The sequence below is a fragment of the Falsiroseomonas sp. genome (assembly GCF_030695085.1).
GTDB lineage: Bacteria > Pseudomonadota > Alphaproteobacteria > Acetobacterales > Acetobacteraceae > Falsiroseomonas.
The window spans coordinates 56,036-111,149 of record NZ_JAUYTS010000159.1; the positions used below are offsets into that span (position 1 = coordinate 56,036).

Annotated in this window: 56 protein-coding genes and 1 pseudogene (2 of these 57 cut by a window edge); 30 read left to right on the forward strand and 27 right to left on the reverse strand. The window is 70.4% G+C overall.

Translation table 11 applies throughout. From position 1 onward, the window contains the following. Positions 1-588, forward strand: the 3' portion of a protein-coding gene (locus Q8S40_RS17460) for a sulfite exporter TauE/SafE family protein (RefSeq protein WP_305671384.1). It extends 234 nt beyond the left edge of the window; 588 of the gene's 822 nt are visible here — the last part of the coding sequence; its start codon lies off the left edge, out of view; it ends in the stop codon at positions 586-588. 6 nt (positions 589-594) lie between these two features. On the opposite strand, the gene Q8S40_RS17465 is transcribed toward Q8S40_RS17460, so the two are convergent. The 7 genes from Q8S40_RS17465 to Q8S40_RS17495 form a co-directional block, all read right to left on the reverse strand. Further along, on the reverse strand, positions 595-2,265 hold the full coding sequence (locus Q8S40_RS17465; RefSeq protein ID WP_305671385.1) for an iron ABC transporter permease: 1,671 nt from the start codon (positions 2,263-2,265) through the stop codon (positions 595-597). Positions 2,266-2,281: 16 nt separating this feature from the next. Beyond that, positions 2,282-3,286 carry an ABC transporter substrate-binding protein gene (locus Q8S40_RS17470; protein ID WP_305671386.1) on the reverse strand — a complete coding sequence of 335 codons (1,005 nt, stop codon included), beginning with the start codon at positions 3,284-3,286 and terminating at the stop codon, positions 2,282-2,284. 164 nt (positions 3,287-3,450) lie between these two features. Beyond that, positions 3,451-4,101, reverse strand: a complete 651-nt coding sequence (locus tag Q8S40_RS17475; protein ID WP_304807242.1) for a hypothetical protein — start codon at positions 4,099-4,101, stop codon at positions 3,451-3,453. A gap of 417 nt (positions 4,102-4,518) precedes the next feature. Beyond that, positions 4,519-5,823, reverse strand: a complete 1,305-nt coding sequence (gltA, locus tag Q8S40_RS17480; protein ID WP_304807240.1) for a citrate synthase — start codon at positions 5,821-5,823, stop codon at positions 4,519-4,521. A gap of 222 nt (positions 5,824-6,045) precedes the next feature. Further along, positions 6,046-6,612, reverse strand: coding sequence for a thermonuclease family protein (locus Q8S40_RS17485; protein ID WP_304807239.1), 567 nt, complete (start codon positions 6,610-6,612; stop codon positions 6,046-6,048). Between the two features lie 101 nt (positions 6,613-6,713). Then, positions 6,714-8,198: a CHAD domain-containing protein gene (locus tag Q8S40_RS17490; RefSeq protein ID WP_305671387.1), complete on the reverse strand. Its 1,485-nt coding sequence runs from the start codon at positions 8,196-8,198 to the stop codon at positions 6,714-6,716. Positions 8,199-8,202: 4 nt separating this feature from the next. Continuing rightward, positions 8,203-8,754: a histidine phosphatase family protein gene (locus Q8S40_RS17495; RefSeq protein WP_305671388.1), complete on the reverse strand. Its 552-nt coding sequence runs from the start codon at positions 8,752-8,754 to the stop codon at positions 8,203-8,205. A 121-nt stretch (positions 8,755-8,875) separates the two neighbouring features. Between Q8S40_RS17495 and Q8S40_RS17500 the strand changes: the two genes are divergently transcribed. The 3 genes from Q8S40_RS17500 to Q8S40_RS17510 are packed head-to-tail and all read left to right on the forward strand — an operon-like array spanning position 8,876 to position 11,846. Continuing rightward, the gene (locus Q8S40_RS17500; RefSeq protein ID WP_305671389.1) at positions 8,876-9,598 is read left to right on the forward strand and encodes an SDR family NAD(P)-dependent oxidoreductase; all 723 of its coding nucleotides are present in this window, start codon (positions 8,876-8,878) and stop codon (positions 9,596-9,598) included. Positions 9,599-9,612: 14 nt separating this feature from the next. Next, positions 9,613-10,203 (forward strand): DUF6134 family protein, encoded by a 591-nt coding sequence (locus Q8S40_RS17505; protein WP_305671390.1) that lies wholly within the window; start codon positions 9,613-9,615, stop codon positions 10,201-10,203. Beyond that, positions 10,200-11,846, forward strand: a complete 1,647-nt coding sequence (locus tag Q8S40_RS17510; protein WP_305671391.1) for a cryptochrome/photolyase family protein — start codon at positions 10,200-10,202, stop codon at positions 11,844-11,846. The genes Q8S40_RS17505 and Q8S40_RS17510 overlap by 4 nt, the downstream gene beginning before the upstream one ends. On the opposite strand, the gene Q8S40_RS17515 is transcribed toward Q8S40_RS17510, so the two are convergent. Continuing rightward, on the reverse strand, positions 11,743-12,303 hold the full coding sequence (locus Q8S40_RS17515) for a GNAT family N-acetyltransferase (protein WP_305671392.1): 561 nt from the start codon (positions 12,301-12,303) through the stop codon (positions 11,743-11,745). The two genes, Q8S40_RS17510 and Q8S40_RS17515, sit on opposite strands and share 104 nt — an antisense overlap. Continuing rightward, on the reverse strand, positions 12,269-14,146 hold the full coding sequence (locus Q8S40_RS17520) for a bifunctional diguanylate cyclase/phosphodiesterase (RefSeq protein ID WP_305671393.1): 1,878 nt from the start codon (positions 14,144-14,146) through the stop codon (positions 12,269-12,271). Before Q8S40_RS17520 ends, Q8S40_RS17515 begins: the two co-directional genes overlap by 35 nt. Before the next feature lie 139 nt (positions 14,147-14,285). Between Q8S40_RS17520 and Q8S40_RS17525 the strand changes: the two genes are divergently transcribed. The 4 genes from Q8S40_RS17525 to Q8S40_RS17540 all read left to right on the forward strand — a co-directional run bounded on the left by Q8S40_RS17525 (position 14,286) and on the right by Q8S40_RS17540 (position 16,563). Continuing rightward, positions 14,286-15,035, forward strand: coding sequence for a YebC/PmpR family DNA-binding transcriptional regulator (locus tag Q8S40_RS17525; RefSeq protein WP_304807223.1), 750 nt, complete (start codon positions 14,286-14,288; stop codon positions 15,033-15,035). A gap of 107 nt (positions 15,036-15,142) precedes the next feature. Then, positions 15,143-15,286 carry a hypothetical protein gene (locus tag Q8S40_RS17530; RefSeq protein WP_305671394.1) on the forward strand — a complete coding sequence of 48 codons (144 nt, stop codon included), beginning with the start codon at positions 15,143-15,145 and terminating at the stop codon, positions 15,284-15,286. 13 nt (positions 15,287-15,299) lie between these two features. Next, positions 15,300-15,461 carry a DUF3309 family protein gene (locus tag Q8S40_RS17535; RefSeq protein ID WP_304807218.1) on the forward strand — a complete coding sequence of 54 codons (162 nt, stop codon included), beginning with the start codon at positions 15,300-15,302 and terminating at the stop codon, positions 15,459-15,461. A 115-nt stretch (positions 15,462-15,576) separates the two neighbouring features. Continuing rightward, complete coding sequence (locus Q8S40_RS17540) at positions 15,577-16,563, forward strand: tripartite tricarboxylate transporter substrate binding protein (protein ID WP_304807216.1); 987 nt, start codon at positions 15,577-15,579, stop codon at positions 16,561-16,563. Here the strand turns inward: Q8S40_RS17540 and Q8S40_RS17545 are convergent. Both Q8S40_RS17545 and Q8S40_RS17550 read right to left on the reverse strand, forming a co-directional pair. Further along, positions 16,560-17,546, reverse strand: coding sequence for an ABC transporter substrate-binding protein (locus Q8S40_RS17545; protein ID WP_305671395.1), 987 nt, complete (start codon positions 17,544-17,546; stop codon positions 16,560-16,562). The genes Q8S40_RS17540 and Q8S40_RS17545 overlap by 4 nt on opposite strands. 5 nt (positions 17,547-17,551) lie before the next feature. After that, positions 17,552-18,535: a tripartite tricarboxylate transporter substrate binding protein gene (locus Q8S40_RS17550; RefSeq protein ID WP_305671396.1), complete on the reverse strand. Its 984-nt coding sequence runs from the start codon at positions 18,533-18,535 to the stop codon at positions 17,552-17,554. A 163-nt stretch (positions 18,536-18,698) separates the two neighbouring features. On the opposite strand from Q8S40_RS17550, the gene Q8S40_RS17555 reads away from it, so the two are divergent. The 4 genes from Q8S40_RS17555 to Q8S40_RS17570 are packed head-to-tail and all read left to right on the forward strand — an operon-like array spanning position 18,699 to position 22,749. Further along, a complete protein-coding gene (locus Q8S40_RS17555) occupies positions 18,699-19,643 on the forward strand; it encodes a 4-hydroxy-tetrahydrodipicolinate synthase (protein WP_305671397.1) in 945 nt (314 codons plus the stop codon). A gap of 24 nt (positions 19,644-19,667) precedes the next feature. After that, complete coding sequence (locus Q8S40_RS17560) at positions 19,668-20,978, forward strand: sulfite oxidase (protein WP_305671398.1); 1,311 nt, start codon at positions 19,668-19,670, stop codon at positions 20,976-20,978. Positions 20,979-21,025: 47 nt separating this feature from the next. After that, complete coding sequence (locus Q8S40_RS17565) at positions 21,026-22,357, forward strand: sulfite oxidase (RefSeq protein ID WP_305671399.1); 1,332 nt, start codon at positions 21,026-21,028, stop codon at positions 22,355-22,357. Next, positions 22,357-22,749, forward strand: coding sequence for a cytochrome C-552 (locus Q8S40_RS17570; protein WP_305671400.1), 393 nt, complete (start codon positions 22,357-22,359; stop codon positions 22,747-22,749). The genes Q8S40_RS17565 and Q8S40_RS17570 overlap by 1 nt, the downstream gene beginning before the upstream one ends. A 1-nt stretch (position 22,750) precedes the next feature. On the opposite strand, the gene Q8S40_RS17575 is transcribed toward Q8S40_RS17570, so the two are convergent. Continuing rightward, a complete protein-coding gene (locus Q8S40_RS17575) occupies positions 22,751-22,933 on the reverse strand; it encodes a hypothetical protein (RefSeq protein WP_305671401.1) in 183 nt (60 codons plus the stop codon). 125 nt (positions 22,934-23,058) lie between these two features. On the opposite strand from Q8S40_RS17575, the gene pcaF reads away from it, so the two are divergent. The 5 genes from pcaF to pcaB all read left to right on the forward strand — a co-directional run bounded on the left by pcaF (position 23,059) and on the right by pcaB (position 28,121). Next, complete coding sequence (gene pcaF / locus Q8S40_RS17580) at positions 23,059-24,267, forward strand: 3-oxoadipyl-CoA thiolase (protein WP_305671402.1); 1,209 nt, start codon at positions 23,059-23,061, stop codon at positions 24,265-24,267. Between the two features lie 117 nt (positions 24,268-24,384). Then, positions 24,385-25,524, forward strand: a complete 1,140-nt coding sequence (locus Q8S40_RS17585; protein WP_304807199.1) for an alpha/beta fold hydrolase — start codon at positions 24,385-24,387, stop codon at positions 25,522-25,524. Between the two features lie 4 nt (positions 25,525-25,528). Beyond that, on the forward strand, positions 25,529-26,236 hold the full coding sequence (gene pcaH, locus Q8S40_RS17590; protein ID WP_305671403.1) for a protocatechuate 3,4-dioxygenase subunit beta: 708 nt from the start codon (positions 25,529-25,531) through the stop codon (positions 26,234-26,236). Next, positions 26,233-26,778: a protocatechuate 3,4-dioxygenase subunit alpha gene (gene pcaG / locus Q8S40_RS17595; RefSeq protein ID WP_305671404.1), complete on the forward strand. Its 546-nt coding sequence runs from the start codon at positions 26,233-26,235 to the stop codon at positions 26,776-26,778. The genes pcaH and pcaG overlap by 4 nt, the downstream gene beginning before the upstream one ends. After that, positions 26,775-28,121, forward strand: a complete 1,347-nt coding sequence (gene pcaB, locus Q8S40_RS17600; protein ID WP_305671405.1) for a 3-carboxy-cis,cis-muconate cycloisomerase — start codon at positions 26,775-26,777, stop codon at positions 28,119-28,121. Before pcaG ends, pcaB begins: the two co-directional genes overlap by 4 nt. Here the strand turns inward: pcaB and Q8S40_RS17605 are convergent, their stop codons facing one another. Continuing rightward, complete coding sequence (locus Q8S40_RS17605) at positions 28,122-28,487, reverse strand: response regulator (RefSeq protein WP_304807192.1); 366 nt, start codon at positions 28,485-28,487, stop codon at positions 28,122-28,124. It lies immediately after the preceding gene. Between the two features lie 206 nt (positions 28,488-28,693). Here Q8S40_RS17605 and Q8S40_RS17610 point away from each other — a divergent pair, with 206 nt between their 5' ends. The 7 genes and pseudogenes from Q8S40_RS17610 (at position 28,694) to zigA (ending at position 34,772) form a co-directional block, all read left to right on the forward strand. After that, on the forward strand, positions 28,694-29,686 hold the full coding sequence (locus tag Q8S40_RS17610) for an NAD(P)/FAD-dependent oxidoreductase (protein ID WP_305671406.1): 993 nt from the start codon (positions 28,694-28,696) through the stop codon (positions 29,684-29,686). Next, positions 29,683-30,255 carry a pyridoxamine 5'-phosphate oxidase family protein gene (locus Q8S40_RS17615; RefSeq protein ID WP_305671407.1) on the forward strand — a complete coding sequence of 191 codons (573 nt, stop codon included), beginning with the start codon at positions 29,683-29,685 and terminating at the stop codon, positions 30,253-30,255. Before Q8S40_RS17610 ends, Q8S40_RS17615 begins: the two co-directional genes overlap by 4 nt. Before the next feature lie 109 nt (positions 30,256-30,364). Beyond that, the gene (locus Q8S40_RS17620; protein ID WP_305671408.1) at positions 30,365-30,664 is read left to right on the forward strand and encodes a DUF3253 domain-containing protein; all 300 of its coding nucleotides are present in this window, start codon (positions 30,365-30,367) and stop codon (positions 30,662-30,664) included. Further along, a complete protein-coding gene (locus tag Q8S40_RS17625) occupies positions 30,661-31,107 on the forward strand; it encodes a DUF1499 domain-containing protein (protein ID WP_305671409.1) in 447 nt (148 codons plus the stop codon). The genes Q8S40_RS17620 and Q8S40_RS17625 overlap by 4 nt, the downstream gene beginning before the upstream one ends. A 21-nt stretch (positions 31,108-31,128) precedes the next feature. Then, positions 31,129-32,853, forward strand: a complete 1,725-nt coding sequence (locus tag Q8S40_RS17630; protein ID WP_305671410.1) for an ABC transporter ATP-binding protein/permease — start codon at positions 31,129-31,131, stop codon at positions 32,851-32,853. A 66-nt stretch (positions 32,854-32,919) separates the two neighbouring features. Continuing rightward, positions 32,920-33,582 carry a DUF1826 domain-containing protein gene (locus Q8S40_RS17635; protein WP_305671411.1) on the forward strand — a complete coding sequence of 221 codons (663 nt, stop codon included), beginning with the start codon at positions 32,920-32,922 and terminating at the stop codon, positions 33,580-33,582. After that, positions 33,579-34,772 (forward strand): annotated as a pseudogene (gene zigA / locus Q8S40_RS17640) (zinc metallochaperone GTPase ZigA). The gene Q8S40_RS17635 and the pseudogene zigA overlap by 4 nt, the downstream one beginning before the upstream one ends. Here the strand turns inward: zigA and Q8S40_RS17645 are convergent. The 8 genes from Q8S40_RS17645 to mepA all read right to left on the reverse strand — a co-directional run bounded on the left by Q8S40_RS17645 (position 34,773) and on the right by mepA (position 42,068). Continuing rightward, entirely contained in the window at positions 34,773-36,095 is a 1,323-nt protein-coding gene (locus Q8S40_RS17645) for a TRAP transporter large permease (RefSeq protein ID WP_305671412.1), read from the reverse strand. Next, positions 36,095-36,589: a TRAP transporter small permease gene (locus tag Q8S40_RS17650; RefSeq protein WP_305671413.1), complete on the reverse strand. Its 495-nt coding sequence runs from the start codon at positions 36,587-36,589 to the stop codon at positions 36,095-36,097. Before Q8S40_RS17650 ends, Q8S40_RS17645 begins: the two co-directional genes overlap by 1 nt. 37 nt (positions 36,590-36,626) lie before the next feature. Next, complete coding sequence (locus tag Q8S40_RS17655) at positions 36,627-37,670, reverse strand: TRAP transporter substrate-binding protein (RefSeq protein WP_305671414.1); 1,044 nt, start codon at positions 37,668-37,670, stop codon at positions 36,627-36,629. A gap of 79 nt (positions 37,671-37,749) precedes the next feature. Then, positions 37,750-38,358, reverse strand: a complete 609-nt coding sequence (locus Q8S40_RS17660; RefSeq protein WP_304807169.1) for a 2-dehydro-3-deoxy-6-phosphogalactonate aldolase — start codon at positions 38,356-38,358, stop codon at positions 37,750-37,752. Next, positions 38,349-39,224 (reverse strand): 2-dehydro-3-deoxygalactonokinase, encoded by an 876-nt coding sequence (locus Q8S40_RS17665; RefSeq protein WP_305671415.1) that lies wholly within the window; start codon positions 39,222-39,224, stop codon positions 38,349-38,351. The genes Q8S40_RS17660 and Q8S40_RS17665 overlap by 10 nt, the downstream gene beginning before the upstream one ends. A gap of 70 nt (positions 39,225-39,294) precedes the next feature. Beyond that, positions 39,295-40,209: an ABC transporter permease gene (locus tag Q8S40_RS17670; protein ID WP_371136854.1), complete on the reverse strand. Its 915-nt coding sequence runs from the start codon at positions 40,207-40,209 to the stop codon at positions 39,295-39,297. Continuing rightward, positions 40,199-41,008: an ABC transporter ATP-binding protein gene (locus Q8S40_RS17675; RefSeq protein WP_304807165.1), complete on the reverse strand. Its 810-nt coding sequence runs from the start codon at positions 41,006-41,008 to the stop codon at positions 40,199-40,201. The genes Q8S40_RS17670 and Q8S40_RS17675 overlap by 11 nt, the downstream gene beginning before the upstream one ends. 160 nt (positions 41,009-41,168) lie before the next feature. Further along, a complete protein-coding gene (gene mepA, locus Q8S40_RS17680; RefSeq protein WP_304807163.1) occupies positions 41,169-42,068 on the reverse strand; it encodes a penicillin-insensitive murein endopeptidase in 900 nt (299 codons plus the stop codon). 177 nt (positions 42,069-42,245) lie between these two features. Here mepA and galE point away from each other — a divergent pair, with 177 nt between their 5' ends. Continuing rightward, positions 42,246-43,247, forward strand: a complete 1,002-nt coding sequence (gene galE, locus Q8S40_RS17685; RefSeq protein WP_305671416.1) for a UDP-glucose 4-epimerase GalE — start codon at positions 42,246-42,248, stop codon at positions 43,245-43,247. Positions 43,248-43,298: 51 nt separating this feature from the next. Here the strand turns inward: galE and Q8S40_RS17690 are convergent, their stop codons facing one another. From Q8S40_RS17690 to Q8S40_RS17715, 6 genes are all read right to left on the reverse strand, one after another. After that, entirely contained in the window at positions 43,299-43,610 is a 312-nt protein-coding gene (locus Q8S40_RS17690) for a hypothetical protein (RefSeq protein WP_305671417.1), read from the reverse strand. 12 nt (positions 43,611-43,622) lie between these two features. Further along, a complete protein-coding gene (locus Q8S40_RS17695) occupies positions 43,623-45,035 on the reverse strand; it encodes an HlyD family type I secretion periplasmic adaptor subunit (RefSeq protein WP_304807158.1) in 1,413 nt (470 codons plus the stop codon). Next, positions 45,032-46,780, reverse strand: coding sequence for a type I secretion system permease/ATPase (locus Q8S40_RS17700; RefSeq protein ID WP_304807156.1), 1,749 nt, complete (start codon positions 46,778-46,780; stop codon positions 45,032-45,034). Before Q8S40_RS17700 ends, Q8S40_RS17695 begins: the two co-directional genes overlap by 4 nt. 15 nt (positions 46,781-46,795) lie before the next feature. Continuing rightward, complete coding sequence (locus tag Q8S40_RS17705; RefSeq protein WP_305671418.1) at positions 46,796-47,221, reverse strand: hypothetical protein; 426 nt, start codon at positions 47,219-47,221, stop codon at positions 46,796-46,798. 167 nt (positions 47,222-47,388) lie between these two features. Next, positions 47,389-48,366 carry a glycosyltransferase family 2 protein gene (locus Q8S40_RS17710; protein WP_305671419.1) on the reverse strand — a complete coding sequence of 326 codons (978 nt, stop codon included), beginning with the start codon at positions 48,364-48,366 and terminating at the stop codon, positions 47,389-47,391. Continuing rightward, on the reverse strand, positions 48,363-48,818 hold the full coding sequence (locus tag Q8S40_RS17715; RefSeq protein ID WP_305671420.1) for a GtrA family protein: 456 nt from the start codon (positions 48,816-48,818) through the stop codon (positions 48,363-48,365). The genes Q8S40_RS17710 and Q8S40_RS17715 overlap by 4 nt, the downstream gene beginning before the upstream one ends. A 134-nt stretch (positions 48,819-48,952) precedes the next feature. Here Q8S40_RS17715 and Q8S40_RS17720 point away from each other — a divergent pair, with 134 nt between their 5' ends. The 5 genes from Q8S40_RS17720 to Q8S40_RS17740 form a co-directional block, all read left to right on the forward strand. Next, on the forward strand, positions 48,953-49,801 hold the full coding sequence (locus Q8S40_RS17720) for an NAD(P)-dependent oxidoreductase (protein WP_305671421.1): 849 nt from the start codon (positions 48,953-48,955) through the stop codon (positions 49,799-49,801). Between the two features lie 2 nt (positions 49,802-49,803). Beyond that, on the forward strand, positions 49,804-51,318 hold the full coding sequence (locus Q8S40_RS17725; protein ID WP_305671430.1) for an aldehyde dehydrogenase family protein: 1,515 nt from the start codon (positions 49,804-49,806) through the stop codon (positions 51,316-51,318). Between the two features lie 103 nt (positions 51,319-51,421). After that, positions 51,422-53,023: an ABC transporter substrate-binding protein gene (locus Q8S40_RS17730; protein WP_305671422.1), complete on the forward strand. Its 1,602-nt coding sequence runs from the start codon at positions 51,422-51,424 to the stop codon at positions 53,021-53,023. Positions 53,024-53,146: 123 nt separating this feature from the next. Further along, positions 53,147-54,739 (forward strand): ABC transporter substrate-binding protein, encoded by a 1,593-nt coding sequence (locus Q8S40_RS17735; RefSeq protein ID WP_305671423.1) that lies wholly within the window; start codon positions 53,147-53,149, stop codon positions 54,737-54,739. Positions 54,740-54,789: 50 nt separating this feature from the next. Continuing rightward, positions 54,790-55,114 carry the 5' end (the start) of an ABC transporter substrate-binding protein gene (locus Q8S40_RS17740; RefSeq protein ID WP_305671424.1) on the forward strand. Its footprint extends 1,235 nt past the window's final position, so only the first 325 of its 1,560 coding nucleotides appear in the window; it begins with the start codon at positions 54,790-54,792; its stop codon lies off the right edge, out of view.

Genomic DNA, 55,114 nt, shown 5'->3' on the forward strand with positions numbered 1-55,114 from the left:
GCCAAGGGCACCATGGATGTGCCGCTGCTGAAGTCGCTGGCGCCCTCCATCGGCGTGGGCGTGCTGCTCGGCACGGTGCTGGCGATCTGGCTGAAGGGGGAGGCGCTGACGCTGGTCTTCGCCGTCATCGCCATCCTGGTCGCCTTCAACATGGGCTTCACCGGCGTGACATGGAAGCTGCGGGACAGCTTCCCGACCGGCCTGCTGCGGCAGGGCCTGGGCGGCTTCATCGGCACCGTCAGCGCCATGATGGGCATTGGCGGCGGCACGGTGGGCGTGCCGATCCTGTCCATGTTTGGCGCGCCGATCCGCAGCGCGGTGGCCACCGCCAGCGTCTTCGGCATCATCATCTCGATCCCGGCCACCATCGGCTTCATCTATGGCGGCTGGGGCGACCCGCTGCTGCCGCCGCTGAGCCTCGGCTACGTCAACCTGATCGGCTTCGCGCTGATCGTGCCGACCTCCATGCTCGCGGCGCCCTGGGGCGTGCACCTGGCGCACACGATTCCGCCGCTGCTGCTGAAGCGGGCCTTCGCGGCCTTCCTGTTCCTGACGGCGTTGCGGATGTTCTATTCGCTGGTGATGTAGGGCGGCTTACGGCCGCCACGGCAGCGTCCCCGCCGGCAGCCGGCGCGCGGCGAGGGTGGCGGCGGCCATCAGCGCCGCGCTCAGCAGCAGCGCCAGGCAGGACACGGCGGCGGCCAGTGGCGACTGGCCGCTTTCCTGCAGGCTGAACACCAGGACCCCCAGCGTCTGCGTCCCCGGCCCGTATAGCAGGGAGGAGACGGTCACCTCATTCACCGCCGTCAGCGCCACCAATATGCCGCCGGCGGCCAGCGCCGGGGCCAAAGGCGGCAGGTGGATCGACCACAGCCGGCGCCACGGCCCGGCGCCCATGCCGCGCGCCGCATCCTCCAGCAACGGGTCCAGCCTTGCCGCCGCCGCCGCCGCCGGGCGCAGGGCGAGCGCCTGGAAGCGCGTGAGATAGGCGAACAGGATCAGCCCCAGCGTGCCGTACAGCGCGCCGCTGCCGGGCAACGACAGCACCACCAGGATGGCGGCCACCCCGGTGCAGGCGCCGGGCAGCGCGTAAGGCAGGTCGGTCGCCGTGGCCGCCAGTCGCACCGGGCGGGCGCGCAAGGTCAGTGCGATGGGCAGCGCGGCGGCGGCCAGCAGCAGCGCGGCACCCGCCGAAAGCAGCAGCGAATTGGCGAAGGCGCGGCCGGTCTGCGCATCGGCCGCCACCGCCGCGCCGAAATGGCGCAGCGTGGCGGTGGTGGCGGTCAGCTCCATCCCCATCGCCGGCACCAGCGCCGCCGCCAGCAGCGCCAGCATCGGCACCGCGAGCACCACGAACAGATACAACACAACCGCACCCAGCACCGCCGCCTGGCCCCGCGCGGGCAGCGCCAGCGGCGCGAAGGGCAGCCGCCCGGCCGAGGGCGCGCGCCGTGCCGCCAGGGCCTGGAGCACCAGGGCCGGCGCCGCCATCACCGCCAGCAGCAGCGCCAGCGCCGCGGCCTCCGCCAGTGAAGCGGTGCCGCCGGAGGACAGCCGCTGCCAGATCAGCACCGGCAGCACGGTGAAGCGCGCCGGAATGCCGATCAGCGCGCCAACGCCGAAATTGCCGAGTGCGGCGACATAGGCGAGCCCGGCGCCCGCCAGCAGCCCCGGCGCCAGCAGCGGCCAGACCGCGCGGCGCAAGGCGGCCTCCGGCGCGGCGCCGAGGCCGCGTGCGGCCAGCACCACCTCACCGGGCACCCGGCGCAGCAGGGCGGCGACGGCCAGCAGCACCAGCGGCGCCGATTGCGCGGCCAGCAGCAGCGCCATGCCGGTGGGCGAATAGATCGGGTTGGGCGTGCCGATCGGTGGCGCGAGGCCTAGCGCCAGCAGCAGGGGGGAGGCCGGGCCGCCGGCCTGGATCCAGCCCAGCGCCATCACCTGCGCCGGCACCAGCGCCGGCAGCACGGCGCAGAAGATCAGTACGCGCCGCCCCGGCAGGCCGCGCAGCAGCAAGGCCCAGGCCAGCGCGCCGCCGATCAGCGTGGCCAGCGCGGCGGCGGCCAGGGACAGGGCGAGGGATCGCCAGGCAGCGCGCCAGATCGCCGGGTCGGCCAGCGCCCCGGCCACCACCGTGCCGCCCAGCGCCTCCGCCAGCAGGCGCAGCAGCGGAATGGCGCCGACCAGCAGCAGCCAGCCGAGCGACAGGCCCGCAATGCCACGCCCCAGGCCCTGCCCGGGGACGTGATCCTGATCCCGAGTCAATGTGGGGGCGAGCGCCTCAGCCGCTGATCAGGGTGGCGAAGCGCCGCAAGATCTCGGCCTGCTCGGCGGCGGCGCGGGCGGCATCCAGCGGCATGATGCGGATCGACTTCGGGTCCGGGAAGCCGGCGGGCGGCGCCACCTCCGGGTCGATCGGCAGGAAGCCCTGGCGGGAGGCCAGCTGCTGGCCTTCGCGCGACAGCAGGAAATCCAGGAAGGCGATCGCCGCCGGCGCGTTGCGGGTGGTGGACAGGATCGCCGCCGGCTCGGTGATGGCGGAGACGCCGTCTTCCGGGAAGACGAAGCGCACCGGGGCGCCCTTGGCGGCCTCGCGGATCGGCAGATAGTCGATGGCGATGCCGAAGGCGCGCTCCGCCCCGGCGACGGCCTGCATCACCGGGCCATTGCCGCCGCGCGCCTGCACGCCCTGCGCCACCAGCTTTTCCACATAGGACCAGCCGAGCGCCGGGTTCTGCACCAGCGCCGTGACATGGATGGCGGCTGCGCCGGATACGGCCGGCGAAGGCATCGCCACCTGGTTGCGCGCGCGCGGGTCCAGCAGATCCGTCCAGGTCTTCGGCACGAAGGGTGCGCGGGTGTGGTGGACGATGCCGGTGGTGATCAACTTGGTGGCGAAGTAGCCGCGCGCCGCATCCACCTGGGCCGCCGGGGTGCCGCCGAGCTGCACCTCCGGGCTCGGCCGCAGCCGGCCTTCGGCGCGCAGGCCCTCGAAGGTCAGGCTGTCGGCCAGCAACAGCACATCGGGGCGGGGCTGGCCGGCGGCGATCTCGGCGCGCAGGCGGGTCATGATCTGGCCGGTGCCGGCGCGGATCCATTCCACGGTGACGCCGGGACGGCGCGCCCGGAAGGCTTCCACGGTCTGCGCCGCATCGGGTTCGAGCTGCGAGGTATACAACACCAGCGTGCCGGAGACGCCGCCCTGCGCCAAAGCCGGACTGGCCAGGAACCGGTTGGCGGCGATGCCCGCCGCGGCCAGGCCGAAACTCCGCCGGTGTAGTGCCATCGTTTCCCCGCTGCATGAAACCCGATGCCGATCTAGAGCGGCCGGTGCAGATCGGGCAGGGGGGCTGTGTGAAGTTCCTGTGGCTTTTTTTCAGGAAAGCCCGGGCGGGCCGGCAAAAGCTGAGGTCCCGCCACCCCCTGCCGCCCGCCCGCCCGGGCCGCGGCTCACGGAGGGGTCATGAAATTCGCGGTGGCGCTGGCGCGGCCGATCAGCGACTGCATCTCCGGCGCCTCATGCCCATCCACCGCGGTCAGCGCCTCCATCGGGCAGAAATACTCATGCGGCGCGGGCATCTGGGACTTGGCGAAGCCGAGGTAATGGCGCGCCTTCAGACCATACAGCACCCGTACATCGCGCACCGGCAGTACCAGCGGCTCCGTCGGCGCTTCGCGCAGCAGGCGGATCAGGCGCCAGCGCGGCGTCGGGTCCTCGGCGCCGACGCGCTCCATCATCCAGCGTAGCGGGCAGACCACCAGCAAGGACCCGGTGGAGGGGGCAAAGCGCGCCCGCTTGTCTTGGAGGTTGGAGATCGAGCCGCAGGCCTCGATGCACAGGATATCCGCATAGCGATCCGCCGGGTCGGGGCTGAAATGCAGCCACAGCCCGTCCGGGATGGTGCGGTAGGTGTTGGTGCCCGGCAGCTTCAGGAAGGGCTGCGCGCCAAGGGTGAGTTCCCCGGGCCGGCCGCGCAGCCAGGTGCCGGGCTGTTTCGGGGTGCGGGTGATTCCGGGCGGAAGCTGCGGCCAGAGGCGCAGGCGATTGCGGACGAGTTCGTCGAGTTCCTTGCCGGAGCCCAGGCGTAGTGGTTCGCTCATTTGGTTTAGGTCCCCTGTGGATATCAACCCTACGTAGATAGATTCCCTGAACTGCGCGGGAGTTCAAGGCGAAAATTCAGGGTTTCTTAAGAAAGCACCCGTCCGGGTTGCAGAATCGCCCAGGTTGCGCGGAAGGCCAGAGGGGCGGCAGGGGGCTTCGCCAAGCGGGCGAAGCTGTCGCGCAATTGCACCGCAGGATTTTTCCACAGGCTTTCAATTGCTTGCGCCAAGCCCGCAATTGCACCGCGCTGAATCTCCTGGTCGCAGAACGGTCTGTGGCCCGCGATGCGCCGGTAGCGATTTTTTTGCGGGGTTCAGCCGCGGCAGGCCCCTGCGGGCATGAAAAAGCCCCGCGCGGCAGGGCCGGCAGGGCTTTTCGGTGGCCTCAGGCGCGGGGCCGGGTGGCCCCGCCGCAGCTCAGCGGGCGGCGACCTTCACGTAATCGCGCTGCGCCGGGCCGGTGTAGATCTGGCGCGGGCGGCCGATGCGCTGCGAAGGATCCTCGATCATCTCCTTCCACTGGCTGACCCAGCCCACCGTGCGCGCCACGGCGAAGATCACCGTGAACATGCTGGTCGGGATGCCCATCGCCTTCAGGATGATGCCCGAATAGAAATCGACGTTCGGGTACAGCTTGCGGGAGACGAAGTACTCGTCCTCCAGCGCCACCTTCTCCAGCGCCATGGCGAGGTCGAGCAGCGGCTCGTCCTTGATGCCGAGCTCGGACAGCACCTCGTGGCAGCTTTGCTGCATGATCTTCGCCCGCGGGTCGAAGTTCTTGTACACGCGGTGGCCGAAGCCCATCAGCTTCACGCCGGAGTTCTTGTCCTTCACCTTCTCGATGAAGGAGGGGATGTTGTCGACGTGGCCGATCTCGCCCAGCATCTTCAGCACCGCCTCATTCGCGCCGCCATGCGCCGGCCCCCAGAGGGCGGCGATGCCGGCGGCGATGCAGGCGAAGGGGTTGGCGCCGGTGGACCCGGCCAGCCGCACGGTCGACGTGCTGGCATTCTGCTCGTGGTCCGCGTGCAGGACCAGGATGCGGTCCATCGCCTTGGCCAGCGTCGGCGAGACCTTGTATTCCTCGGCCGGCACGGAATTCAGCATGTGCAGGAAGTTGGCCGCGTAGGACAGGTCGTTGCGCGGATACACGAAGGGCTGGCCCTGGCTGTACTTGTAGGCCATGGCGGCGATGGTCGGCACCTTCGCGATCAGGCGGAAGGCGGCGATCTCGCGCTGGTGCGCGTCGTTGATATCCAGGTTGTCGTGGTAGAAGGCGGCCAGCGCCCCGACCACGCCGCACATGATCGCCATCGGGTGCGCGTCGCGCCGGAACCCGTTGAAGAAGTTGCGGATCTGCTCATGCACCATGGTGTGGTAGGTCACACCCTTGCGGAACTTGGCCAGCTCCGCCTCGGTCGGCAGGCTGCCATTCATCAGCAGGTAGCAGACCTCGATGAAGTCCGAATTCTCGGCCAGCTGTTCGATCGGATAGCCGCGATACAGCAGCACGCCCTCATCGCCATCGATGAAGGTGATCTGGCTCTCGCAGCTCGCAGTCTCGCCATAGCCCGGGTCGAAGGTGAACACGCCGAGGTCGGCGTAGAGCTTGCGGATGTCCACGACATCCGGGCCGAGTGATCCCTTGAGGATGGGCAGGCTGGTACTGCGGTTGGAGCCGTCGAGTGTAAAGGTGACGGACCCGTTGGCCGTGACGGTCATGGCTTGCTTCCTCGCAGGCAGGGGGCTCTCAGGCATACACAGGTGACGGTTGCCTTACTCGCGCCACCGTTATGGTGCGGCGCAAGATAGGAGCCTGTCCGCCCCCTTGGCAACTTAGGCTCGGATCAAGACTGCTTTCGCGTGAAGGATCGGTATATCCATGGGGCACGCATGGGGCATGCGCGGGACGCGATGGCCCGGCGCCGGCATGAATCCACAGGCTCAGTTGCGGCGGCGCCAGGCGTCCGGGCGGGTGAAGTTGCCGGCCCAGAGGCCACGGCCGGCCAGCCGCGCCTCCGTCTCCACCAACCGCATCGCCACATCATCATCCGCATAGGCGAGTGCCCAGCCGGCGGTGACGAGGCCGGTGTTCAGCTCCGCCCCGCCCGCGGTGCAGCGGCCAAGCCCCCGCCCGAAACGGTCCCGCCCATGCACCCGGCACAGCACGGACCGGCCATTGACCAGGCGTGACAGCGCCTCCGCCGCCGCCGCGCCGCAATCGAACCAGCGACCGGCGGCGTCGGAGCAGGATTGGCCGCGTTCCGGCGCATCGATGCCGGACAGGCGCAGCGTGCGGTCGCCGAGGCGCAGCGTATCGCCATCCACCACCCGGACCTCGGCGGCCAGCGCCGACCAATCCTGTTCCCGGGGGGCGGACCCCATCAGGTCGGGCGGCAGGCCGATGCCGGACAGGCCGGCCACGATCAGCACGCCGGCGAGGGCCATCAGCGGCGCGCGCAGACGGCGTGGAGCGGGGGCGGGGCGGAAGATGCGGCGGCGTCGGAACACGGATTGAATGCAGCTCGGCTGGGGCAAGCTACGGGTAACCCATGCACAGCAGGGCGCGCAACCCATTCATTTTCTTAAATATTAGGTCAGGAACCGGGCGTTCAGCCTTGATTCCAAAAGGCTTCAGTCGAGAGGAGGTCGCCCCAGGCCTTGGCAGCCCGGGACCTTGCGCGGCGCGACCGGGCCAGCACCCACCCCTCCGCCACCCCGGCCGCCCAGGCCCCTGTGCCATGGGACTCGCCTGCAACCAGGGCGCGAGCCACGCTGGCGTCATTCGCCAAACCGAACTGTTCCTGCGTCTCCGCCAGCCGTTCCAGGAAGCGGCGGCTTCGCTTGCGGCCGAACAGGGGGGCGAACAGCTCCGCCAGGTAGCGCAGCCGCTTGCCGTGCAGCCGCAGCGCGTGGAATTCGGCGTCGGGCAGGTCGGCGATGTCCTCCCCCACCTCGGTCATCCGGCGCCAGGCCTTGGACAGCATGTGGCTGGCCAGGTCCTCCAGTGGCGCGTCGCGGCGCGCCGCGGCCTTGGCGTTGTCCTCCGCCCGCCAGGGATGCTCGAGGTCCAGCGCCACGCCATCCCACACCAGTTGCCGGAAGGCCGGGCTGGCCAGCAGGCCGCGCAGCGCCTCGTAGCCCGCGGCGCGGTGGCGCTGCCCGGCCTCCAGCAGCGCCGCGATCCGCGGCTCGCCCGGCAGCGCCTCGGCCAGCTCGGCGCCGAGGCCGGCCAGGAACACATCCCAGTCCCGCGCCGGGCCGAGCGTGCGGGCCAGGCCCTTCAGCCCCTGGTCGAAGCGGCGCAGCGCCGGGGCATCGGCGGCGGGCCGGAAGGCCTTGAGCGCGGAGCGCAGCCGGCGCAGCGCCACGCGCATCTGGTGCACGCCGCTGGGGTCTTCCCCCGCCACGGCCACCGGGGTGTGCCACAGCAGTACCTCCAGCAGATGGCCGATGACGCCGCGCAGAGCCGCCTCCACGTCGAGATCAGCGGCCAGGCGCGGCGCGCCCAGCCGGCGTGGGCGCAGCTTGTCGTGCCGGGCGAAGGCGCGGGCTTCCTCGGCCAGGCTGGCGCGCGGCGGCAGCAGCGGCAGCGCGCCGGCCAGGTCCCGCATCGTCTCCAGCACCGCCGCCGGTGGGCCGGTCAAGGTGAGGCGGGCAACCGGGCGCTCGGCTGCCTCCACCCGCAACGTGCCGTACAGCAGGCTGGCTTCCACCGCGCCGGTCAGCGGCACGCTGACGCGCCGGCCGGTGAAGGCCGAGAGCGGCAGCAACGCGGCGCCGCCCGCCGCCGCCGGGACGGCATCCGGTGCCAGGCTGTCCAGCACGGCTGACGGGCTGCCCGGGCGCCAGGGCGTATCCGCCGCGGGCATGGCCCGTATCAGGCGGCGCGGCGCCCGCGGGCCCGGCGCGGCCTCCAGCGCCAGGCCCTCCTCCGCCAGTGCGCCCTTGGCGGTATCGAGCCAGCTCAGCGCCACCGCGACAGACCTGGTGCGCCCGGTGCGCCGGGCCGAAAGCGCCGGGTGGCGGAAGAAGCCGGCAGCTTCCACGGGGTCGAGCGCCGCTTCGAGGTTCAAGGCCGGGGTGGTGCCGGACATCGTCTCAGGCCGGAAGTTCAGTTGTTTCGCCGGCGGCGGGCAGGTCGGCCGGCGAGAGCACGCGCAGCAGCCGCCCGCCACCGCCCTCCAGCCGCCGCCAGGGCAGGGCGAGGGCGAATTCGGTCAGCGTCGCGGTCGGGTAGCCGTCCGCCAGCCGCCGGGTCATCGGCGTGCCGGCGGCCATGGCGGCAGGGCCTGCCAGCGCCATCGCCAATTCGTGCAGCCCGGGGTTGTGGCCGATCAGCAGCACGCTGCGCGCCGTCTCCCGCACCCCGCGCAGCACGTCCAGCAGGCTGGGCCAGGCGGCGAGGTAGAGGTCGTCCATCGGCTCGACCAGCGGCGAACCATCCAGCGGCGCCAGGGCCTCCAGCGTCTGCAGCGTGCGGCGGGCGGAGGAGACCAGCACGATGTCCGGCACCAGTCCAAGTTCGCGCATCGCCGCCCCCATGGCGACAGCCGCGCGCCTGCCGCGCGCATTGAGCGGACGGGCGTGGTCCGAGAGGCGCGGATCGTCCCAGCTGGACTTCGCGTGCCGCAGCAACAGCAATTGGCGCATGGTGGCGCATCATGCCACGCCGGGGCGGGATTGGCGACGGGTGGCCATTCGGGCACCGGGGCGGCTTTCCGTTGTGGTCTTCGGGACCATCTGTGCGGGCCTGGACAGGGATTTGGATGCGATGACGGGTCAGGTGCTGGTTTTCGGGGCAACCGGCGGGGTGGGGGCGGCGCTGGCGCGGCGCCTGGCGGCACGCGGCGCGCGGCCCTTCCTGGTGGCGCGGCGGGAGGCGACGCTGGCCGAACTGGCGGCGGAACTCGGCTGCGGTCACTTCGCCGCGGATCTGCTGGACCCGGCCGGGCGCCGGGCCGCGGTGGAGGCGGCCGGCTCGCCGCTGGCGGGGCTTGCCGTCTGCGTCGGCTCCATCCTGCTGAAGCCGCTGGCCCGGGTGACGGAAGCCGAATTGCTGGAGACCTTCCGGCTGAACACCGCCGGACCCGCGCTGGCGGTGCAGGCGGCAGCGGCGGCGCTGGCGGCGGGAAAGGGGTCCGTGGTGTTGTTCTCCTCCGTCGCGGCGCGCACCGGCTTTGCCAATCATGTGGCGATCGGCGCGGCCAAGGCCGGGGTGGAGGGCGTGACGGTGGCACTCGCCGCCGAACTTGCGCCGCATATCCGCGTCAATTGCATTGCGCCGAGCCTGACCCGCACGGCGCTCGCTGAACCCCTGACGCGGAGCACCCAGATGGCCGATGCCATTGCCAAGCAGCACCCGATCCCCCGGCTGGGGGAGGCCGATGACGTGGCCGCGCTGGCCGATTTCCTGCTGTCCGATGCCGCCGGCTGGATGACCGGCCAGGTGATCGGCGTCGATGGCGGGCGTGGCGCCATTGCGGGGCGCGGATGATGCGGCGGCGGGCCGTGCTCACCGGGGTTCCGGCCCTGCTGCTGGCGCAGCAAGCCATCGCGGCGCCGGCCGGGCTGGATTTCCGGGTGCTGCGCTCTGGCAGCCCGGTCGGCACGCATCGCGTGCGCTTCCGCGAAAATGCCGGGCTGCTGGAGGCGCAGAGCGATGTGCGGATCGAGGTGAAGCTGATGGGCTTCACGGTGTTCCGCTACCAGCACGAAACCGCCGAGACCTGGCGCGGCGACCGGCTGGTGGCGCTATCCTCCCGGCTTGAGAAGAACGGCACCACCACGGCCTGCGAAGTGCGGGCCAGCGGTGCCGAATTGCTGCTGCGCGGACCGGAGGGTGAACAGCGCCTGCCGGCCCGCGCCGCGCCGCTGACCTGGTGGCGGATGGCCACCTTGCGGCCCGGCGTGCCGCTGTTCGACCCGCGCAAGGCGCTGGCGGTGGAGCCGGAGCTGCGGATCAGCCCGGCCGCCGGCGGAACCCGCGTGGTGCTGGTGGGCGGCGAGGGGGCGGAGGTGCTGTACGATGCCGCCGGCACCTGGGTCGGCTTCGCCACCACGGGCGAGGATGGCAGCCCCGTGCGCTACGAAAGGGCGTGACGACCCTTCGCGTGGTCCTCGGCGACCAATGTTCCGAGGGGTTGTCCGCGCTGGATGGCCTGGATGCGGCGCGGGACGTGGTGCTGATGGCGGAGGTGCGGGCGGAATGCACCTATGTCCGCCACCATAAGCAGAAGATCGCTCTGGTGCTGTCTGCCATGCGCCATTTCGCGGCGGCGCTGCGCGGGCGCGGCATCACCGTGGCCTATACGTGCCTGGATGATGCGGACAACACGCACAGCCTGGCCGGGGAAGTGGCGCGGGCGGCCAAGGCGCATGGCGCGACGCGGATCATCTGCACCCATCCGGGCGAATTCCGCGTGCTGCGCGACATGCAATCGTGGCGGGACGCCACCGGCCTGCCGGTGGAAATCCGGGAGGATTCGCGCTTCCTGTGCAGCCTGGACCGCTTCCGCGCCTGGGCCGGAGACAAGAAGCAGCTCCGCATGGAGTATTTCTACCGCGAGATGCGCCGTGCCACGGGCCTGCTGATGACCGCCCCGGATGAGCCGGCCGGCGGCCAGTGGAACTACGACGCCGAGAACCGCGCCGCGCTGCCCGCCGGTCTCACCCCGCCGCGCCCGCGCCGCTTCGCGCCGGATGCCGTGACGCAGGCGGTGATCGCACTGGTGGAGCGCGAATTCCCCGACCATTTCGGTACCACGGACCAGTTCCACTGGCCGGTCACCGCCGAGCAGGCCGAGCAGGCGCTGGCGGATTTCGTCACCCATCGCCTGCCGCGCTACGGCGACTACCAGGACGCCATGGCGCAGGGCGAGGCGACGTTGTTCCACGCGCTGGTCGGTGCCGCGCTGAATTGCGGGCTGCTGGACCCGATGGCCGCCTGCCGCGCGGCGGAGGCCGCCTATCGCAGCGGCCATGCGCCGCTGAATGCGGTGGAGGGGTTCATCCGCCAGATCCTCGGCTGGCGCGAATATGTCCGCGGCCTGTACTGGCTGAAGATGCCCGCCTACCGGGAGACCAATGCGCTGGAGGCGCATCGCAAGCTGCCCTGGCTGTACTGGTCCGGCGAGACCGGCATGGCCTGCATGGCGGCGGCGATCCGCCAGACCCGTGACCTGGCCTATGCCCACCACATCCAGCGGCTGATGGTCACCGGCAATTTCGCCCTGCTGGCCGGCCTCGCGCCGGCCGAGGTGAATGACTGGTACATGGTGGTCTATGCCGACGCCTATGAATGGGTGGAACTGCCCAATGTGCAGGGCATGGCGCTGCATGCCGATGGCGGGGTGATGGCATCCAAGCCCTATGCGGCATCCGGCGCCTACATCAACCGCATGTCGGATTACTGCCGCGGCTGCGCCTATGACGTGAAGCGGCCGACGGGGGAGGGCGCCTGCCCGTTCAACTACCTGTACTGGGATTTCATGGCCCGCCACGCGACGCGTTTCGCGAAGAACATGCGGATGGCGATGCCGCTGCGGACGCTGGCGAAGATGGATCCGAACAAGGTCGCCACCATGCGGGCGCAGGCCACGGCGTTTCTCGATGCGCTGGAGGCGGGGGCGGAGCCCCTGCCTATGGCACGCAGGACATCAGCGTCACGGGCTGGCCGCGATAGCGTTCTTCCCCTTCCGGAGCCCACCCAAGCGAGGCGTAGAACGCCGCCTGCCCGCCGGTGAACAGCCAGAGCCGGGGATAGGCCAAGGCCGCCGCCCGCCGCCGCACCTCCGCCACCAGCGCCGTCGCCACGCCCTGACGCCGGAATTCCGGCGCGACGAGGACGGAGGCGAGCCAGGGGGAAAGGTCGGGCCGGCTGGGCAGGTCCTCGACATCCAGCGTCGCGGTGCCCAGCGCCACGCCGTCCCGTTCGGCCACCAGCGCGCAGGGCAGGCCGGGGCCGGTGGCGCGGTGCAGGAACGCCGCCGTCTCCGCCGGCGCATGGCCGCCCGCCGCCCACCACTCGGCATGCAGCCAGGCGGCGACCAGGGGCAGATGCGGGGAATGCGCGACAGGGCGGATCAGCATGGCATCCGCAGGGTGCACGGCACGGCCGGCGCCGTCACGCTCCGCGACCGGGCCGTCACGCTGCGCGATTGGGCCGTCACGCCACGCTGCGCGACTGGGCCGCCAATTCATCGGCGATCAGCCGCCGCGCCGCCTCGGCCGGCATCGGGCGGCCGAACAGCCAGCCCTGGGCCTGCTCGCAGCCTTCGGCCGTCAGGATGCGCGCCTGTTCCTCCGTCTCCAGCCCTTCGGCCACCACCGTCATGTCGAGGATGCGGCCGAGGCCGACGATGGTGGCAACGATGGCGCAGAGCTTCGGGTCGCAGGTCAGGTCCTTGATGAAGGCGCGGTCGATCTTCAGCTTGCCGAAGGGAAAGCGCCACAGATGCGCCAGGCTGGACCAGCCGGTGCCAAAATCATCCATGGCGATGGAAACACCCAGCGCCCGCAGGTCGCGCAGCAGCGCCACCACATCCTCGGTGTCTTCCTGCAACAGGCTTTCGGTGATCTCGAGCTCGAGCCGGTGCGCCGGCAGGCCGGTGTGGGCCAGCGCATCGGCCACGGTATGCACCAGGTCGCCGTAGCGGAACTGGGCGGGGGACAGGTTGACCGCCACGCGGTGGTCGCCGGGCCAGCGCGCGGCCTCGGCGCAGGCGGCGCGGATCACCCAGGCGCCGAGCTGCACGATCATGCCGTTCTGCTCGGCCAGCGGGATGAACTCGATCGGTGGGATCATCCCCCGTACCGGGTGGGGCCAGCGCAGCAGCGCCTCGAAGCCCACCAGGCGCTGGTCGCGCAGGCGGCGCTGCGGCTGGTAGTGCAGCACCAGGGCCTCGGCCTCGATCGCCTGCTGAAGATCGGCCTCAAGCTCCCGCCGTGCGCGCAGCGCCTCATCCATCGCCGGCTCGAAGCCGCGGATCGCAGGCGTCGGCGCGCCGCGCGCGGCGGACAGCGCCGCCTCGGCGCGCGCCAGCAGCAGCTCCGCCTCCCCCCCATCCTGCGGCGCGACGGCAAGGCCCAGCTCCACGCAGAGGCTCAGGCCGTCGCCATTGGGCAGCGGCAGCGGTTCGGCCAGGGCTTTGGCCAGGCGCTCCGCCAGGATGATCGCATCCTCCTCCCCGGCCATTGCGGTCTGCACCACGGCGAAACGGTCGGCCGACAGCCGCGCCACGGTATCGCCATGCCGAACAAGGGATTGCAGGCGGCGGGACAGGGCCTCCAGCACCGCATCGCCGGTGGCGCGGCCATGCAGGGCGTTCACGTCGCGAAAGCCGCGCAGGTTCAGCACCAGCAGGCCCACCTGGCCCTGTCCCGCCCGCACCCCCTGCAGGGCCTGCTCCAGGCGATGGCGCAGTTCCGCATGGGTGGGAAGGCCGGTCAGGCTATCGTGGCGCAGCAGGGTGCGGGCGCGGGTGGCGGCCGCTTCCTCTCGCCGGCCACGCAGGCCGAGCCACAGCATCAGCGCCAGCATCGTGGCGGCGAACAGGATGATGCTGGCCTGGGCCATGCGGAAGACGCTGGCGATATGCTGCCGCCGCCCGGTATCGCGCATCGTGACCTGAAGGGTCCCGGCCGCGAGCTGGGCATCCGGCACCGGCACCTCGACCCGCGCCGGGCGCCGTGCCTCGCGCTCCTGCGGGTCCACGGGCGCTTCCGCCAGCAGCGCGCCACCCGGGCCGAGCAGCCGGAAGCCGGCGAATTCCTCCGCCAGCGGAAAGGCGCTGAGCCGCGCAAGCGCGGCCTCGCTGGCCGGCTCGCCCCGCAGAAACTCCCGCAGGCGCGGTTCCTCCCGCACGAGATCCGTCACCAACTGCTCGGCAAAGGAATGGCTGGCGGCGCGCAGCGTGTATTCCAGCAGGAACTGGTTCACGGCCATCGCGGCCAGCGTCAGCACAACGGCGACGGCACTGAGGCGCAGCAGCAGGCGCTGCACCGTATCGGTCGAGTTGGTAGCCGGGGGCGCAGGACTGGCCATGCGGGCATTCTGGACCGCATTGATGAACCGGGCGTTGAAGGCGCCGCAATGGCGCGATTTGCCCCGGCACGCCGCGCGCCGGTATAGCAACGCACCCAAGGCTCCAGCCGCGCGACAGACTTTTACGGAGAGACAGGCCATGGCCGGCCATTCGCATGCGAAGAACATCATGCACCGCAAGGCGGCGCAGGGGGCCAAGAAGGCGGCGGCCTTCGGCAAGCTGATCCGGGAGATTTCCGTCAGCGCCAAGCAGGGCCTGCCCGACCCGGCGATGAACCCCCGCCTGCGCGCCGCGGTGAAGGCGGCGCTAGTCGCGAACATGACGCGCGACACCATCGACCGCGCCATCAAGCGCGCCGCGACGGCCGGGGTGGGCGAGGATTACCAGGAGATGCGGTATGAGGGCTACGGCCCCTACGGCATCGCCGTGATCGTCGAGGCGCTGACCGACAACCGCAACCGCACCGGCGGCGACCTGCGATCTATCTTCGCCAAGAACGGTGGCGCGCTGGGTGAGACCAACTCGGTAGCCTTCCAGTTCGAGCGCAAGGGCGTGCTGCGCTACCCGGCCGCGGCCGCGGATGCGGACACCATGCTGGAGGCCGCCATCGAGGCCGGTGCCGGCGATGTGGAAAGCACCGAGCATGGCCATGAGGTGTCCTGCGCGGTGGAGGATTTCGCCGCCGTGCGCGACGCGCTGGAGGCGAAATTCGGCACCGCCGAGGCCGCCCGCCTGGAATGGTGGCCCTCCACCACCGTGGACCTGGACGAGGAGCGGGCGCGGGAGGTGCTGAAGCTGCTGGATATCCTCGACGATCATGACGACGTGCAGAACGTCTATGCGAATTTCGAGGTGGATGCCGCGGCGCTGGAGCGGCTGAGCGCCTGATCGGCTTCATTACAAACGCGTTAACTAGTGAACCCAGACGCGCAACGGGCGATCTGTTCTCAACCGCGACGATGACATCGCGGGAGATGAGATGAATGGACCGCCCGATGAGCCGAAATCTGCTTTACCCTGTCCTGGGCGCCCTGCTGATCGCGGTCGGCGCACTGGGCTACTGGGCCTATGACCGGCAGAACCGCAGCGGTGTGGACATCACCGTCGGCGGCCGCGGCATCAGCGTCGAAACGCGCTAAGGGGGATCAGAACATGCTCGGAACCGTTCTTCTCATTGTGCTGATCCTGGTCCTCCTCGGCGGGGTCAGCGGGCGCTTCGGTGGCTATGGCTATGGCTTCGGCCATGGCGGCATGGGCCTGCTCGGCACCGTGCTGGTCATCGTGCTGGTGCTGCTGGTGCTTGGCCGGATCTGAGGCGCGACGGGACCCCGAAGCTGGGGCACCGTTTGCATCCCGGGTTGGCTTGGCGACGGTTTGCGGCGATATTTCCCCCAAGGGCCGAGAATGGCCCCGCGGAGGAAACACTGCCATGACCATCATTTCACGTCGTATCGCGCTCGGCCTGCCCCTCGTGGCGCTGGCCGCGCCGGCCCTGGTCCGGCCCGCTTCGGGGCAGCCGGCCTGGCCCTCCCGGCCGATCCGCCTGGTGGTGCCCTATGCGCCGGGCGGCACGACGGATGTGATGGCGCGGCTGGTGGCCGAACAGATCGGCCAGCGCCTGGGCCAGCCGGTGATCGTGGAGAACCGCCCCGGCGCCGGTGCCACCATCGGCGCCGCCATGGTGGCACAGGCGGAGCCGGATGGGCTGACCCTGCTGATGTCCAACAGCGGTTCGCATGGCGTCTCCCCCAGCCTCTATCCCACGCTGTCCTATGACCCGATGCGGGACTTCACCCATGTGGCGCTGGTGGTGACCAGCCCCTCCGTCCTGGTGGTGACCAAGGGCCATCCGGCGCAGGATATGGCGCAGTTCATCGCCCATGTGCGCCGCGCCGGGGAGATTGATTTCGCCGTCTCCGGTGTCGGCAGTTCCAGCCACCTGACCGGGGTGCGCCTCGGCCTGGCGCTCGGCGTCCGGGTGCTCGCGGTGCCCTATCGCGGCGCTGGCCCGGCGATGACGGACACCATCGCCGGCGTGGTGCCCGCGATGATGGACAGCCTGCCCTCCGCCGCGCAGCACATCAACAGCGGCAGCGTGCGCGCCCTGGCCGTGTCCTCCGCCACCCGGTCCAACCGCTTCCCGAACCTGCCGACCCTGCAGGAAAGCGGCGTGGATGTGGTGAATTCGGCCTGGTTCGGCATTTCCGGCCCGGCCGGCCTGCCGGCCCCGATCGTGACCCGCCTGGCCGCCGTGATCCGCGAGTCCCTGGCACAGCCCGCCATGATCACCCGCTTCGAGGATTTGACGGGCGCCCCGCCGCCGGAAAGCACGCCGGAAAGCTACACGGAATTCGTGCGCTCCGAGATCGCCAGCTTCGCGCCCATCGTGCGGGCGGCCGGCATCAATCCGACCTAGGTCCGCGCCTCCTCCACCCCCGGCGCGAACACTTCCGCCACCGCCAGCCGGCGCCGCGACAGATGCTGCGCGTGGGACCAGCGGCAGATCGCCTCCAGCTCCGCCTGGTTGGCGGCGATGCCGTAGGTCCAGGGGTCGGGGCCGAGCAGCGCCTTGGTGGCGGCCCATTCCTCGGCGTGGAACGGCAGCATCTGGGTCAGCGAGGAATGGCGGAGGTCGGCCTCGATATCCGCCAGCGCCAGGCGCTTGGCCTCCGCGAAGGCGGCGGTCAGGCGGGGGGCCAGGGTCGGGTCCCGCGCCAGGATGTCCTGGCGGATGCCCATCAGATGCATGATCGGGTGGAATCCGGTGCGCCGGTGATAGGCGATGGCGGCCGCGCGCGGGTCCGGGAACAGGCGCATCACGCGCGGGTCTCCGGCGGCGAAGGCGGCCGGTTCGGTGGGCGACAGGATGGCGTCGATCTCACCCGCCAGCAGCGCATCGTTCAGCGTGCCGGGGATGGGCTGCACATCCATCTCCGGCGGCAATTCCAGCCGCAGTCTTTCCTTGCGGCCGGCCTGGTTGGTGCCGGCGGTGCGCCAGGCGATGCCGTTCACATCGACGCCGTGCTCATCCGCCAGGATGCCGCGCAGCCATAGCCCGAGCGTCATCTGGTATTCCGGGATGCCGACGCGCCGGCCTTGCAGGTCCTTCGCCGTGGCAATGCCCGCACCGTCCCGCAGATAGATGCAGCCATGCCGGAAGGCGCGGGAGACGAAGGCCGGGATCGCCGCATAGGCGGCCTCGCCACGCGAGACCTGCAACAGGTGGGAGGAGAGCGACAGCTCCGTCACGTCGAACTCCGCGCGGGTGAAGGCGCGCGGAAAGCTCTGCTCCGAATGGATCGGCACCTGCACCAGCCGCACGCCGGGGATCTGCACGCGCCCATCGAACAGGGCGCGCACGCGGTCATACGGCGCGCAGGCGACCGTCAGCGTCAGCAATGCGCTCAATCCGCCCGGATGCGCGCACGCGCGATCAGCACCCGGAAGCGCTCCAGCTCGCTGGTGATCAGCGCACGGAAGGCCTCCGGCGTACGCGGGGCGGCATCCGCGCCCTCCGTCACCAGCCGCGCCTTGAGGTCGGCGTCGTCCAGCAGGCCGTTCACCGCGGCGTTGATGCGGGCCACCACCTCCGGCGGCGTCGCGGCGGGGGCCACCAGGCCGTGCCACTGCACCACCTCGAAACCCGGCAGCGCCTCGGCGGCGATGGCGGGGATGCCGGGCAGTGCGTCGGACGGGGCGAGCGCGCTCATCCCCAGCCCCAGCAGGCGGCCATCGCGGATCGAGGGCAGCACCACCGGTGCACCGGCGAAGCTGGCCTTCAGCCGCCCGGCCATCAAATCGGCCAGCATCGGGCCATTGCCGCGATAGGGCACATGCACCAGCTCGATCCCGGCCGCATCGCAGAACGCCGCCATCGTGATGTGGGACGCCGCGCCATTGCCGGCGCTGCCATATTCCAGGCTGCCGGGATTGGCCTTGGCGAGCGCGATGAATTCCGCGGCGGTGCGTGCCTGGACCGAAGGATGGATGGTCAGGATGGAGGGCAGGGTGGCGACCAGCGCCACCGGGGCGAAGTCGCGCAGCACGTCATAGGGGTTGTTCGGGTAGATCCAGGGGTTCACCGCCAGCGTGCCGACATGGCCCCACATCAGCGTGTGGCCATCCGCCGGGGCGCGCGCCACGGCGGTGGCACCCACCGTGCCGCCCGCACCGCCGCGATTCTCCACAACCACCGGGTGCCCGCCCAGCGCCTGTTGCAGCTTCATCGCCACCGGCCGCGCCAGCAGGTCATTCGACCCGCCAGGCGGGAAGGGCACCACGATGGTGATCGGCCGCGACGGCCAGGGCGCCTGCGCCAGGGCCGGCGTGGCGAGTGACGACAGGCCCAGCAGGCTGCTGGCGCGGAGGAGGGTGCGGCGTGAGGGCATGGGACACTCCGATGGGGTTTCCGCACAATCGCGCGTTGCAAAGGATTGCGGAAGGCGAATTCCCACATTGTGGAAGCCTTGCCGATTGCTGCAACCCGCCCGCGAATGATTTCCAGCCGGGCCGGAGCTGCGTTAGGCTGCCTTGTCCCGCTGGAGAAAGCCGATGACCAAGATGCGGATCGAGGGTTCCTTCGTCGCCCTGATCACCCCCTTCAATGCCGATGGCAGCGTCGATTTCGGCGGCTTCCGCACGCTGATCGACTGGCAGGCGAAGAACGGCACCTCCGCCGTGCTGATCATGGGCTCGACCGGGGAGGTCTCCATGCTGACGCCGGAGGAACGGCGCGAGATCGTCGAGAAGACCGCCAAGATGAAGACCGGGAACATGAAGATGTTCTACGGCTGCACCGGCACCAGCACGGCGGCGACCATCGCCTATCTGAAGCACGCGAAGGCCGCCGGCGCCGATGGCGCGATCCTGGCGGCGCCGGCCTATATCTGCGCGCCGGAGGACGACATCGAGGCGTTCTTCGCCGAATGCGCGGATGCGGTGGAACTGCCGATCGGCATCTACAACAACCCGCCGCGGGTGAAGTCGGACCTGCATTGGGACCATCTGCTGCGGCTGATGAAGCATCCGAACATCGTCGTGCTAAAGGAAAGCACCACCCGCGTCGGCCAGGTGGCGCAGGTGTGTGCCGCGCAGCCGGATGCGACCATCATGTGCTGCGACAGCCCCAATCTGGGCCTGGTGGTGCCCACCATGTCGCTCGGCGGGCACGGCACGGCGAATATGACGGGCAATATCGACCCGGCCGGCATGGCGCTGCTTTCCACCCCCTGGGCCGATCCGGCGCAGTCGGTGGTGTTCCGGGAGACCTATCTCCGGCTGCTGCCGCTGCTGCACTTCACCTATTCGGCGATCAACCCGGTGGCGGTGAAGTCGCTGATGCAGGCGGTGGGGCTGCCGGCGGGGGATCTGCGGCGGCCGCTTTCGGGGCTGAAGCCGGACCATCTGGCGCGCGGCCTGGCCATCGTGCGGACCCTTGGCCTGGATGCGCGTTATGGCTGGAAGACCGCGCCCGGCCTGCCGATGGCGGCGGAGTAGGGGCGGCTGCCGGAGTCGCGTTGCATGGAACGAACAGCGCAGGAACTCTACGGCGACGATCCGCAGCGCGCCGATGCCGAGGTGTTCGGCCGCCGCGGCGCCCTGGAAGGGACATCGCTGCAGGTGATGCAGGCGGCGGTGGGGGCGCCCATTCCGGCCGCTGCCACGCTGCCGCCCGGCATCCTGCCCGCGGCCTTCGCCCGGCCCGGCGCCCTGAAGCTGTTGCGGATGCCCGGCAAGGCGGCGCTGCTGCTGCATGATGAACGTCCGATCTGCGCCGAGACGCCGGAGGTGCTGCTGGATGAGGCGGTGACCTCCGCCCATGTCATGTTCGTCCGCAACAATGGCGGCATCCCGCCCGAAGTGGCGGACCCGCAATCCTGGCGCTTCACCGTGGAGGGGGAGGTCCAGGCGCCGCTGTCGCTGACGGTGGGGGAATTGCAGTCCCGCTTCCCGGTGGTGACCCGGCAGTTGCAACTGGAATGCGGCGGCAATGGCCGCGCCTTCCACCAGCCGGCGGCGCGCGGCAATCCCTGGGGCAACGGCGCCATCAGCAATGGCGCATGGGCCGGCGTGCGGCTGCGGGACGTGCTGCTGGCGGCGGGTCTCAAGCCCGGCGCCCGCTTCACCGGGCACTATGGCGCCGATCCGCATCTGTCCGGTGCGCCGGGGCAGGTCTCGATCGCGCGCGGCATGCGGATCGAGAAGGCGCTGGATGAGGACACGCTGCTCGCCTTCGCCCTGAACGGCGCAGCGCTGCCGCATCTGCATGGCGCGCCGCTGCGGCTGGTGGTGCCGGGCTGGCCGGGCAGTCTCAGCCAGAAATGGCTGACCCGCATCTTGGTGCGCGACGTGCCGCATGATGGACCTGGCATGGGCGGCACCAGCTATCGCGTGCCACTGCATCCGGTGATTCCGGGCAGCGCCCAGGACGGGCGGGATTTCGTGGAGCTGGAGAGCATGCCGGTGCGCTCGATCCTGACCAGCCACGCGCATGGCACGCATCTGCCGGCAGGCACGCGGCACCTCGATCTGCGCGGCGCCGCCTGGGCCGGGGATCTTGCGGTGCAGGCCCAGCATGTCAGCCTGGATTTCGGCACGACCTGGCAGAAGATGGCGCTGTTCCCGGCGGCCAACCGGCATGCCTGGCAGCGCTGGCAGGGCCGCGTGACGGTGCCGGCCGATGGCTATTACGAGGTCTGGTATCGCGCGACGGATAGCGCCGGCCGGGTGCAGCCGCACCAGGCCGCCAATTGGAACCCGCAGGGCTATGGCGCGAACCCGATCAGCCGTGCGGCGGTGTTCATCGGAAGAACGCTTGCCGTCTCCGCCTGATCGGTCGATCATACCTACGGACTATCGCAGATAAGAGGAAACGAGTCATGACACGCAAGACCGAACGGTCCGTGCAGGAACTGTACCAGGACGACCCGGAGCGTGCCGATGCCATGGCCTTCGGCCGCCGTGGCGCACTGAAGGGCGCCGCGCTGGCGGCCATGGGCGGTGCGGTGGGCGCCGCCATTCCCTTGGGCGGCAACATGCCGCCCGGCACGCTGCCCGCCCTGTTCGGTCGCCCCGCCGCGGCGCAGGGCGCCGGAGGGGCTGCCGCCGGCCCGCAGATGATGCGCATCGACGGCAAGGTGGAGATGATCCTGCAGGGCGACCGCCCCCTGGTTCTGGAAGCGCCCGAGACGATCCTCGATGACGCCGTCACGCCCAACGACAAGATCTTCGTGCGCAACAACGGGCAGATTCCGCCCGTGGCCGAGAACGCGGATTCCTGGAAGGTGACCATCGACGGCGAGGTGAATGCGCCGCTCGAACTCAGCGTGGTCGAGTTGCGGAGCCGTTTCGAGAATGTGACGCGTGAACTCCAGATGGAATGCGGCGGCAATGGCCGCGCGCAGTTCGCGCCGCAGACGCGCGGCAACCAGTGGGGCAATGGCGCCATCTGCAACGCGTCCTGGACCGGCGTGCGCCTGCGCGACGTCCTGCGCGCCGCCGGCGTGAAGGATGGCGCGAAGCACACCGGCCATTACGGCGCGGACCCGCATCTCTCCGGCACGGAGGACCGCCAGGCGATCAGCCGCGGCATGCCTGTCGAGAAGGCGATGGACGAGGACACGCTCATCGTCTTCGCGGTGAATGGCGGGCCCATCCCGCATATCAACGGTGCGCCGGTTCGCCTGCTGGTGCCGGGCTGGCCGGGCAGCCTCAGCCAGAAATGGCTGACCCGCGTGACCCTGCTGAACGAGCCGCATCGTGGCCAGGGGATGGGTGGCACCAGTTATCGCGTGCCGGTCACGCCCATCGTGCCGGGCAGCAGCAATGACGGCGCCAGCTTCCGCGACATGACCAGCATGCCGGTACGCTCCATCCTGTCCTCGCACGCGCATGGTACGCGGTTGGCGGCGGGCACGCGCAGCCTCGACCTGCGCGGTGCCGCCTGGGCCGGCGACCACACGGTGCGCGCGATGCACGCCAGCGTGGATTTCGGCGCGACCTGGACGGAGATGCAGGTGGCAGACCCCGCCAATCGCCACGCCTGGCAGCGCTGGCAGGGCCGCGTGGCGCTGCCTTCCGACGGCTATTATGAAGTGTGGTATCGCGCGACCGACAGCGAGGGGCGGATGCAACCCCACGCTCCGGCCAATTGGAACCCGCAGGGCTATGGCGCCAACGCCATCGGCCGCGCCGCAGTCCTGGTGGGCTGATGCGCAAGACGCTTGCCTTTCTGCTGCTGCTGGGTGGGGGCGTGGCCCTCACCCAGATGCCCGGCACCCAAGCGCCCATCCTGCGCGCCGCCTGGGCGCAATCCGCCAGCCTGGATGCTGCGACGCAGCCGGCGGAGGAGCCCTCCGTCCTTCCGGCGGGCGAAGGGCAGGAGGAGGTGTTCTACGCCTGCACCGCCTGCCACAGCACCGCGATCATCCGCCGCAGCCGCTTCAGCCGCGAGCGCTGGGACGAGTTGATGACCTGGATGACCGAGGTCCACGGCATGAATCCGCTGGAAGGCGAGGAGCGCACGCTGATCGTGAGCTACCTGGCCCAGCATTTCGGTCCGGCCCAGGCCCCCGCGCGGGGGCGCAACCCCTTCCTGAACTAGCTCAGCGTTTCGCGCCGCCATGCCCCACCGCGGGGCCGGGCGGCGCGGCGCCGGGGTCCTTTGGCGTCTCGGCCGGTTTTTGGGCCGGGCCGTGCACGGCTGGGCCGACCGGGGCGGGGCCGGGGTCGGGCTTGCCGTCGCTGTCGCTGGTGGAGGCGCCGCCGCCGCGTTCCTGGGTGCTCATCGGGATGTTTCCTTCGCGTTCGATCCGGTTCCCAACGCCCGTCCAGGCCGCCGGTTTTCCGGGGCACCGTTGACGCGCGGCCGCCGCGGCGGCACGAACCCCGAAACCTGTCGAGGAACCCGACCATGGCCGACGCCTTCATCTGCGACGCCGCCCGCACCGCGATCGGCCGCTACGCCGGCGCGCTGAAGGATGTGCGCCCCGACGACCTCGGCGCCGTGCCGATCAAGGCGCTGATGGCGCGCAACCCGGGCCTCGACTGGGCGGCGGTGGAGGATGTGATCTTCGGCTGCGCCAACCAGGCGGGCGAGGACAACCGCAACGTCGCGCGCATGTCCGCCCTGCTGGCCGGCCTGCCCGAATCGATTCCCGGCGCCACCGTCAACCGCCTGTGCGGCTCCGGCATGGATGCCGTCGGCATCGCCGCGCGTGCCATCAAGGCGGGCGAGGCCGAGCTGATGCTGGCCGGCGGCGTGGAGAGCATGACCCGCGCCCCCTTCGTCATGGGCAAGTCGGCGGAAGCCTTTGGCCGCGCCGCGGAGATCTACGACACCACCATCGGCTGGCGCTTCGTGAACCCGAAGATGAAGGCCGGCTTCGGCATCGATTCCATGCCGGAGACGGCGGAGAACGTCGCGCAGGATTTCCAGGTCTCGCGCGCCGACCAGGACGCCTTCGCCTACCGGTCGCAGCAGCGCGCCGGCAAGGCGCAGGCCTCCGGCCGCTTCGCGCAGGAAATCGTGCCGGTCTCCATCGCGCGCCGGAAGGGCGACCCGGTGATCGTGGACCAGGACGAGCATCTGCGCCCGGACACCACCATGGAGGCCCTGGCGAAGCTCGGCACGCCGTTCCGCAAGGATGGCGGCAGCGTCACCGCCGGAAATGCCTCCGGCGTCAATGACGGCGCCTGCGCCATCCTGGTCGCCAGCGCGGAGGGTGCGCGCAAGCACGGGCTGACGCCGCGGGCGCGGGTGGTGGCGGCGGCCACGGCCGGCGTGGCGCCGCGCATCATGGGCTTCGGCCCGGCGCCGGCGGTGAAGCGCGTGCTGGCCAAGGCGGGCCTCAGCCTTTCCGACATGGCTGTGATCGAATTGAACGAAGCCTTCGCCGCGCAGGCGCTGGCGGTGACGCGCGATCTCGGCCTGCCGGATGATGCGGCGCATGTGAACCCGAATGGCGGCGCCATCGCGCTCGGCCATCCGCTCGGCATGTCCGGCGCGCGGCTGGTGCAGACGGCGGTGCAGGAGCTGCACAACCGTGGCGAGCGCTATGCGCTGGTCACCATGTGCATCGGCGTCGGCCAGGGTATCGCCATGGTGCTCGAGCGCGTCTGAGGTCTGGTGACTCAGCGCGCCTGAGGCGGGACGGGCCAGCTCGCGGCCCGTCCACACGGCTTCCCGGCGGCCGCCATCGAATGTTAGATACGTTATGTCATCAGGTGGGGAGCCGGGATGTTTTTGCACCTGGGGGATATTGTCGTGCACGCCGCGGTGGAGGGGCCCACCGAGGCGCCTCCGCTACTGATGCTGCATTCCATCGGCACGACGATGCAGGTCTTCGAACCGCAGGTCGCCGTGCTGGCGCGCACGCATCGCGTGATTCGCATGGATCTGCGCGGCCACGGCCTCACCAGCGTGACCGACGGCGACTACTCGATGGAGTTGCACGCATCGGATGCGCTGGCGCTGCTCGATGCGCTGGGGGTGCGTGAAGCGCATGTGCTGGGCATGTCGATCGGCGGGCGAATCGCCATGCAGCTCGCCGCCATGGCGCCGGAGCGTGTGCTGTCGCTGATGCTGATGGACACGGCGCTGGAATTCCCGCCGCCGCAGGCCTGGCAGGATCGCATCGACGCGGTGCGCGAGATCGGCACCGAGGCGCTGGTCGAGGTGGTGATGCCGCGCTGGGTGGTGGACCCGTCACTCGCCTCCTCCCAGGGCATGCGGCAGATGCTGCTGCGGACGGATCGCCGCGGCTATGCCGGTTCCGCCGCCGCGCTGCGCGATGCGCGCGCCGCCCAGGTCGCCGGGCGCATCGCCTGCCCGACCACGGTGATGGTCGGCGACCGCGACGTCGCCACCCCGCCCGAACTGGCGAAGGAGGTGCAGGCCGCGATCCCTGGCAGCCGCTATGTCGAGATCAGCGAGGCCGGTCATTTGCCGACCCTGGAACGCGCGGACCAGGCGACCGCCGCGATCCTGGAGCATTTCGCAACCCTCGCCCCCGCCGCGGGCCGGGATGCCGGCCTCGCCATCCGCAAATCCGTGTTGGGGGAGGCGCATGTGGCCCGCGCCAGCGCCAACGTCACGGCACTCGACGCGCCGTTCCAGGACTGGATCACCGCCAATGTCTGGGGCGGCATCTGGACCCGCCCGGGCCTGACGCGCCACACCCGCAGCCTGCTGTGTATCGGCATGATGGCCGCGCTCGCCCGGCACGAGGAACTGGAACTGCACCTCCGCGCCACACGCAACACCGGCGTGACGCCGGAGGAGGTGGGCGAGGTTTTGTTGCAGGTGGGCGCCTATGCGGGTGTGCCGACGGCGAATGCCGCGCTTAAGATCGCGAAGGCCGTCCTCAAGGAAGAATAGGCAAATGCCAGACCCCATCCCCTTCCGCCGCCCGGACCCGGCGACGCAGCCGCCCTATGACGCGCCGGAATACGGCAGCACGCATAAGCGCCATCCGAAGCAGAAGCTGGTGGTGGTCCCGCATACGCTGACCGAGACGAGCGGCCCGCGCTTCGACCCCGCCTTCTACCCGCCGCAGGTGGACATGTCCCAGGTCGGCGGGCGTGCCGCGATGGGGGAGCGGATCATCGTCGCCGGCCGCGTGACGGATGAGGATGGCCGGCCGCTGCGCGGCGCGATGGTGGAGGTGTGGCAGGCCAATTCCTCCGGCCGGTATCACCACCCGCGCGACCAGCATGACGCGCCCCTCGATCCCAATTTCGAGGGACGTGCGCGGTTGTTCACCGATGCGGAGGGCCATTACAGCTTCACCAGCATCAAGCCCGGCGCCTATCCCTGGCGCAACCACGCCAATGCCTGGCGGCCGATCCATATCCATTTCGGGCTGCATGGCGCGGGCTTCGCGCAGCGCATGATCACCCAGATGTATTTCCCCGGCGACCCGCTGCTGCCGCTGGACCCGGTGTTCAACTGCACGGCGGATGAGGCCGCGCGCAACCGGCTGGTCTCGAGCTTCGACCTGGATATCACCCAGCCGGAATGGGCGCTGGGCTACCGCTTCGACATCGTGCTGCGCGGCCCGGCCGCCACGCCCTTCGAGAACACGCCATGACCTACACACCGGCCACGGCGAGCCAGACCGCCGGCCCCTACTGGCACATGATCGACTTCCCGGAATGGGCCGACCTGCTGCGGCCCGGCGGGCCGAATGCGGGCGTGGCGGGGGATCGTATCACGCTGGTCGGCCGCATCACCGATGGCGATGGCGCGCCCTGCGTCGATGCGCTGGTCGAGATCTGGCAGGCAGGTCCCGATGGCGCCTATGACGCCGGCTTCCACGGCTTCGGCCGCTGCGCCAGCAACGAGGACGGCGTGTTTCGCTTCACCACGCTGAAGCCGGGCGCCGTGCCGGGCCTCGGCAATGCGACGCAGGCGCCGCATATCGTGGTGACCATCTTCGCGCGCGGTCTGATGAAGCACGTCGTCACCCGCGCCTATTTCGCGAATGAGGCGCTGAACGCGGCCGATCCGGTGCTGAACCTGGTGGACCCCGCGCGGCGGTCCACGCTGATCGCGCAGCCGGAGGGGGAGGGCACCTGGCGGCTGGATATCCGGCTGCAGGGCGGGGATGAGACGGTGTTCCTCGACGTATGACCGTCTCCCCCGGTGATGGGCCGGTCTTCGGCGCGGTCTTCGGCAGCGATGCGATGCGCGCCATCATGGGGGAGCGCGCCTTCCTCCAGCGCATGCTGGATGTGGAGGCGGCGCTGGCCCGCGCCGAGGCGCGGCTCGGCCTGATCCCGGCGGAGGCCGCCTCCGCCATCACCGAAGCGGCGCGGGTCGAGATGCTGGATATTCCGGCACTCGCCGCGGCCACCCGCAACACCGGCTTCGCCGTGGTCGGGCTGGTGAAGCAGCTATCGGCCGCCGCCGGGCCGGAAGCCGGGCGCTGGACCCATTGGGGCACCACCACCCAGGACATCACCGACAGCGCCTTCGTGCTGCAGATGCGCGATGCCTTCGCGCTGATCGAGGCCGATCTGGACCGGCTGATCACCGCCCTTGCGCGGCTGGCGCAGGCGCATCGCGGCACCGTCATGGCCGGCCGCACCCATGCGCAGCAGGCACTGCCCATCACCTTCGGGCACAAGGTGGCGCTGTGGCTCGACCCGATGATCACCATGCGGGAACGCCTGGCCCAGGCCCGGCCGCGCATGCTGCGGCTGCAATTCGGCGGGGCGGCCGGCACGCTGGCCTCGCTTGGCACCGATGGCCTGGCGGTGCAGCGGGAACTGGCGTTGGAACTCGACCTGGCGGTGCCGGCCATCCCCTGGCATGTGGCCCGCGACGGCATGGCGGAGGCCGCCTGCTGGCTCGCCATGCTCACCGGCTGCCTGGCCAAGATGGCGACCGACATCATGCTGCTGATGCAGTCCGAGGTCGCGGAAGCCTCGGAACCCGCCGCGCCCGGCCGTGGCGGTTCTTCCGCCATGCCGCAGAAGCGCAACCCGATCGCCTGCGAATACGTCATCGCCCAGGCCCGCAGCGCGCAGACGCTGGTGCCACAGGTGCTCGGTGCCATGGCGCATGAGCATGAGCGCGGCGCCGGAGGGCAGCAGGTGGAGCAATTGGCCCTGCCGCAGATCTTCCTCTACGCGCATGGCGCGCTGAACCAGGCGCTGCTGCTGGGGGAGGGGCTGGTGGTCGATGCCGCGCGCATGCGCCGCAACCTGGACGATTCGCGCGGGCTGATCGTGGCGGAGGCGGTGATGATGGGTCTGGCGCCGCTGCTCGGCCGCAACCCGGCGCATGACGTGGTGCACGCGGCCTGCGACGTGGCGATGGCGGATGGAATCACCCTGGATGACGCCCTGGCCCGCGATCCGCGCGTCGCCGCGCATCTGGATGCCGCCGGCATCGCCCGGCTGACCGACCCGGCCAACTACCTCGGCGCCGCGCCGGCCTTCATGGACCAGGTGCTGGCGCGCCTGGGCTGATTATCGCAGCAGTTCACCGATCGCCTCCGCGGCACGTGCCACGGTGAACGGCTTGGCCAGGAAGGGCGCACCCGGCAGCCCGCGCCCCGGCTCGGCCGCGCCGAAGCGGCCGGAGGCATAGAGCACCGGCAGCGTGGGCCGCAGCTGCCGTGCCGCATGCGACAGCTCGAAGCCATCCGCGCCCGGCAGGTTGATGTCGGTCAGCAGCACATCGATTTCCGGCCGGCGTGCCAGCATGCCCAGCGCGGCCTCGGCATCCTCTGCCTCCAATACGCAAAAGCCGGCATCGGTCAGCCCCTCGACCAGGGTCATCCGAACCAGCGGGTCATCTTCGACCAGCAGCAATGTCTGCGGCCCGGGCTGCATGTGATTCCATCCTCCAGCGCGGAGGCTAACCACACGGCGGAGGGAAAGAGGTTACTCGCAGGCGGCACGACTGCGTGAGTTGCCCCGATCACACCATGCTGTGTCCCGCGGCGGCGTCCCGGCCGCCTGCGGCAGGGCGGCGGGGCGGCGCTTTCGCATTGCACAAGACCCTTGCCTAGGCGGCCCGACACGCCATACAGGGCATCATGCCTCCCAAAGACATTGCCATTATCGGTGCCGGCCTCGCGGGCCTGGCCTGTGCCAAGACCCTTGCCGCCTATGACGTTCGGCTGCGGCTGTTCGACAAGGGCCGCAGCCCGGGTGGGCGGATGACGACGCGGCGTGTCGAGGCCGGTGGGCACGTGCTGAACTTCGACCACGGCGCGCAATACCTGACCGCGCATGGTGCCGCCTTCGCCGCCGTCCTGGATGCGGCGAACGCCCAGGAATGGCCGGATGCCGGGCGCCGCGTCGGCGTGCCGCGCATGTCCTCGGTTCCCCGCGCGCTGGCGGAGGGCATGGATATCGACCTAATGCGCCATGTCACCGCCATCACCGGCGGGCCGGGTGCCTGGCATGTGCACCATCTGGATGCGCGGCTGGTCCGCCCCGGCCGGCCCTTCCCGACCCAGGCGCCGGAGGTGGAGGGTCCGTTCGATGCGGTGATCCTGGCCCTGCCGGCCCCCCAGGCCCAGGCGCTGCTGGAAGGCCCGGCGCCGCATCTGGCCGCGGTGCTGCAATCCGTGCGGTTCGAGCCCTGCTGGACGCTGATGCTCGCCTTCCCCGAACGCCTGCCGCTGCCGGATACCATCCGGCTGCATCAGGGGGCGATCGGCTGGGCGGCGCGGGACAGTTCAAAGCCCGGCCGCGATGCCAGCCTGGAGCTGTGGGTTGTGCAGGCCGGCCCGGAGTGGTCGCGGGAGAATCTGGAGCTGACGGCGGAGGAGGCGGCGGCCAGGCTGCTCGAGGCCTTCGCCGGGCTGGCGGCGGAACAGGTCCCCGGGGCGGCGCTGCCCGCGCCCTTCTATCAATCCGCCCATCGCTGGCGCCATGCGCTGGTGGAAGCACCGCTCGGCGCGCCCTGCCTCTGGGACGCCTCGCTGGGGCTGGGGGCCACGGGCGACTGGTGCATCGGGGCGCGGGCCGAGGCGGCGGTGGACAGCGCCGGCGCGCTGGTGGCCGCGATCCGGAGCACATGAGCGAGGCGCGCGACCTTGATGCCACGCTGGCCGAGGCGTTCCGCCTGATCGCCCGCGGCGTCGCCGACCGTCGCCACCCGTTCCACACCCCAACCCTGGCCACGCTGGCCGCGGATGGCGCGCCATCGGCCCGCACCGTGGTGCTGCGCGGCTTCGAGGCGGCCACGCGGCAGCTTCGCATCCACACCGACCGGCGCGCCGCCAAGGTGGCGGAACTGACTGCCCAGCCGCGCGCCAGCCTGCATATGTATGATCATGGCGCCGCCGTGCAGCTTCGCCTGTCCTGCCTGGCGACGCTGCATGCCGATGACGCGGTGGCCCAATCCGGCTGGGCCGCCAGCCGCGACTTCAGCCGCATGTGCTACGCGATTCAGCCCGCCCCCGGCACGCCCTGCGCGGAGCCGCCGCCGGCACCTGCCGATGCCGAGGCCGGGCGGCCGAATTTCTGCGTGGTGCTGCTGCGGATCGACCGGCTGGAATGGCTGCATCTGGCCGCTGCCGGGCACCGGCGGGCGCATTTTGCCTGGTCGGGACCGGGTGGTCCCGAGTCCGGCTGGCTGGTGCCGTGACGGCCGGGCCTTCCTGCATCCGCCGGATTTTCGCGGGCGCGCGATCCGGCCTAGTCTCACACCGCACAGGGCCACTTCCCGCACCGCTGCGCCCATCAGCCAGGAACTCATGATCGCCACCGAGACCATCACCGACGAAATCCTCCGCCAGACCGCCCTGCGCGGTCCGGAGAAAAGCATCTGTCCCAGCGAGGTGGCCCGCGCCCTGGCGCCGGAGGAGGATGCATGGCGCCGGCTGATGGGGCCGATCCGCGCCGCTGCCATCCGCCTCGCGCGTGCCGGGCGGATCGAGGTGCTGCGGAAGGGCAAGCCGGTCGGCACCGATACGGCGATTCGCGGCGTGATCCGCCTGCGCGCGGCGGCCAACCCACCCGCGGTGCCCGGCGCCGAGACGGACGACACGGCATGAGCCAGGCTGCGATGATGCGGGGCCGCGGCACCGCCGGCCTGCCAGCGGCCGCGCCGGTGGATTTCAGCCGCCTGGTGCTGCCCGCCTCCCCCAACGCCTGCCTGCTGGCCCCGCCAGCGATGACGACCCAGCCGCATATCGCCCAACCCTTGCTGCCGGTCTCGCCCGAGGCCGCCTGGGCGGCGCTGCGGATGCTGGGGGAGGCCGAGCCGCGTTGCTGGAAGATGGCGGAATGGCCGGAAAAGCGGCAACTGCAATGGGTGGTCCGCACCCGGCTCGCCAATTTCCCCGATCTGGTGAATGGCCAGGTGGTGCCGCTGGTGGGTGGCTCGGGCATCTTCCTGTATTCGCGGAGCCTGCTCGGCTATTACGATTTCGGTGTGAATCGGCGCCGCATCGCTGCCTGGCGCGCCCGGCTGGATGAGGCACTGCGCGCCGGCTGACCCTTTTGGATACCGCCACCCATGCGCCGCCTCGGCTCCTTCCTGCGTGATGCCTGGGCGCTGACGCGCCCCTACTGGACCAGTGAGGAAAGGGGCAAGGCCCGGCTGCTGCTGGCGGCGGTGGTGGTGCTGAACCTGTCGCTGGTCGGTATGACGGTGGTGCTGACCTACTGGCAGCGCGCCTTCTACAACGCGCTCGAGGAGAAGGATGCCGGCACCTTCTGGTCGCTGATCTTCCTGGGCGGGGAGGCCGGGGGCACCTGGTTTCCCGGCTTCGCGATGCTGGCGGCGGCCTATATCCTGATCGCGGTCTACCAGCTTTATCTCAAGCAGGCCTTGCAGATCCGCTGGCGGCGCTGGCTGACCGGGCGCTATCTGGATGAATGGCTGGCCGAGCGCGCCTATTACCGCATTGCGCTCACGGATGCGCAGACCGACAATCCGGACCAGCGCGTGGCCGATGATCTGCGGCTGTTCGTGGATGACACGCTGAGCCTGGGTCTCGGGCTGATGTCGAGCGTGGTGACGCTGTTCTCCTTCATCTTCGTGCTGTGGTCGCTGTCCGGGCCGCTCGAGGTGCTGGGCGTCTCAATCCCCGGCTACATGGTGTGGGTGGCGATCCTGTATTCGCTGCTCGGCACCTGGCTCGCCCATCTGATCGGCCGGCCCCTGATCCGGCTGAACTTCCTCCAGCAGCGGGTGGAGGCGGATTTCCGCTACGCCCTGGTGCGGCTGCGCGACAATGTGGAGGGCGTGGCGCTGCACAATGGGGAGGCGGATGAGAAGCGCGGCCTGCTGGCGCGCTTCCATGCGCTGACGACGAATTGGTGGGCGATCATGACCGCCACCAAGCGGCTGACCTTCTTCACCGCCGGCTATTCGCAGGTGGCCAGCATCTTCCCCATCGTGGTGGCGGCGCCGGCCTATTTCGCCGGCACCATCCCGCTCGGCGGCCTGATCCAGACCAGCAGCGCTTTCGGCCAGGTGCAGGGCGCGCTGTCCTGGTTCGTCGAGAGCTATGCGCGGCTGACCGAATGGCGTGCGACGGTGGAACGACTGACCGGCTTCCAGCTTGCCATCGCCACCGCGCGCGCCACCGCCGCCGGACCGCAGCCGGTGGCGGGAAGCGGCGAGGCGGTGACGATGGAGGGGGTCACGCTCAGCCTGCCGGATGGGCGGGTTCTGGTGCAGGATGCGGCCTTGCGGCTGGAGAAGGGGGAGGCGGTGCTGATCTCCGGCGCCTCCGGCGGCGGGAAGTCCACGCTGTTCCGCGCGCTGGCCGGGATCTGGCCCTTCGGTTCGGGCACCGTGCATGTGCCGGCCGGCGCGCGCGCGCTGTTCCTGCCCCAGCGGCCCTACCTGCCGCTGGGGTCGCTGCGCCGCGCCGTCTGCTACCCGCTGGACGCCACGGAGGTGCCGGATGCCGATGTGCGCGCTGCGCTGGAGGCGGTGGGGCTGGTGCGGCTGCTGGACCGGCTGGATGTGGAGGATGTCTGGGACCGCCGGCTTTCGGGCGGCGAACAGCAGCGCCTGGCCTTTGCACGCGCCCTGCTGGTCAGGCCCGACTTCCTGTTCCTGGACGAAGCCACCGCCAGCCTGGACCCGGCGGCGGAGGCGGCGATGTACCGGCTGGTGACGCAAAGGCTGCCGCAGGCGGGCATCCTGTCCATCGCGCATCGCCCGGCCGTGGCGGCGTTCCACGGCCGGAGCCTGGTGATGGCGGAGGGGCGGCTCGCGGCGGGGTGAGGCCGCGGCTTGCCGCCTGACCGAAGTCGCACTACGTTATAATATAACATAGCAGTCGGCGCACCCATGCTCATCGAAGGCTTCGCCCCGCGGGAGGGTCCCCCCGCCGGCCCAGATCAGCCCGCCAGCAACCTCGCCGGCGCTGCGCCCCAGGTCCTCGCCGGCATCCAGCAGCCCGGCACCAGCATTGCCATCTGGGCGCGGCGTCTGCCCGGCAACCTGATCCGCGACCTCGCGGGTCTCGCCGCCTGCGCGCCTTTCGCGGTCACGGTGGAGGATGCGCCGGATGAGGCGGTGGGGCGCATGGCGGAGGGTCTGCCGCAGCCGGCGCCGATCGACCTGCTGCTGGATGTGCTGCACCTGGCCCGCATCTTCACCCACGTCACCCGGGCGGATCGGCTGCGGCTGCGGCTGGAGGCGCTGGACGGTCCCGGCTGCCATCGCTGGCATGCCGATGCGATCGGGCTTCGCCTGCTCTGCACCTATCGCGGCCCCGGCACCGAATGGCTGGCCCTGCCCGGTGGCGCGCGCGCGGCGCGGATGCTGCAGGACGGGCCGCCGCCGCCCGCCAACCGGCTGAATACCGGGGAGGTCGCGCTGCTGAAGGGCGAGGGCTTCCCCGGCCATGCCGGCCAGGGCTGCATCCACCGCTCGCCACCCCGCGCGCCCGGCGCCCCGCCGCGGCTGCTGCTTTGCCTCGATGAAGCGGGAAGGATCCCACTCGAATGAACAAGCTGCCCGTCACCGTGCTGTCCGGCTTCCTCGGCGCCGGCAAGACCACGTTGCTGAACCATATCCTCGCCAATCGCGAGGGCCGCCGCGTCGCCGTCATCGTCAACGACATGTCGGAGGTGAATATCGACGGCGCGCTGGTCGCCAATAGCGGCAGCCTGTCCCGCACCGAGGAACGGCTGGTCGAGATGTCCAATGGCTGCATCTGCTGCACCCTGCGGGAGGATCTGATGATCGAGGTGACGAAGCTGGCCCGCGATGGCCGCTTCGACGCGCTGCTGATCGAGAGCACCGGCGTGGGCGAACCCATGCCGGTGGCGGCGACCTTCGATTTCCGCACGGAGGATGGTTTTTCCCTGTCCGACATCACCCGCATCGACAGCATGGTGACCGTGGTCGATGCGCCGGCCTTCCTGCGCGACTACGGCTCCGCCGACAGCCTGGCACGGCGCGGGCTGGGCACCGGGGAGGAAGACACGCGGCTGCTGGTGGATCTGCTGGTGGAGCAGGTGGAGTTCGCCGATCTGCTGGTGCTGAACAAGGCGGATCTGATGACGGAGGCGGAGCTTGGCCGGCTTTCCGGCCTGCTCGCCACCTTCAACCCGGGGGCGGCCATCATTTCCTGCAGCCATGGCAGGGTGCCGGTGGGCCAGGTGCTGGATACCGGCCGCTTCGACTTCACCCGCGCCAGCCAGGCGGCCGGCTGGGCGCAGGCGCTGGCCGGAGGGCATCTGCCGGAATCCGAGGAATTCGGCATCACCAGCTTCGTCTGGAAGGCCCGCCGCCCGCTGCACCCGGCGCGCTTCAAGCGGCTGATCGAGGGCGACCTTCCCGGCGTGGTGCGGGCCAAGGGCTTCTTCTGGCTCGCCACCCGCATGCCATGGGCCGGATCCTGGCAATTGGCCGGCGCGGTCGGGCGGCATGAGGCGGCGGGCTTCTGGTGGGCCGCAACCGACCCTGACCGCTGGCCGGAGGAACCGGAATGGCGCGACGGCGTGCAGGCGAATTGACAGGAGCCCTATGGCGACCGGCGGCAGGAAATCGTCTTCATCGGCATCGGCATGAATGAGGCCGCGCTGCGCAAGCAGCTCGACGCCTGCCTGCTCACGGACAAGGAGATGAAGGGCGGCGTGCGCGGCTGGGCCAGGCTGTCGGACCCGTTCCCCACCTGGCGCCAGCAGGGCTGATCAACTCAGGGCGTTGACCAGCCACAGGCTCAGCGCCGGAAAGGCCACCAGCAGGCCGAGGCGCACCAGATCCATCGCGAGGAAGGGCATCACCCCGCGATAGATCCGCGCCATCGGCACGTCCTTCGCCAGGCCGGAGACGACGAAGACGTTCAGCCCGATCGGTGGCGCGGTCAGCCCGATGCCGACCACCACCAGCACCAATATGCCGAACCAGATCGCGGTTTCTTCCGTCGTCAGGCCGAAATCCAGCGCGGTGATGACGGGGAAGAACACCGGCAGGGTGAGCAGCATCATCGCCAGCTCATCCATCACCGCGCCGAGCACGATGTAGCAGAGCAGCAGGATGCCGAGCACCGCATAGGGCGGATAGTCCTGCTCCGAGATCCACAGCCCCAGCAGGTCCGGCGCCTGGGTCAGCGCCAGGAAGGCGTTGAAGATTTCGGCGCCGAGCAGGATAGCGAAAATCATCGCCGTGGTCTCGGCGGTGGCGAACAGGCTTTCGCGGATCTGGCGCGGCGCCAGCGTGCCGCGCAGCACGCCCACGGCCAGCGTGCCGATGCAGCCGATGGCCGCACTTTCGGTCGGCGTGAAGATGCCGCCATAGATGCCGCCCACCACCACCACGGCAATCAGCAGGACGGGGATGACGTTGAGGAAGGCGCGGCGGCGCTCCGCGGCGCTCGGCGCCTCCCCCGGTGGGCCGAGCGCCGGACGGAAGCGCACCATCAACGCGATCGCCAGCATGTACAGCGCCATCGCCAGCACGCCCGGGATCAGCGCCGCCATGAACAGCTTGGCGATGTTCTGTTCCGTGCTGATCGCATAGATTACCAGGATGACACTGGGCGGGATCAGGATGCCGAGCGTGCCGCCGACCGCGATGGTGCCGGTGGCGAAGCCGGGGTCGTAGCCATAGCGCCGCAGCTCCGGCAGCGCCGCGCGGGCGAAGGTGGCGGTGGTGGCGACCGAGCTGCCGCAGACCGCGCCGAAGCAGCCGCAGGCGCCGATCACCCCCATCGCCATGCCGCCCGGCTTGCGCCCGATCAGCGCATTGGCAGCCGCGAACAGATCCCGCGCCAGCCCGCCCCGTTCCGCCAGCGCGCCCATCAGGATGAAGAGCGGAATGACGGACAGCGTGTAGTTGGCGAACAGATGGTAGGGCGTGGTCTTCAGGTAGTTGCTGAGCGTGGTCCAATCCAGGATGTGGACATAGCCGCCCATGCCGACCAGCAGCATGGCCAGCCCCACCGGCGCGCGGAGTGCGATCAGCGCCAGCAGCACGCCGAAGCCGGTCAGCGCCAGGGCGAATTCAGGCGCCATCAGAAGCGCCCGCGCAGCAAGCGCAGCGCCCAGGCCAGCGCCGCCACCCCTGTCATCGCGAAGGCCAGCGCGCCGATGGCGACGGCCCACCAATAGGGCAGGGCGAGCAGCCCGATGGTCCGCATGCCGTTGCGCAACGTCTCGATCGCGCCGAGCGTCATTCGTTCGGCAAGCCACAGCGTCACCGCCGCCCAGACCAGCATCCAGAACCCATCCACCACGCCGGCCGCGCGGCGTGGCAGCCAGTTGGTGAAGGTGTCGACCAGGATGTTGGCGCGCATCAGCGTGCCATAGGCAAGGAAGCCGAACACGCCGACGCCGCTGGCGATGGAGACGATCTCGAAATCGCCACGAATCGGCTGGCTGGTGAGCCAGCGCAGGATCACGCTGATGGTGGTGACCAGCGCCGCCACCAGCAGCGACACGCCGCCCAGGAAGGCCAGCGCACGGGCGGCGAAGCCGATGGCGCCGCCCGGCGCCGCGTTATCCCGCATCGGCCGGCGCTCCTGCTTTCGGCCGGCCCGGAATGGATCAGGCGCCGTGCTTGGCGATCAGGCCGCGCGCATCGGCCAGCAGCGCCGCGCCGTCGAAGCCCCGCTCCCGCGACCCGGCAATCCAGTTCTCCACCACCGGGCGGGTCGCCAGCATCCAGCGTTCCTTCTCCGCCGCGGAGAGCTGCACGATGGTGTTCTGGCGCCGGCGTTCCACCTGGGCGCGGACGACGGGGCCCTGTTCGTCCCAGGGCTTGGCGGCCATCTCGGCGGCAGCCATGCCGGAATTGGCGTCCAGCACGGTCCGCAGTTCGGCCGGCAGGGCGGCGTATTTCGCCTTGTTCATCGCGAGGATGAAGCTGGCCGTATAGAAGGTGGGGGTGCCGAGGATCTCGGTGTGGTTGGTCACCAGCTCCTGCAACCGGATGGAGGGCACCACCTCCCAGGGCACCACGGCGCCATCGATCACGCGCTGGGACAGGGCTTCAGGCACCTGGGGGATCGGCAGTCCGATCGGCGCGGCGCCGAGGGCGCGCAGCGCCTCACCCGCCTGGCGGGTCGGGAAGCGCAGCTTCAGGCCGCGCATATCCTCCAGCCGGTTGACCGGCATGTTGGCGTGGATGACGCCGCCATCATGCGCCCAGACGACGATGGGGTGCACATCGGCGAATTCGTCGCGCAGATGCGTCTGGTAGAATTCCTGGCAGGCCAGCGCGTTGGGGCGGGCGCGCGGGTCCGCCACGAAGGGCAGCTCGAACACCTCCACCCGCGGGAAGCGGCCGGGGGTGTTGCCGGGCAGGGTCCAGACAATGTCCACCACCCCGTCCCGCGCCTGGTCGAACAGCTGCGGCGGGGCGCCGCCGAGCTGCATCGAGGGGAAGATCTGCACCCGCAGCTTGCCCTCCGACTCCGCCTGGATCTTCTGTGCCCAGGGCATCAGGAAGTGCCGGTGCACATTGGCGACCGGCGGCAGGAAATGGTGCAGGCGGAGCGTCACCTCCTGCGCCTGGGCGCTGCGCACCAGCGCAGGCGCGGCGAGCGCGGAGGCCCCGAGCAGAAGGAGTTTGCGGCGTTGGACGGTCATCGATGCAGGCCCCCCGATTCCATCCGTGCTGCGAGGTCGCGCCGGATGATTGGGGCGAGTGTGGCCTGCCGCGCCGGATTCAAGCAAGGCGCAGCGCAGCGGCCTTGGCACTGACCGTGGCGGCATCGTCGCCGGGGCGATAGATGGCGCTGCCGATGCCGAAGCCGGCGGCGCCGGCCGCGCGCCAGGCGGGGATGTTGCCGGCATCGATGCCGCCCACCGGCAGCACCCGCGTGCCCTTCGGCAGCACCGCGAGCAGCGCCTTCAGCATGGCGGGCGAGCCGGCCTCGGCCGGGAACAGCTTCAGCCCATCGGCGCCCGCCTTCAGCAGCGCGAAGGCCTCGCCGGGGGTGAAGAAGCCGGGGACGCAGATCATGCCCTCCGCCTTCGCCGCGCGGACCACGGCCGGGTCGGCATGTGGCGTGACGATGAGGCGGCCGCCGACGGCGGCGATGCGCGCGCAATCGGCCGGGTCCGTCACGGTGCCGGCGCCGATCAGCGCATCCTCCCCGAATCGGGTGGCGAGGATGCGGATGCTCTCCAGCGGCTCGGGCGAATTCAGCGGCACTTCCAGCACCGCGATGCCGGATGCGACCAGCGCCTCCCCGATCCCGATCGCCTCCTCGGGCCGGAGGCCGCGCAGGATGGCGACCAGCGGGCAGGCGGCGAGCCAGTCCTTCAAACCCATTGCAGGCTCCTGCCGATATGCCGCAGCCCGGCCGCGACGAGGTCCGGATCATGCCGCGTGACCGCGATGCCATGCTGCGCCAGCGCCGCGGCGTAGAGCGCGGTGAGGCCGGCGGCACCGGCCAGGTGCACTTCGCGGACGCCCTGCGCCGCGGCCGCGATCTCATGGCCGATCAGCAGGCCGGACAGGAAGCTGCGGGTTTCCGCCTGTGCCAGCTGGTCCATAAGATGCAGCGTGCGCGCGCCGAACAGATGGTGCAGCAGCCCGCCCGGCTGGCGGGCGCGGGCGACGCCGCGGGCGAAGGCCTCCGGCACATCCGGGCCATCCGTGCTGGTGCGCGCCAGGATGGTGTGCTGCGAAAGTGCCGCGAAGGTCTCGCCGGTCATGTGGGTGGCGAAGCCGGTGACGCGCCCGCCCTCCAGCCGCGCCCATTTGCTGTGGGTGCCGGGCAGGCAGGCCAGCGCCGTGCCGATCGTCTCGGCCAGCGCCACCAGCTTGGTCTCCTCGCCGCGCATCACATCCGGGATGCCTGCGGCATCCTCGGTGGTCAGGCCCGGCACCAGGCGCAGCTCGGCGCCCTCGAAGGGGATGGCGATGGTGGCAGCGGCGATCTCGGCGGGGCCAGCGGGGCAGCGCAGATAGGGTGCCTCCACCCAGCCCTGGCGGCTGCCGACCATGCCGCAGAGAAGCACGCGGGTTTCGCCGGCTTCGAGCCAGGGGCCAATCGCCTCCCGCAGCGCCGCGGGGAAGCCGCCCTCGGCCACGGTCAGGATGCCGCCGGGCCGGTCGATTCGCGCCGATGGTGCGCCCGCGGCGCCAATCCGGTAGGCGCGCAGGCTCGTCGTGCCCCAGTCGACGCCGATCATTCCCGATTCCGTATCCCGTCCCGCCCCTGTCCTGCGCCCGACGCCGGGCGCGTGCAAGGGGGGGGGAACGTCAGACGCCGGCGGCGCTGAGCTGCTGGTCGTTCTGCCCGCGCATGGCCCAGCCGGTGGTGCGGTTCTCGATGGCCACCGCCGCGACATACATGGCCACGCCCATCACCGCCGTCACGATCAGCCCGGCGAAGACCAGCGGCACGTCGAAGCGGGAGGAGGCGAGGATCATCAGGTGGCCGATGCCCTTATTGGCCGCCACCGTCTCCGCGATGATGGAGCCGACGAAGGCCACGGTGATGGCGATCTTCAGCGAGGCGAAGAAATACGGCATCGCCCGCGGCAGCCCGACCTTGCGGATGATGTCCGATGGCCGGGCGCCGAGCGCGCGCAGCACGTCCCGCACCTCCGGCTCCACCGTCGCGATGCCGGTGGCGACATTCACCACGATGGGGAAGAAGCTGATCATGAAGGCGGTGATCACGGCGGGCACCGTGCCGATGCCGAACCAGATCACCAGGATCGGCACCACGGCCACCTTCGGCACGGAGTTGAAGCCGATCAGCAGCGGATAGAGTCCGTGGTACAACAGGCTGGAACTGCCGATGGCGATGCCGAGCAGCAGGCCGAAGATGACGGCCAGGCCGAAGCCGATCAGCGTGGTCATCAGCGTCTGCCAGCTATTGTCCAGCAGCGGCACCCACCACTTCACCATGCTCTGCGCGATGGCCGATGGCGCCGGCAGCACGAATTGCTGCACGTTGAAGGCGTGCACCCCGGCCTCCCAGACCGCGAACATGCCGATGATGACCATCCAGGGCAGCCAGGCCTGAAGCCGGCGGCGGCGGCGCTGGGCGATTGCCATGGCCTGCAGGCGGCGCATCGCCTCCGGCGACATGCTGGGGTCCGCCACTGCGGTGCGCCGCGTTGGGGTCGGCGCGGGGGCGGCTGCGGGAATGGCGGCGTCACTGGCCATGGACGACCTCCTCGCCCTTGCGGGCGGCGCTGATGTGTTCGCGCAGATCATGCACGAGGGAGACGAATTCCGGCTTGTAGGTGGTCTCCAGCGTGCGCGGCCGCGGCAGTTCCACCACCCGTTCCGCGATGATCCGCCCGGGGCGGGAGGACATGACCAGCACGCGGTCGGCCAGGTAGGCGGCTTCCCGCAGGTCATGCGTCACCAGGATCACGGTAGGCTTGCGCGCCATCCAGACCCCCTGGAGCACGGCCCAAAGATCCTCGCGCGTGAAGATGTCGAGCGCCGCGAAGGGCTCGTCCAGCATCAGCAGCGCCGGTTCATGGATCAGCGCGCGGCACAGGCTGGCGCGCTGCTGCATGCCGCCCGAAAGCTCATGCGGGAATTTCTTGTCGAAGCCGCCGAGGCCGACCAGCTTCAGCAGGTCCTGCGCCTTCGCCTCATACATGGCGCGCTGGCGGCGCAGCTGTCGGCGGTGCGGCTCCACCACCTCCAGCGGCAGCATGACGTTGTCCAGGATGTTCCGCCACGGCAGCAGGGTGGGGTTCTGGAAGGCCATCCCGGCGATGGAAAGCGGGCCATCCACCTCCTGCCCCGCCACCAGCAGCGTGCCGGCGGTGGCGGGCCACAGGCCGGTGACCAGCTTCATCAGCGTCGATTTGCCGCAGCCGGAGGGGCCGACGACGGCAATGAACTCGCCCTTGCCGACATCCAGCGTCGCGTTCTGCAGGGCGAGCGTGCCCTCCACGCCGCCATAGCGCATGGCGACGCCGCTGATCTCGACGAAAGGTCGCTCCATCAGATTTCCCCGGCCCTTCCTTGGCGCGACGGATCGCGCACAGGAGTGTGTGCGACAGCCAAGGCCCCCGGCGCAAGACGTGCTGCGCTGCACAGGGCGCCTTCGAGGCGATGCGGCGCCGGCATCTGCCTCCGTATCGGGCAATTTGCCCGCATCCGCATCAGCGTGCCAGGAGAACCGCGCTGCAGGAAGCCGGCAGCCTGGGCGGCGGCCCGGGCGGGCCGGGGCGGCGCGGCGGCGGCTGGCGGGCCTCGTCGCTGAACCACCAGTCGAGGCTGGCATCACAGCCATCGCCGGGCGGCGGCGGGGCGATATCCTGGCACTCCGGGCTGTCGGCCGGGCAACGCAGGCGCAGATGCATGTGGCTGTCATGGCCGCGCCAGGGCCGCACCCGCCGCAGCCAGGGGGCGCCTGCATGGTCGGCGCATAGCCGGCGCTTGATCGCGGGGTTCACCAGCAGCCGGTCCAGCCCTGGCGCCTCCGCCGCGATTCGGATCAGTGTGGCGTGGCGGGCGGTCCAGCGCGCCGGGTCCACATCCAGCCCATCGGCGCGGACGAGGGAGGGGATGGTCAGATCCTCCCGCATCGCGGCCGGCACGCGGGGCTTCGGGCGCAGATCGAGCCAGATATCGGCGTCCAGCCCCGATTGGTGGCTGGCATGGCCCCAGGGCATCGGCCCGCCGCGCGGCTGCGACAGGTCGCCGATCCACAGATCGGGCAGCCCCGCCGCGCGCGCCTGGCCCGCGATATGCGCCACGAGGCCGAGCGTCGCCGGGTGGCCCCAATGGCGGTTGCGGGAGGTGCGGATCGCCTGCCAGCCCGGCCCTTCCGGCGCCAGGGCCTGGCCACCGGCCAGGCAGCCGAGATTGGTGCGGCCGATCACGCGTGGCGGTGCCTGGCTCGGCCGGGACAGCGCGGCCCAGTCGGCGGCGCTGGCCGGCGGCCCCAGCCGGTTCGGCTGCGCCCTGGCCGATTCCGGCATGGCCAGCAGCAGGGCCAGCCCGGCGGCCAGCAGGGGCCGGATCGCCGCGGCGGCGCGGGCTATGCCGGAAAACGTCATGCGGTGTGACAGGCCCCGTTCGATTTTTGGCTCACCCGGCAGTGAAAGCTCGGAAACCGGCCTGCACAAGGGTGCGAATTTTGTCACATTGCTGTGCAACAAGGGAGGGCCGTGAGCGACTCGTGGCGTTGTTCTGTCCGGACGGGACGGGCGCGCCGACGCAGAGGGGATCTGGATTTGGGCCGTTATCTTGTGACCGGCGGGGCCGGATATGTCGGCAGCCACACCGTGCTCGCGCTGCGCGACCGCGGCGATGAGGTCGTCGTGCTCGATGATCTTTCCAAGGGTCACCGGGAAGCCGTGCCGCCTGGCGTGCGCCTGGTGGCGGGGCGCTGCGAGGACCAGCAGGCCCTGGCCGAGGCCTTCGGCGGTGGCCGCTTCGATGCGGTGCTGCATTTCGCCGCGCTGTCCCTGGTGGGCGACAGCATGCGCGACCCGCTGCGCTACATGGCGGAAAATCTCTCGGGCCTGTCCGCCGTGGCGAATGCGGCCGTTCGGCATGGCTGCCTGCGACTGGTGATGTCCTCCACCGCCGCGCTGTTCGGCTTTCCCGAACGCATCCCGATCGATGAGGAGCAGCGCCTCGGCCCGGTCTCGCCCTATGGCGAGAGCAAGCTGATGTGTGAGCGCGCGCTGCACTGGGCGGAGCGCATCCACGGCCTGCGCTTCGCCTCGCTGCGCTATTTCAACGCCGCCGGCGCCGACCCGGCCGGAAGGGCCGGGGAGGATCATGACCCGGAGACGCATCTGGTGCCGCTGGCGATCGACGCCGCGCTGGGACTGCGCCCGCCGCTGATGGTGTTCGGCACGGATTATCCCACGCCGGACGGCACCGGGATCCGGGATTACGTGCATGTGACGGATCTGGCGGATGCGCATCTGCGCGCGCTGCCGCTGCTCGAGGAACGCTCCGTCCGCTACAACCTCGGCAACGGCACCGGCTATTCGGTGCGCGAGGTGATCGATACCGTCGCCCGCGTCGCCGGCCGCCCCGTGCCGCATGCGCTGGGACCGCGGCGGGAGGGGGACCCTGCGGTGCTGGTCGCGTCCTCCGCCCGGCTGCGGGCGGAAACCGGCTGGCAGCCGCGCTTTCCGAAGCTGGAGGATATCGTCCGCACCGCCTGGGATTGGCGCGTCGCCCACCCGCAGGGCTATGCGGGCGGGCGCCAGGCGGCCTGAACGGCCGCCGCTGCAGCCAAGGCGGCGCTTTCCCGGCCCCTTTTCCGGGGCCTACCCGTTGAAGCGGAAGGCGCCGGCCACCTGGTCCTGCGGCTGGCCCTGGCCCTGATTGGCCTGGGCACCGGCCTGGCTGGCCGCGACTTCCTTCGCCCGGGCCTCGATCTGCCGCGTCACATCCGCCAGGACCCGCGCGAGATTGGGCAATTGCAGCACCGGCACGATCACCAGGGCGGAGGGTTCCGGCTTGCCGTCCTTGACGGCGGCCGAGGCGCTGGTCTGCACGCCGAGCGTGATACGCGCGACGCCGCTTGCCACATGCACGTCGATGATGCCGTCGCCGAAGACGGTCGGAATGCTGGTCATGGCTGTGATTCCCTACTGTTCGCGGAAGGCGCGGTGGAAGCTGTCGATCAGCGGCTGCATCATGTAGCGGGCGAAGGTGCGTTCCCCGGTCTGGATCTGCGCCTCGACCGCCATGCCGGCGCGAAGCGTCAGCCCCTCCACCGCGCGAAGCTGGTCTTCGTCGATCTGGATCTGCACGCGGTAATAGCTGACGCCCCGGCGCTCATCCTCCGTCACGTCGGAGGCGACGAAGGTGACACGGCCGTGCAGATAGGGCACCAGGCGCTGCTTGAAGGCCGGCAGGCGGATTTCGGCCTGCAGGCCCTGATGCACCACGTCGATGTCGTTCGGCTGGACATGCACCTCGGCGATGATGCGGTCCTCGGCCGGGACCAGGTCCATCACCGGGTCGCCCGGGCGCACCACCGCGCCCACGGTGAAGACGCGCGAATTCAGCACCGTGCCGGCCTCGGGCGCCGTGATCTCAAGCCGCGTCGAGACATCCTCCGCCGCGCGCAGCCTTTCCTCAGCCTCGGCCAGCCGCTGGCGGACCTCGCGCAGTTCCGTCGAGGCTTCCTGGGTATGGGTGTTGTTGACGCGCGCCATCTCGCGCTCCGATTCCGTGATCTGGGCGCGCGAGCGGACCATCTGGTTGGTGATGTCGGTGATGTTGCCCTCGACCGAGGCCACCTGGCGTTGCAGCGCCAGAAGCTGCGGCAGCCGGGCGAGGCCCTGGCGCAGCAGCTGGGCGGTGTTGGTCTCCTCCGCCCGCAACAGCACCAGCATGCGGCGCTGCGCGTCCATCTGGCCCTCGGCGGAGGCGATGGTGGCGTTGTGCTGGTCGATGCGCGAGCGCAGCACCTGCATCTGGCTTTCCAATGCCACGCGGCGCGCCTGGAACAGCGCGCGCTGGCCACTGATGACCTCCATCGCGCGCGGTTCGGAGGAGGCGACCAGATCGGCGGGGAAGCTGAGGGTCGGCGCCCCGGCCAGCTCCGCCACCAGCCGCGCATCCTGCGCCAGCAGCGCCCAGCGCTGGCTGCGGAGCGTCTCGGTCTGCTGCGCCGCCTGTGGCTGGTCGAGGCGCATCAGCACCTGGCCCGCGGTCACGGAATCGCCGTCCCGCACCAGGATGTCGCGGACGATGCCGCCCTCGAAATGCTGGATGGTGCGGCGGGTGCCTTCCACCTTCAGCACGCCGGGCGCGATGGAGGCTTCCGCCAGCGGCACCAGGCTGGCCCAGACGCCGAGTCCCACCACGAAAACGGCGACGATGACATAGCCGAGCCACATGGCCGTGCCGGTGCGCGGCTTCGGCGCATCGAGGATGAGGTCCTCCTCGGCCGGCTGCCACAGGGCCGGCGGGGCGGCGGCGGGGCGCGGGGCCAGGTCCTGGCCGGGGCGTGGCGCGGGCCCGTTGCCGGGCAAGGGGATCGCGGCGCTCATCTTGCACCTCCGGCGTGCTGGACGATCTCGGCCGGGCGGCTGCCCTGGCTGCTCCCTTGGGCGAGGCGCTTCAGCACCTCGGCGCGCGGGCCAAAGGCCTCTGCCGCGCCATCGCGCAGCAGCAGCACCTTGTCCACTCCCTGCACCAGGGTCGGGCGGTGCGAGACGAGGATGACGGTGGTGCCCTGCGTCTTCAGCGCCTCCAGCCCCCGGATCAGCGCCTGTTCGGCATCGCCATCCAGGTTGGAATTGGGCTCGTCCAGCACCACGAAGCGCGGGTTGCCGTACATGGCGCGCGCCAGGCCGATCAGCTGGCGCTGGCCGCCGGACAAATGCTGGCCACCATCGCCGATTTCCGTGTCGTAGCCCTGCGGCAGGCGCAGGATCATTTCATGGCAGCCGGCCAGGCGCGCGGCCTCGAACACGCCCTCGGGCGGTTCCTCCCGCATCCGGCTGATGTTCTTCATCACCGTGCCGTCGAACAGCTCCACATCCTGCGGCAGGTAGCCGACATAGCGGCCGAAATCCTCCCGCTGCCAGGTGAAGACATCGGCGCCATCGAGGCGCACCGTGCCCGCGGCGGGCGCCAGCGTGCCGATCAGCAGGCGGATCAGCGTGGTCTTGCCTGCCGCCGAAGGGCCGATGATGGCCATGCTCTCCCCGGCCGCGAGGTTGAAGGTGATGCCCTTGATGATGGCCACGGACTGGCCGGGGAAGCCGAAGGTCACGCGCTCCGCCGAGACCCGGCCCGTCGGCGCCGGCAGCGCCATGCCGGGCGGGCGGATGCGCGGCAGGGCCAGGAAGCCGAGCAGCCGGCGATAGGATTGCCGCGCCTGCACCAGCTGCTTCCAGCCGCCGATCATCTGCTCCACCGGCGCCAGCGCCCGGCCCATGATGATCGAGGCGGCGATCGAGGCGCCGGCGGTCAGCTGCTGTTCCAGCACCAGGAATGCACCGACGCCCAGCACTCCCACCTGCACCGTCAGCCGGGTGAAGCGGGTGATGGAGAGCAGGAAGGCGGCGCGGTCCGCCGCGCGTTCCTGCGGTGGAATGGAGGCGGACAGCCCCTCCCGCCACTTGTGCAGCACGGCGGGCGCCATGCCCATGCTGTCGATGACCTCGGCATTGCGCACCATGCTCTCGGCGCGGCGCTGATTGGTCATGCTGGCGGTGCTGGCCTGGCGGACCAGGGACCCGGTGGCCCATTCATTGGCCAGCGTCAGCAGGAACAGCAGGGCCGCACCGGCCAGCGCGATCCAGCCGAGCGTCGGGTGCAGGGCGAAGATCACCGCCAGGTAGATCGGCACCCAGGGCACGTCGAAGACGGTGAGCGATGCGGGGGAGCCGAGCCAGCCGCGGCAGGCGGCCAGGTCGCGCAGCGCCTCCATCCGGTACGGCCGGCCGCGCAACTGGCTTTCGATGGCGCGGAGGAAGGCCTCCGGCGCCACCTTGCCCTCGATCCAGGAGGCCAGCCGCTGCATCACCTGCCCGCGCAAGCCGTCTAGCACCGCCATGATCAGCAGGGCGAAGATGGCGATCGCGGTCAGGTAGTACAGCGTATCGAGGCTGCGGGAGCCGAGGACGCGGTCGAAGACCTGCATCATGTACAGCGAGACGGTGAGCTGAAGCAGGTTCACCACGCCGCTGAACAGCGCGACGCCGACAAGCTGGCGCCGGCTTGCCGCCAGGGCGCGCGACAGCACCGTCTCCGGCGGGCGGTCGCTGCCGCCGGGCATCAGGGGCATCGGGGGACGCATGGATCAGAACACTCCGGCAGGCAGCAGGTCCGGCCGCAGCCAGATGGCATAGGCGGCACCCGCCACCAGGGTGATGGCCAGCAGATTGGCCAGCACCAGCTTCAGCAGGCCGGGGCCGCGAGGCAGCCTGGCGATCTGGTCGCGGGCGGCCTCCAGGCGGATCACCTCCGCCTGGTTGTGCAGGGTGCGGAAGGCATGCGCCTGCAACTCGGCCTCCGCATTGCGGCGCAGCGCCTCCGGCTCCATCGGGCGGGCGGCTTCGACGGCCATGGCGAAGGCCAGCAGGTCGCGCAGCCGGTCATCCGGCCGGTCGGTGAGGAAATCCTCGAGGCAGGGGGCGGGCAGGGTGGCGAGCGTGACAGGCGGAACAGCTCGTTCCGGCATGGCGCCGGCTTCGGCGCGGCCGGGCAGTGGGCCGGCGGGAGGCATGCCCGTCATGGGACTTCCAGACATGTCTTGTGTCCGTGAAACTGGCCGGGTGGTGCAGCGGTAGATCCGGGTGGCGGCGTCCTAGCATGCGAGGCGTGGCGATAAAACAAACGTGAGGGTTGAACCCCCGTGCGGAAGGTTCCGGCCCCACCCTGCACCAATGGCCACTACCGCAAAGAGGTTTCCCGAGTGATGACAGCCTTGCTCACGAAGTTCGGCGCCGGAATGGCGAGGTAGGCCATCCGCTTGGCCTCGACCCGGCCGCGGGTCACGGTATCCAGGATCAGGCCGCAGGCAAGCGACAGGAAGGCCAGCAGCACCAGCCCCATCGACAGCACCGCGGTGGGCAGCCGGGGCACCAGCCCGGTGGCCAGGAAGGTGTGCAGCACCGGCACCGCCAGGCCCAGGCCGGTGCCGGCCAGCACCAGGGCGATCAGCGCGAAGAAGGGCAGCGGCCTTTCCCGCCGCACCAGCAGCAGGATGGCATTGAGGATGCGGAATCCGTCCCGCCAGGTATTGAGCTTCGAGGTACTGCCCGGCGGCCGCGCCCGGTAGCTGCTGGGCACCTCGCCCACCGGCATCCGCAGCTCCAGCGCATGGACGGTGAATTCCGTCTCGGTCTCGAAGCCCTCGGCCAGGGCGGGGAAGGATTTGGCGAAGCGGCGGGAGAACACCCGGTAGCCGGACAGCATGTCCGAGACCCGGTTGCCGAAGATCACACGCACCAGGCCGGTCAGCACCTGGTTGCCCAGCACATGGCCGGGGCGGTAGGCGGCCTTGGCCTCCGTCACCCGCGTGCCGGTGACCATGTCGAGCCGGTCTTCCATGGCGAGGCGCAGCATTTCCGGCGCCGCGGCGGCGTCGTAGGTGTCGTCGCCATCGACCAGGACGTAGAAATCCGCCTCGATATCCGCGAGCATCCGGCGCACCACATGGCCCTTGCCCTGCTGCACCTCCCGCATCACCTGGGCGCCGGCGGCGCGGGCGGCCTCCCTGGTGCCGTCGCGGCTGTTGTTGTCATAGACATGGATCGTGGCAGTGGGCAGGGCGGCGCGGAAATCGGCCACCACCTTCGGGATCGCCACTTCTTCGTTGTAGCAGGGGATCAGGACGGCGATGCGGGGCGCCGGATCGGGCTGGGTCATGCAGCCGCCCGCGCGGCGTTGAAGACGAAGCGGCGCGACAGCCAGAAATTGCCCACCATGCCGGCCAGCGCGCCGGCCGCGACCCCGATGACCGGATGCGCGGCCACCAGCGGCAGGCTGGCCACCATGAGTGCGTAGGTGCCGTAGTTGCAGGCGAAGCCGATCAGGTTGACCAGCAGGAACAGCGCCCATTGCCGGGCCATCGGCGCGCGCGGTGCGGCGCGGAAGGTCCAGGCGCGGTTCAGCGCCCAGGTGGTGCTGGCGGCGGCGAGGTAGGATACCGCGCGGCCCGAATACAGCCCGAGCCCCAGCGCCAGCCCGGCATAGAGCACCGCGGTATCCACCACGAAGCCCACCGTGCCCACCACGCCGAAGCGCAGGAACTGCATCAGCCCGGCCGACCTTGCCGGTCCCAGGCGCGAGGTCAGGATTTCTGCGGTGCGTGCGGGCATAATGCTTCCATGGTGGGCGAGGTGGTGTGACGGCCCGCAACGTCAAACCATCATAGCATGACCAAAAGGCGGCAGCTTGCCGGCGGCCGCACCGGCTGCGAGCCTCATTGCGCTTGGCAGGGGGTTTCGGGCGGATGCGGGTTGGTCTTGTGGGTCTGGGGCAGATGGGGCTGGCGATGGCCGGCCGGCTGGTGGAGCAGGGGGTGGAGGTGCTGGGCTTCGACCTCGACCCCAGCCGCTGTGATGCGGCGCGGGGGCGCGGTGTGCGGGTGGTGGCGGCGGTGGAACAGGCGGCAGCCCCGGTGATGCTGCTGTCCCTGCCGCAGGACCGCGCGGTGGAGGCCGTGTTGCTGGCGCTGCTGCCTGTGCTGCCGAAGCAGGCAGTGCTCGCCGATACCTCGACGCTCGATCCGCATGCGGCGCAACGATTCGCCTCGGCCGCCGCCGATTGGGGCGTGGACTACCTGGATGCGCCGGTCTCCGGCGGCCCCGCCGGGGCGGCGGCGGGCACGCTGGCGATGATGCTGGGCGGGGATGCGGGGGCGATCGAACGCGCGCGGCCGGCTCTGGCGCTCGTGGCGGCGAAGCTGGTGCATGTCGGTGGGCCAGGTGCCGGGCAGGTGGCGAAGCTGGTGAACAACCTGATGGTGGCGACGCATCTGGCCGTGGCCGGGGAGGCGCTGCGGCTCGGCGCGCTGGCGGGCGTGACGCCGGAGGCCCTGCTGCCGGTGATCAACGCCGCCTCCGGCCGCTCCGCCGCGACGGAGGTGAATTTTCCGCGCTGGATCCTGCCGGGCGGCTTCGACTCGGGCTTCTCCGCCGGGTTGATGCGGAAGGATGTGCGGCTCGCCTTGGCGCTGGCCGAGAGCGTCGGCGCCGCCCTGCCGGTCTGCGGCCCGGCGGCGGCGCGATGGGAGGCAGCGGCGGCGGCGGATACGGAGGATTTCAACCGCGTGCCCGCCGCCATCCTGGGGGGTGCGTGAGCATGTACGCGGCGAAATCCGTCCTGGCCGGGGAAATCGCACGCCTGCTCGGCGGCCGCATCGGCAGCGTGCTGATGGGAGAGATCACGGCAGGGCAGGGTGCCCCGATCACGCTGCAGGATCCGGCCACCGGCCTGCCGATGGCGGATTACGCCGATGCGGGTGCCGAAGTCGCGCGCCAGGCGGCGGCGGGCGCCGTGGCGGCGCAGCGGGCATGGATGGCGCTGAGTGCGGCAGAGCGGGGGCGGCGCATCTGGGCACTCGGCGCGCTGCTGCGCCAGCATGCTGAGGCGCTGGCGCGGCTGGAATCGGCCAATGCCGGCAAGCCGCTGCGCGACTGCCGCGCCCAGGTCGCCCGCGTCGCCGAGATGGCGGAATACTGGGCCGGCTGGTGCGACAAGATCGAGGGCCGCACGGTGCCCGTGCCGTCCGGCCACACCGTCATCATCCGGCGGGAGCCGATGGGCGTGGCGCTGGCCATCACGCCATGGAACGCGCCGCTGTTCACCTGCGGCTGGAACGTGCTGCCGGCGATCGCGGCCGGCAATGCTGTGGTGCTGAAACCCTCCGAATACACGCCGCTGACCTCGCTGGCCTTCGGGCTGCTGGCGGTGGAAGCCGGGCTGCCGCGCGGCCTGGTGCAGGTGGTGGCCGGGCTGGGCGCGACGAGCGGGGAGGCGCTGCTGGCCGCGCCCGAGATCGCCATGGTGACCTTCGTCGGCGGTGCCGCGAGTGCCAGCCGGATCGCGGCCACCTGTGCGGCGCGGATGATCCCCTGCGTGCTGGAGCTGGGCGGCAAATCCGCCAATATCGTCTTCGCCGATGCCGATCTGCCTGCCGCCGTGCAGGGCGCGCAGCAGGCGATCTTTGCCAGTTCCGGCCAGAGCTGCGTCGCCGGATCCCGCCTGCTGGTGCAGCGGTCGGTGCAGGACCGCTTCCTGGAGATGCTGGCCGCGGCATCCGCGAAAATCCGCCTGGGCGACCCGCTGGATGCGGCGACCGAGGTGGGACCGTTGGCGACCGCCCGGCAATTCGCCCATGTCACGCAGATGGTGGCCGATGGCGTGGCGGATGGCGCGCAGCTGCTGGCGGCGCCGCGGGCCGAAAGCCTGCCGTCCGACGGCTTCTGGGTGATGCCCAGCATCCTTGCCGGCCTTTCCAACACTGCCCGCGCCGCGCAGACCGAAATCTTCGGCCCCGTGGTTGCCGCCATCCCCTTCGACGACGAGGCCGAGGCGGTGGCGCTGGCCAATGCGACCCCCTACGGCCTGGCCGGCGCGGTCTGGACGCGGGATCTGGGCCGGGCGCATCGCGTGGCCGCGGCGGTGCGGGCGGGCAGCTTCTGGGTGAATGGCTACGGCACCATCCATGTCTCCGTGCCCTTCGGCGGCTTCGGCGCCAGCGGCCATGGAAGGTCCTCCGGCATCGAGGCGCTGGCCGCCTACACCCAGTCCAAGGCGGTCTGGGTGGAGACGGCGGAGACGCCGGCGCTCGGCTTTGGGCATCGGCCAGGGTAGTATTGTTGCGGCCCTTGCATCGCGCCGGGGAAGGCTGTTCCCTTGCCGGTCAGGGCTGACCGCGGCACCTCGCCGCGCGTGCGATCTGGGAGACATAGAAAAAATGTTGCGTCGCCATCTTCTGACCGGCGCCGGGGCGGCGCTCGGCGCCTCCACCATGGGCGTGCCCGCCTTCGGCCAGGGCACATCGGCCGCGTCGCGCGTGCTGAAGTTCATTCCGCAGGCGGACCTCGCGGTGGTCGACCCCATCGTCACCACCGCCTATGTCACGCGCAACCATGCCTATCTGATCTGGGATACGCTGTACGGCTTCGACGCCGACTACAAGGCGCAGCCCCAGATGGCGCAGGGCCATACGGTGGAGGATGACGGCAAGCGCGTCACCATCACGCTGCGCGACGGGCTGAAATGGCATGACGGCACGGCAGTGACGGCGAAGGATTGCGTCGCCTCGATCCGCCGCTGGGCGGCGCGCGATGCGCTTGGCCAGGTGCTGATGGCGCAGACGGATGAGCTGGCGGCGCCGGATGACAAGACCATCCTGTTCCGCCTGAAGCGGCCCTTCCCCCTGCTGTTCGAGGCGCTGGGCAAGCCCTCCACCCCCGTCGCCTTCATGATGCCGGAGCGCCTGGCCAGCCAATCCCCCACCACGCCGATCACCGGCGACCTGATCGGCAGCGGGCCGTTCAAATTCGTGGCCGGTGAGCGCGTGCCGGGCGCCCGCGTGGTCTATGAGCGTTTCGCCGACTACGTGCCGCGCACCGGTGGCGAGGCGAGCTGGACCGCCGGGCCGAAGGTGGCGCGGTTCGACCGCGTCGAATGGCATGTGACCCCGGATGCGGCGACCGCCGCGGCGGCGTTGCAGAGCGGTGAGATGGATTGGTGGGAACAGCCGACCGGCGATCTGCAGCCGCTGCTGCGCCGCAACCGCAACATCGTGCTGGAAATCCCGGACCCGACCGGCCTGCTGGCGATCGCGCGCTTCAACCATCTGCACCCGCCCTTCGACAAGCCGGCGGTCCGCCGCGCACTGCTCGGCGCGGTGAACCAGGCGGATTTCATGACCGCCGTGATCGGCACGGATCGCAGCCTGTGGCGCGAGGGCATCGGCTTCTTCCCGCCGGGCACGCCGATGGCCTCCGATGCGGGGCTGGAGGCGGTGACCAGCCCGCGCGACATTGAGAAGGTGAAGCGCGAACTGGCCGCCGCCGGCTACAATGGGGAGAAGGTGACGCTGATCGCGGCGTCCGACTTCCCGTCGCTGAATGCGCTCGCCCAGGTCGGCAACGACATGATGCGGCGCGCCGGGATGAATGTGGACTACATCTCCACCGACTGGGGCACCGTGGTCCAGCGACGCGCCAGCCGCGAGCCCGGCGATCGCGGCGGCTGGAACATGTTCTTCACCTTCTGGTCCGGCCTCGACATGTTCAATCCGGGCGTGCACCAGAGCCTGCGCGGCCATGGCCAGCAGGCATGGTTCGGCTGGCCGACGATTCCGCGCATCGAGGAGCTGCGCCAGGCCTGGTTCGAGGCGCCCGACCTCGCGGCGCAACAGGCGCTGGGACGGCAGATCCAGGAAGTGGCCTTCCAGGAAGTGCCCTACCTGCCGCTCGGCCAATATTTCCAGGCGACCGCCTATCGTCGCGACATCACCGGCGTGCTGAAGGGCCTGCCGCTGTTCTGGAACGTGCAGCGCGCCTGAACATGCCGACGGCGGAAGGGGTGCTGCGGCCCCTTCCGCCTGACTGCCCGGCGGTTGCGTCTTGCGGGAACGGCGCTGGGCTGGTCTGATCGTCTCTCGGGATGGCTTGAACGGGAGACTGGTATGCTTCGCAGGGATCTGCTGAAGACAGGCGCAGCTATTGGTGGTGCTGCCACACTGCCGAGCTTCGCCATCGCGCAGCCGGCGCAGAACCGCGTGTTGAAGATGGTGCCGCAGGCGAACCTGACCAGTCTGGACCCGGTCTGGACCACGGCGAACATCACGCGCAACCACGGCCACATGATCTATGACACGCTGTATGGGCTGGACGCACAGTTCCGCCCGCAGCCGCAGATGGCCGCGGGCCATGTGTCCGAGGATGGCGGGCGGCGCATCATCATCACGCTGCGCGACGGGCTGAAATTCCACGATGGCACGCCGGTGCTGGCGAAGGATGTGGTGGCCAGCGTCTCCCGCTGGATGAAGCGCAACCCGTTCGGCCAAAAGCTGGCGTCGCTGACGGATGAGCTGACGGCACTTGATGACAAGCGGCTGCAGTTCAGCCTGAAGCGGCCTTTCCCGCTGCTGTTCGCGGCCCTCGGCCAGGTCTCCAACAGCCCGGCCTTCATCATGCCGGAACGCCTGGCCAGCACGGATGCCTTCACGCAGATCAGGGAAGCCGTTGGCAGCGGGCCGTTCCGCTTCAAGGCGGATGAGTACAATTCCGGCTCGATGGTGGTGTACACCCGCAATGCGGATTACGTGCCGGTTGCATCCGGCACGCCGAGCCTGACGGCCGGGCCGAAGATCGTGCATTTCGACCGGGTCGAGTGGCACATCATCACGGATGCCGCGACCTCCGCCGCCGCCATCCAGACCGGCGAGATCGACTGGTACGAGCAGCCGCCGCCGGAGATCCAGCAGCTGCTGCGCCGCAACCGCAATGTGCGGATCGAGGCGATCGACCCGCTGCCGCTGACCGGCATCCTGCGCTTCAATCACCTGCACGCGCCCTTCGACAACAAGAAGCTGCGCCAGGCGATGCTGCCCGCGATCAGCCAGTCGGACTTCATGCAGGCGATCGTCGGCACCGATCCGGCCAATTTCAACGCGGCCACCGGCTTCTTCACGCCGGGCACGCCGATGGCCAATGACGCGGCGATGGCGGCCCTGACCGGCCCGCGCAGCATCGACCGCGCCAAAACACTGATGCGGGAAGCCGGCTACAACAACGAGGTGATGCGCCTGATCGGCCCGACCGACATCCTGGCGCCTTCCGCCATGACCCAGGTGGGTGCGGATCTGGTGCGGCGGATGGGCTTCAATGCGGATATCGTGCTGACCGACTGGGGCACCACCGTGCAGCGCCGCACCTCGCGGGAGCCGGTCTCGGCGGGTGGCTGGAGCATGCTGTTCACCGCCTTCTCCTCCTTCGACTTCGCCAACCCGGCGGCGCATTTCCCGCTGCGCGGCAATGGCACCGGGGCCTGGTTCGGTTGGCCCAACATTCCGAAGCTGGAGGAGCTGCGCGATGCCTGGTTCGAGGCACCGGATGCCGCCTCCGAACAGCGCCTCGGCCGGGAGATGCAGGAGGTGGCGATGGATGAGCTGCCCTACATCCCGGTCGGCGCCTACCTCTCCCTGACGGCACTGCGCAACAACCTGTCCGGCCGCGTGCCCGGGCTGGCGCTGTACTGGGGCATCAAGCGCGACTGAACAGCTTCACCAGACAGGGGATCGAAAAGATGATTGGACGGCGTGGATTGATGGCGGCTTCGGCCGCGGCGGTGGCGGCCCCCAGCGTGGTTTCGGCGCAGGGTGGCGCGGCACGAAGCCTGCGGGTGATTCCGCAGGCCAACCTGACCTCGGTGGACCCGGTCTGGACCACCGCGGTGGTCACCCGCAACCACGCCTTCATGATCTACGACCAGCTCTGCGCGCAGGACAGCAACGGCGAGATCAAGCCGCAGATGGTGGAGGGCTGGACCGTCTCCGACGACCAGCTCACCTGGACCTTCACGCTGCGCGAGGGCCTTGCCTTCCATGATGGGGAGAAGGTGCTGGCGAAGGATGCCGTCGCCTCCATCAAGC

Coding starts and splice junctions, on each gene's coding strand:
- Q8S40_RS17560 (WP_305671398.1), top strand. CDS start 19,668: ATGGAACGAACAGCGCAGGAACTCTACGGCGACGATCCGCAGCGCGCC.
- Q8S40_RS17565 (WP_305671399.1), top strand. CDS start 21,026: ATGACACGCAAGACCGAACGGTCCGTGCAGGAACTGTACCAGGACGAC.
- Q8S40_RS17570 (WP_305671400.1), top strand. CDS start 22,357: ATGCGCAAGACGCTTGCCTTTCTGCTGCTGCTGGGTGGGGGCGTGGCC.
- Q8S40_RS17665 (WP_305671415.1), bottom strand. CDS start 39,224: ATGATCGGCGTCGACTGGGGCACGACGAGCCTGCGCGCCTACCGGATT.
- Q8S40_RS17520 (WP_305671393.1), bottom strand. CDS start 14,146: ATGGCCAGTCCTGCGCCCCCGGCTACCAACTCGACCGATACGGTGCAG.
- Q8S40_RS17575 (WP_305671401.1), bottom strand. CDS start 22,933: ATGAGCACCCAGGAACGCGGCGGCGGCGCCTCCACCAGCGACAGCGAC.
- Q8S40_RS17535 (WP_304807218.1), top strand. CDS start 15,300: ATGCTCGGAACCGTTCTTCTCATTGTGCTGATCCTGGTCCTCCTCGGC.
- Q8S40_RS17525 (WP_304807223.1), top strand. CDS start 14,286: ATGGCCGGCCATTCGCATGCGAAGAACATCATGCACCGCAAGGCGGCG.
- Q8S40_RS17530 (WP_305671394.1), top strand. CDS start 15,143: ATGAGCCGAAATCTGCTTTACCCTGTCCTGGGCGCCCTGCTGATCGCG.
- Q8S40_RS17610 (WP_305671406.1), top strand. CDS start 28,694: ATGCCTCCCAAAGACATTGCCATTATCGGTGCCGGCCTCGCGGGCCTG.
- Q8S40_RS17730 (WP_305671422.1), top strand. CDS start 51,422: ATGTTGCGTCGCCATCTTCTGACCGGCGCCGGGGCGGCGCTCGGCGCC.
- Q8S40_RS17715 (WP_305671420.1), bottom strand. CDS start 48,818: ATGCCCGCACGCACCGCAGAAATCCTGACCTCGCGCCTGGGACCGGCA.
- gltA (WP_304807240.1), bottom strand. CDS start 5,823: ATGACCGTCACGGCCAACGGGTCCGTCACCTTTACACTCGACGGCTCC.
- Q8S40_RS17705 (WP_305671418.1), bottom strand. CDS start 47,221: ATGCCTCCCGCCGGCCCACTGCCCGGCCGCGCCGAAGCCGGCGCCATG.
- Q8S40_RS17710 (WP_305671419.1), bottom strand. CDS start 48,366: ATGACCCAGCCCGATCCGGCGCCCCGCATCGCCGTCCTGATCCCCTGC.
- Q8S40_RS17675 (WP_304807165.1), bottom strand. CDS start 41,008: ATGGAGCGACCTTTCGTCGAGATCAGCGGCGTCGCCATGCGCTATGGC.
- Q8S40_RS17585 (WP_304807199.1), top strand. CDS start 24,385: ATGTTTTTGCACCTGGGGGATATTGTCGTGCACGCCGCGGTGGAGGGG.
- Q8S40_RS17620 (WP_305671408.1), top strand. CDS start 30,365: ATGATCGCCACCGAGACCATCACCGACGAAATCCTCCGCCAGACCGCC.
- Q8S40_RS17500 (WP_305671389.1), top strand. CDS start 8,876: ATGACGGGTCAGGTGCTGGTTTTCGGGGCAACCGGCGGGGTGGGGGCG.
- Q8S40_RS17495 (WP_305671388.1), bottom strand. CDS start 8,754: ATGCGCCAATTGCTGTTGCTGCGGCACGCGAAGTCCAGCTGGGACGAT.
- Q8S40_RS17630 (WP_305671410.1), top strand. CDS start 31,129: ATGCGCCGCCTCGGCTCCTTCCTGCGTGATGCCTGGGCGCTGACGCGC.
- Q8S40_RS17625 (WP_305671409.1), top strand. CDS start 30,661: ATGAGCCAGGCTGCGATGATGCGGGGCCGCGGCACCGCCGGCCTGCCA.
- Q8S40_RS17660 (WP_304807169.1), bottom strand. CDS start 38,358: ATGGGTTTGAAGGACTGGCTCGCCGCCTGCCCGCTGGTCGCCATCCTG.
- Q8S40_RS17700 (WP_304807156.1), bottom strand. CDS start 46,780: ATGCCCCTGATGCCCGGCGGCAGCGACCGCCCGCCGGAGACGGTGCTG.
- Q8S40_RS17540 (WP_304807216.1), top strand. CDS start 15,577: ATGACCATCATTTCACGTCGTATCGCGCTCGGCCTGCCCCTCGTGGCG.
- mepA (WP_304807163.1), bottom strand. CDS start 42,068: ATGACGTTTTCCGGCATAGCCCGCGCCGCCGCGGCGATCCGGCCCCTG.
- Q8S40_RS17720 (WP_305671421.1), top strand. CDS start 48,953: ATGCGGGTTGGTCTTGTGGGTCTGGGGCAGATGGGGCTGGCGATGGCC.
- Q8S40_RS17650 (WP_305671413.1), bottom strand. CDS start 36,589: ATGCGGGATAACGCGGCGCCGGGCGGCGCCATCGGCTTCGCCGCCCGT.
- Q8S40_RS17645 (WP_305671412.1), bottom strand. CDS start 36,095: ATGGCGCCTGAATTCGCCCTGGCGCTGACCGGCTTCGGCGTGCTGCTG.
- Q8S40_RS17725 (WP_305671430.1), top strand. CDS start 49,804: ATGTACGCGGCGAAATCCGTCCTGGCCGGGGAAATCGCACGCCTGCTC.
- Q8S40_RS17695 (WP_304807158.1), bottom strand. CDS start 45,035: ATGAGCGCCGCGATCCCCTTGCCCGGCAACGGGCCCGCGCCACGCCCC.
- Q8S40_RS17515 (WP_305671392.1), bottom strand. CDS start 12,303: ATGAATTGGCGGCCCAGTCGCGCAGCGTGGCGTGACGGCCCAATCGCG.
- Q8S40_RS17550 (WP_305671396.1), bottom strand. CDS start 18,535: ATGCCCTCACGCCGCACCCTCCTCCGCGCCAGCAGCCTGCTGGGCCTG.
- Q8S40_RS17690 (WP_305671417.1), bottom strand. CDS start 43,610: ATGACCAGCATTCCGACCGTCTTCGGCGACGGCATCATCGACGTGCAT.
- Q8S40_RS17555 (WP_305671397.1), top strand. CDS start 18,699: ATGACCAAGATGCGGATCGAGGGTTCCTTCGTCGCCCTGATCACCCCC.
- Q8S40_RS17490 (WP_305671387.1), bottom strand. CDS start 8,198: ATGTCCGGCACCACCCCGGCCTTGAACCTCGAAGCGGCGCTCGACCCC.
- Q8S40_RS17615 (WP_305671407.1), top strand. CDS start 29,683: ATGAGCGAGGCGCGCGACCTTGATGCCACGCTGGCCGAGGCGTTCCGC.
- Q8S40_RS17670 (WP_371136854.1), bottom strand. CDS start 40,209: ATGGCCAGTGACGCCGCCATTCCCGCAGCCGCCCCCGCGCCGACCCCA.
- Q8S40_RS17470 (WP_305671386.1), bottom strand. CDS start 3,286: ATGGCACTACACCGGCGGAGTTTCGGCCTGGCCGCGGCGGGCATCGCC.
- pcaB (WP_305671405.1), top strand. CDS start 26,775: ATGACCGTCTCCCCCGGTGATGGGCCGGTCTTCGGCGCGGTCTTCGGC.
- Q8S40_RS17655 (WP_305671414.1), bottom strand. CDS start 37,670: ATGACCGTCCAACGCCGCAAACTCCTTCTGCTCGGGGCCTCCGCGCTC.
- pcaG (WP_305671404.1), top strand. CDS start 26,233: ATGACCTACACACCGGCCACGGCGAGCCAGACCGCCGGCCCCTACTGG.
- pcaH (WP_305671403.1), top strand. CDS start 25,529: ATGCCAGACCCCATCCCCTTCCGCCGCCCGGACCCGGCGACGCAGCCG.
- pcaF (WP_305671402.1), top strand. CDS start 23,059: ATGGCCGACGCCTTCATCTGCGACGCCGCCCGCACCGCGATCGGCCGC.
- Q8S40_RS17635 (WP_305671411.1), top strand. CDS start 32,920: ATGCTCATCGAAGGCTTCGCCCCGCGGGAGGGTCCCCCCGCCGGCCCA.
- Q8S40_RS17605 (WP_304807192.1), bottom strand. CDS start 28,487: ATGCAGCCCGGGCCGCAGACATTGCTGCTGGTCGAAGATGACCCGCTG.
- Q8S40_RS17735 (WP_305671423.1), top strand. CDS start 53,147: ATGCTTCGCAGGGATCTGCTGAAGACAGGCGCAGCTATTGGTGGTGCT.
- Q8S40_RS17475 (WP_304807242.1), bottom strand. CDS start 4,101: ATGAGCGAACCACTACGCCTGGGCTCCGGCAAGGAACTCGACGAACTC.